The following is a 57,671-nucleotide window of genomic DNA, read 5'->3' on the forward strand; positions in this document are numbered from 1 at the left end:
TGAACTCCTTGGGGTAAGCTTTTCTTTCTCGTGACATAGTCTGTTAAGTTATTAAATTCCCTTAACTTACTGTCTGTTCAAATGTAGCAACTCCATTGCTACTGAAGGGCACACCAAAATTCGGCCGAGTAAAAGCCACTAAGAAAGTATGCAGTAGTTTCTAATAGAACATTTCACGAAAATATCGTGAGGTTTTTAAAAATAAGGCGAAATACATAAGAAATTTAATCAAATGACATTTTTAGAAATTATACGTGATCCATCAACAATACTCCCTATTAGATATACTGGGTCTTTCAGGGAAGCATTGAAAGAGAAAATTCAACATTTCGGACAAGTTATCGACAATTCCGATAATTTATCTATGGCTATAGAAGGGATAAACTTAGATCAGGCAGTCTTTAAAAAAAGAAATAAGATTTTAAGGAACGGGATTTTAAATACAATTGATGCCTACTATGAGGGAGATCCTAGCAAAGCATATCGCATTTTAAGTACTGCATTAAAAGAATCTAACCTTACAGGATATCTAAATAAAGAGTTCGAGCTCCCTGAAAATTCTAATCTTTTTCGAATTAGAAAAGAGACCAAAAACTATCCTTTATCAAAGGAGGAACTATTTCATATTCCTTTTGAACTGAGAAGTAAAGTAAGTACACAGCGTTATAGCATTCCTGGGTTACCCTCTTTATATCTCGCAAACTCTATTTACGTTGCATGGGAGGAAATGAGAAGACCAGGTTTCAACGAGATTCACGCGACTAGGATCGTTAACAACCGTCCTCTTATGCTGCTAGATTTGACCAATGATATTTTTGCAAGAAATAAGCATCTCGTTGATAACTTATCCTATAACTGGCAGTTGTTATATAAAGTTATGGCATGGCCATTAATTGCAGCATGTTCTGTCAAAGTTCAAAACACCGAAGATCCATTTAAGCCTGAGTATATCATACCACAACTCTTATTGCAATGGGTTAACAAAAATACTGTTTATGGCATCAAGTATTCATCAACACATATTGATTTGAATAAATCAGCTCATGAAGGTCTCTTTTACAACGTTGTAATTCCAGTTAGAACATTCAAAATAGAAAGAGGGCAGTGTCATGAATTGAAAAACACTTTCAAATCGACACGGGTTATACCCTTACAGATTAGGCAATTCATAACTTTTTCAGATCGTTTAGATCACCAGACATCGATCTTGGATAATGTTAATCCCGATATAAGCGGCGTCGAATTGATTGAAGGTCACTTGCAAAAATACTCGTCAACTATTTTCGGAATTCTTGAACATAACCTTAACGGAATTGAACTTGAAACTTTCGATTAAAATTTAAAAATTATACTACTAAAAAGACCCCGATCTAATGACCAGGGCTTAACTTTTCCATCTACTCCACTCGTATTGCATTCGCCAAATTCTTCAATTCTTGTATGAATTTAAGCACATGAAGTTCCAGTTTGGGATCGAATCGAGATTAAAGGATTTTGAGTCTTTTTGTCATGAAGTAAATATGGTTATGAATTACTAGATTACGAATCCTTTACTTATTCTAGTATGAAATCCAATGCACTTTATCTTGTTGTTTTTTTGATATAAAAACAACGTAATTCCCTCTTATATTCTTTTAGTGTTTTCACTTCTTCAACCGAAAACACCCCATAAAATACTCCAATATCTCCTCCGGCAGCAACCCGCTTATCTTACAGACCATCTTAAAATCGAATGACAACTCTAACACCGATCCATCTTCTAACCTAATTTCAGATGATATATCGTTAACCATAGCATATTCGTTTTCCCATTGCCTCATGATTATCCTGCTTCGCTTAAGCTTCTCTTTATCAGACAGGTCTTCTTCATAATACAATGCGGTAAAAAAACTCATGTAAAACCTGGTAATATCCGACATCGCTACGCCTTTAATCGCATTACCTTTATCAGACAACAGACAATCCCAGATAATATCAACCTGTACTGCACCAGCCTGATCAGCCTGTCCACTAAAAAAAGCATAAAAAGAAACAGCGTCTACAAATTCCTGAAGCAGAGACCGGACATCTATTTTCGTCGCAGTAGTTGTTATCCTGAAATCTTCAGGATAACAGAGTGTTTTAATCTCTCTCATGAGCCAACAGACTAGTTTCTAAATACAAACATCCTTTGTTAGCCTTTTTAACCTGCGTTAAAGCCAGTTCAGATTCTACTTCACACAGCTCATTTAATATTTCTTTAATATGATCCGGATTAACCGTCTTCTTTAAAAACTTGTTGATAGCTAGAAATACTTCCAATGGAAGGCGAGGTTTACAGAAGTATCCATGCCTGATTAACAAAGAAATCGCATACCTAACCGCCAATAAACCAAGCTCATCAATCTCCGCTTCAATATCGAATTTTTCTTCGAGCATAAAACGCAACTCCTTCGTTCCTTCGGGAGTAATTACCCCACAGACATAAACAATCTTGAATCCATAATTTATACTTTCCATTTGTACCATTACAGTTTCTCCATAATCAACAGGAGGTAAGAAATCCATGAAACTCCTTTCTTCCAATGCCTTTGCAATCCTTTTTAACACCACTATAGGATAATCAGGAGCCTGAAACATTTCAACCCCTGCAACATACTCATCTGGTTGTCCTATTAAAAAAGACAATTGTTCTGCGCTGTATCCTTTAGCAATTCTTTTCATCATTACCCTGTAAACGGTTGCCAGGTGTATTTCTGTGATTTTTGTCATGTGTTCCATGTTGTTGAATTTAAATTAGTTATGATTATACTATTGAGAAATTTTGGCATAGCGATGCCATTGGGATTAAATCCCGGTTTTAGATAGGGTGGAGAAAGGAAGAGAAGTGATTATCAGCCAGGATGCTTAATAATTATAGCTCTGGATATAATTTGGAAGAAGATGATTTGATTGAGGAGATTTTCCATTGCTTAAGTTTTAAAAGTATTTAAAGCAATGATCTTTGGGAGGGAGCGTCAAATAGAATAAGAGCGCTCCCCGTACACTATAACACCCCCTAGGATAGGCGAGAACGAGTTCTCTTTGTGCGTATACGGAGAGCGCCCGTATTTCTACAAAGATATAGAAACCGGGCATTTTATCATCCATAACTTTACGCACATTCAGATTCCTAGGTCTGTTATAGTAAAGTTTCTTTGATTTAAAATACCATATTATTCATTATGAGCAGGTAAAAATCCTGCCAACTAATTGTAGGTTAAAATTAATATTTAAACTTTAAAATAAAAAATAAATCTTTAATTAAGATTTGTATATTCATATTGAACTAAAATTTATTCATATGGCTATAATCAAATATGACCAGGCAGACATTATCCCTATAGTTATTACTGTTTTAAATTTTTGTAATGTTGATTTAGCTAGTTATGGTTACAGGTTCGTTATAGAAAATGAACTTCCGCATTTGAAAGATTTTGTTGAAGAGGAGATTAATCCGGTTTTGTATTTTGAAATTATGGAAGCCTCTGATCATGGAATTCCTAAAAATATGTTGAAAGGTAATGAATTGATTTTTGAGGCCTTAAAAACACTAACGATTATACATGACATCGACTTGGTTGATCTGTTGTTTAATAATGAGAGAATCAGGGAATTGTCTGGTGATCTTTATGAAAACCTCGATCATTATGCTGATATCTCGATTGAGGATGGAGACCTCATTTTTGGTATTTCAATGTCCTTTTATGATATCAGCAATGTTTGCTACTTTCTTTGCCAGCTCATGCTTTACCAGGAGCTAGATTATGATAGCTTCGAAAAAGATGGACTAATGGGAACTGGTTCGGAAAAAGTGGGTTCACTGGATACTTCCAACAGCAGTGTGTCAATCGTGTATGATCTGATTGAAAAAATGCAGGAATTTCAGGATATAATTCTGGATGGAAAATGGGAATAATTTGGTCAACCAGGGGTAGGGTACCAATCGTCGTGAGTGCATGGTGAGTGCATGGTGAGTGCATGTCAAGTCCATGTATTTTGAGCTAGTTAAAAACACATGGACTTACCATGCACTCAGGTTAAAATGAAGATGCACTGACTCAAACCTTAACTCCCTGGTCACCCAAATTAAGGTCCAGCCAGCTCCAGCTAACAGATAGCCACAACCGGACAATTCCAGACAATAGCAGACAATTCCAGACATTCAGTCTAGTACATGATTATTTTTTTTCTGAATGACTTACATTGTTCAAATTCTAAAATAAATATCATGGCAATTTTTCAAGGTAAATTTTTAACGGGGGTCATCGGTAAGCTTATATTCAGAGAATTAAAAGGCAAGCAAATAGTTTCTGCAAAAACCGGGAAAAAGAAAATAAAACAAACATTAGGAACGAAAGGAGCATCGAATACCTTTGGGTTGGCTAGTCGCCTGGGTAAAAACATTCGGGCTATTTTTCAGAACCTGGTTAATGAAAATGCAGATGATGAATATGTATCCCGTTTAACGGGTGAGCTGAACATTTCGCTAACTGCTAGCAGGGACTTTGAGACCCGCATTTTTCATTTTGAGAAAAATAGTTTTAACGGCCTTTCAGGTTTTGAGTTCAATATCAACTCGCCATTAAAAAAGATCTTAAATTTAAAGCCGAAGGTTAATTTAGAAAATGGAAATCTCAAGGTTTCATTACCATCCATACTATCACCATTAAAGCTGCTTTTTCCGCTAAATTCAACAAAATGCAAGCTGATTGTAGCCGTTGGGTTAATTCGTTTAAAAGATGGAAAAAGAGTTCTTAATGCTGAAAAGCAAACGTTGTTAATAGAAAAAGAGAAACCCATACCTGGGGCAATGGATTTTCTATTCAAAGTACCTGATGGCTGTTTATGCATTGTCAGTTTATTTCTCGACTACTTCAATGATAATATTCCAATAAACAGCAAAAAGTTTAATCCGGCAATTATTTGTGATGCGGTAATAAGCCCTGGGCATTTTCAAAATCTTGACCAACGTAGCTGGGTAGATATGCCAGGTCTTATATTCTAAAATTTACTCAATCATCTTGTTCTGGCTTTCCTAAAAAGGAGAGCCTTTTTTGTTTTTTATGAAAAAATATGCCCCAATCAGACCGGACAATTGCAGACAATTCCGGACAATACCAGACAATACCGGACATCTCAATCTGATTTTGAGTTTTTTATGAATTATTAATATACTTTCGTTTAACGAGTTCAAGCTACCGGTATGCATTCGACTTGAGTTAACAGAATAATTCACATTTTAAAATTTAAGACAATGGCTGTAATTAAAACAGGAATCCTTGGTGGATTCTCAGGAAAAGTTGGAACAGTAATAGGTGCTAAATGGCATGATCTGGATGTTATTAAAGCAATACCTAAAAAAACAAGTAAAAAAGCAACTCAGACACAGGCCGATCAGCGCATTAAGTTTGGATTGGTAACTCATTTCTTTAGTGATCTGAAAGATGTCATAGATCTTGGATATCAATCAAAGAACAAATCGATGAGCCCTATGAATGCTGCAGTTCAACATCATTTGAATAATGCGGTTACCGGGATATCCCCAAATTTTACGCTTGATTATGCGAAGGTCATGATGACTTCGGGCAAATTGAAAAGTGCTGAGAATATATTAGGTACTGCTGCTGCAGGGAGGAAGATTATGGTCAGCTGGGACTTTGATCCTGAAGACTATAAAGAAGCTGTGAGGGCGGAACGTGCAACTGATAAAGCTTTGCTAGTGGTCTATGATGAAACGAAAAAGCTCTTTCTGAATTCGGCACGTAGTGCTGTAAGGTCAAGTGGTAAATTGGAAGTAATCATGCCGCGAATGACTGTAGCTGGTAACAGTTTACATGCCTATCTCTATTTCACTACAAAGGATGATAAAATTGCATCTACAAGTGCATATCTGGGACCATTGAAAGCGGTGGCCTAATTATGATAGCCCGGCAGTTTATAAGCCCTGCCGGGCTTTTTAATCTTTGTTAAACCTTTTAAATATTAAAATGATGAATGCGAAAATTATCAAATTACCCGTGATAAATGATTTACCACGGAGTATCAATACACCCTTCAAGGGAACGGAATTTATAGTGTTATTTGTCTCTTTATTATTGATTTGGTGTTTTGCACCTGGTTTGATCCTTCAAATAGACGGTACTGCTGGCAGCGTAGATCAAAGTATCTGGCTCCTGGTTATACTAAGCCTGATCAGTTTCTTATTGATTACAGCTTTATGCTGGTGGTTATTACATCGTGCCTGGTCAATGATGGGTTTACCTTCGGTATCTACTATGGTTTCACAATTTAATTCTCTGACGCTATGGCAACAATTAAGCTTTTATTGGGCATCATTTGTTTCGCTGTTACTGGCAGCTTTGGGCTGCTTAATCGCAATCTGTTAATACTAGGAGATAATGAGCTGTCTGAGGCTAAGAACCGGAACTTACTGGTGCAAATTGCAGAAAAGGAAATAGGAGTAAGGGAAGAAAGTGGGAATAATGATGGGCTTAGGGTAGAGTCTTATTTATCCAGTGTCAATTTGAAAAGAGGGCAACCCTGGTGTGCCGGATTTGTAAGCTGGGTTTACGCTCAGGCCGGATATACCAGACCACGCTCAGGATGGACGCCAGATCTCTTTCCTTCATCGCGCTTAGCTCGTTCAGCGTTGCCGGGAAATTTATTAGGGATCTATTTTCCTGAATTGAAAAGGATGGCTCATGTTGGCTTAATTGTGAAGCAACAAGGTGATTGGATAATCTCTATCGAGGGTAATACAAATGTAATAGGAAGCAGGGAAGGGGATGGCGTTTACAAAAAAAGCAGACATATAAAGACTATTTACAGGTTCTCTGATTGGGTAAAAGAGAACGATATGAATAGAAATAATTTGCATAGATAATCTTTTTACTATATCTATTTATGTAAATTTTAAATATTGATAATAATATTTCTTTTATGTCAAATAATAGTGTTAAATTATGTTGTAACTAACCTATTATTATCCTTGAAAAACAGAAAATCACTTTGGAGTGAAATTTTGGATTTACGTCCGATTATACCGCCATGAAGCATGCCGGCAAAACTCCGTCAAATAATTCAGATAATTTAAAATCTTAATCCTGATACTATGGACCCTACGGATAAAATGGATGTCTTAATCAATGCTCTGGCTGAAATGAAAGGTTTAAAGGAACCGGAAACAAATGGAAAGACAGGGAAAGATTTGCTCGATATAAATGATCTTAAATTACTATTCCGTATTACTGAGAGAACAATACTACGCTGGCGCGACAGCGGAAAATTAAAGTTTATCAGGATTGTGGGGTGTATTTATTTTAAATGGGAGGATATTGTGCCTTTACTAGAGAGTAAATCTAAAACGAAAAGTTAGTTGTTATAGTTGCCAATCAACCGCGGGTATGCGCCATACATGCCTGTGGTTATTAAACGATTACTTCCTGCCATGGATTTGGCAGGAAGTGATCTAAAGTATCTCAATTATTCACGCTTAAAGATCATTTCATCAGGATAGCCTTTGCCTGGCTTTTCATTAATATAGAATCTTTCACGGAGCTGACGTGTAGCAGTCATCGTATTTAAATCAGAGCTAGGAATAAATTTATACTTAAATGATTGACTTGTTTGGCCATCTGGTATACTTCCTGTTATATCGCCAGTTAGTTCATTTAAGCCGAATATGCTCGCTCGCTTTCTACCTTCATTAAGGCTATCATCATATGTTTTGTAGGAATATTTAATATCATCGATTATTACACTATGGCCATTTTTATAATAAGTATACCCTACAAGTACATCTGCTGTTAGATCTAATACGGGTAGTTTAATATTCTCAAAACTTAATTTGATTCTCAAAGTATCTGAACCATATATCGAAACCCATGTCCCGGCGATTCTTTTTAATCTAGGATTTGGTAAGTTATCTCCTTTCTTTGGCAATTGTTGTGCATGTGTTAGGTTAACATTGAAAACGCTAAACAATAAGAAGATGTAAAATATGTATTTCATAGTATTTGTGTTAATTAACGATGCTAGTATCACTATTTGCTTTAAATAAGTTCGTGTAAACGAAGATATTAGAATGGAACATTGGATAATTATTAATATAAAAAGCCCCAGGAGATTAACCCTGAGGCCTATACACTTTTGTCCGTAATTACTAATTTAATTAGAACGGACGATTTGACTACATATACTAGGAGCTCGGGATTTTAGTGGTTCTGCCAAATACACAGCCGTAACCTTCATATTCTTATCATTGGGCTCTATAAAAAACAATTTATGCCTATCAATTTTGTCTTTGGCATATTGAACGGCAATGTTTATAAGCTCTGTGATCGAAATAGTCTTGATCTTATTGAATGAATCTAACGAAATATTCTTTGTCCAATTCGGCCGATTAATCCATGAAATAAATACTAAATCAGAACCTCCTGGATAACACTTACATGCTAATATATATTCTTTACAGCTTCCTTCAATGTCAAATTGAAACACTCTATCCTTGATGGGGATAGCAGCTGTATCCAGATGATAATAAACAGTATCCTGTATAATTTTTTTGTCTTGCGCTTTAACCTTTGAAATTGTCGCCAGCATGAAACAAGTCAATAATATCGTAACAAACTTCATTATATTAATATTTATTAAATAGTGCAATAATATGATCTACTTATGTGCCACGATTTTATGGTTTCTTAAGTATTATATAATCTGGTCCACCACTTCTTGGGAAAAATGACATTGTAACTTTGTCAGTTTTAAATTTATTATTTGGTAATGTTTCAGTTATAAAAAAATCATACTGATCATTAAAGCTATCCTTTGATTTAACAACTATTTCTCTTAAATCTTTCCAGGAAATATAATTTAACTTAGGCTTGCCTTTGATGATTGTTGCTTTACTTTCTGTATGCTTATATGAGAAAGTCAAATATCTATCATGTGGGGCCAAGCATTTACAGTAAAAAACATATGAAGTCCATCGACCTTCTTTACCTACTTCAACTATACGATTATTAGGTTCTATATTTATTGTATCAACGATAAAGTAGATCTGTTTCTTCTCCTGTGCTTTTGCAAAACCTGCAATCATTGAGATCGCCAAGATCAATAAGAGTGTTTTATTTTTCATATTCATTCGTATTTTATTTGCAATCTTTACCAAGCTTTTCCCATCCATTATTGCTAGAAGCATTTACATTTTGTGAGGTAAATATATCTACTGAATTTCTTGAAAATCCATATTTTGATAATAAATCATTATACGCTTGATTTATAAAGGTCTTTTTATCATATGTCGGAAATTCTCCAGGATTATCCAGTCCAAATAATAGCGCTTTCCTACAATCATCAAGAGCTATTTGTCCATTATTAGAATCATAGAGAATGGACACCATTCTATCGAATTGACTTGTTAACATGGTGAAATGATCCGTGTAATTAGTATTAAGATCTTTTCGATCATTAAATAGTGTCAATTCATAAAAAGTTGCCATGTAACCAGGTGAAGTTTTATCAACCAAATCAGGCTGGTTTTCATTTACAAACATAAAATTAACATAAGCATGATACGTTTCGTGTATTGCAACGGCAGAAATTAATAGTTTAGATGCATTTTCAAGCATATTTGAGTTTAGCATAATATCAGAACTCATACCTTTTGTACTGCCATCACTAACTGTCGTATAAGCACCAGAAAAAGTGCCACTGCCAGTAGAACCGCCCCAAGGTTGGGAGGAAACACTCCAAGTTAGATTTGGTCTCCATCCTTTTTGCAAAAATGGTTCTACCATTTTATTATATAGTTGATTTTTCTCTAAACCATCCAGTATTGTCTTTCCAACACATGGATATTTAGCCTTTAATAAAGTATCCCTAATGATTTCAATAGAAGGCTTATCATAATCAACTGGTGGTTCTACGTAACTATCTCCTGGACACCCAGTACATTTATTATCTACCTTTGGGTCTTGATATTCTTCATCTTCTCCTCCACTTTGGCTACCACAGACGGTTCTCCCTGGCCTAGGAGTACAAGTGTCATAACCACCGGCTCCAATACAAGCATATCCACCAGGTATGTATGTACAATTAAATCCATTAGATCCGTTTACTTCGGTTTTATTGGTAGATGTCTTGGTAGTATTGTTCCCGTTTTGATTAATTAACTTTCTATATCTACCATCCTTGTATTTAAACACTTGTTTGAGGTTACCACTCCAATCTTCAACAGTGACCAATCCGGTAAATTTTTTATCTTTTGAAGTGTTATTAACCCATTCTTTATCAGGAATGGTTGTTACTTTTTCAACTTCCATTTTACCCTCTTCATTTTTATAAAGAAATAAATAAGTCAGCTCATTAAAAGAATATGTTTTAGTAGTCCCTTCAATCTTATAGCATAGCTTGCTGTCAAAATTCAATGGTACACGAACACCAGTACCTTTCTTTCTAGCAATATCCCAAAGTGCATTTGGAATTTCATCTGTATTTATGGTACTGGATGTCGCCTTATCTCCAGATTTTTTTAATACTGAGCTATAAAAATAATCTTTTGCTTCTTGTATGCCGAGTTCATTTACCCCAGCGTTTTTTTCATTAGTCACAATATCTTTTCTGCAAGCTGCAAAAAATAATATGAGGCAACTCATTGTAATAAATACCGATAAAATAGTTCCTGGTATAGGTTTTTTCATATGTAATTAATTTGACCAGGAAGATATAATATTTGTATACTATTCGTAATATATTAATCTATTTATTAATTAAATATTACGCAAACGATCTGTTTCCCGATGTAAACGAAGATATTGGAGTGGAGTTAAGGAATTAGCCCCAATCACTAATTTAATTAGGAAGGGCAAGGTGATATGGGATATGCCTTTAATAATTGGCACTCATTGCCTCCCGATAATTTCTTCTGGAGAATCCTTCTTTTGAAAGAAGACTGATGTTTTGGGGATGAATTATAGCTTATAGGAATAATTGATTGATAGAAAGACTATTAAAAAATGATTTTTCATATTACCGTTAATTAGGAGTGTAAATTAATTCCTCCTAGTAGTTTAGGTTATTAAATTTATTCCTTATCTTTGCCTTCGAGAGCGTTAATTTGCGGGGGTATATCCATTGGAGTACCTCCGCCAATTGCCTAATTTCATGCACTATCCCTCTTCGGATTGGTGAGAACATCATCTCTTTTAAAAGCATCCTGGCTTTGAATTCAGCAAGATCAACGAGCAATTTATTATTCCCTTTCATACCGTATCTATAATTAGAATTTAACTTTTAAGTCAAATTAAGCCGTTTACATAGACAATTTAAAGTTTGATGTAAAAAAGTGACGCAATTAATTTAATTGATTTATAATTGGTTAGACAAATAATTATGCGAATTAATACTGGTTAAATAGAATAAGGGATAGCCGAAAACCTTAAATAGAGTAGGCATTATTTAGTTTATAATGTAAGAACCACATGAAAAAATCATTAATCTTAACAATTGTTTGCTTCGCTGTTTTCTTGTTAACTAGTCTTAAGGGGTATAGCCAGCAAACAACAATTTGTCCTGGTCAACTAATTCCAGATGGTTGGATAGTTACTGGAACGAAATCCTGCGTTGGTTGCTGTAGTCCGGGAGTTCTTGTCCAGATGTACATTATTAAACGTATTGATAATTTGCCAGTAGGTACTGTCCTTACCATATGCCCCAATCAGGTTATTCCTTCGGGTTGGGTTGTTGTTGGAACAAAATCCTGTGCTGGTTGTGGCTGTACTTTGCCTGGACCAGTCGTTAACCTATATCAGATTAAAAAGCTATCATAGCTTCGATCGAATACACCCTGGCAATTCCAATAAATACATCCCATTGTTAGGACGACAATCCTAACAATGGGATGTATAGCTATGTTATCATTTGACCATAATAGGCTCAGATTCTCTATGAGGCCCCTTAAGCGAAAATATTGTCTGTAATATAACCGAAGCCATTACAAACAGCAAACCGATATAAAAGGAAACGTTCAGCTCTTTACTCTCGTTAAAGAACAGAAAAGCAAGTATAATGGCATACACCGGCTCAAGGTTAAAACTTAAGTTTACCGTAAACGCCGGTATGCGTTTTAATGATTCAGCAAAAAGCACATAGAGCCCCGCCGTACAAAAAGACGCCAGAAGTAACAGGTACACCGTGTCTTTCGGGCTCGGAATGAGTGATGGTGCAGGAAAATAATGCAGATACAAAGGGAGGGAAATGCCCAATGCAACTGTGCCTCCAATCATCTGGTAATAATTGATAATCCTGCTGTCGTATTTTTTAACAAGTCTCTCGTTATAAATTGTATAAAGAGCTGCAAAAGCCGAGGATATTACACCCAACAATATACCTAGCTGGTAGGATGAATCAAAATGGAATATCAAGGCAATCCCAATCAGTGTGAGTACACTTAATAAAAGCTCAGTGGGATTGAACTTCTGACGATTAATCAACGGGCTAAAAATTGCCGTGAAAAAGCTGGTAAGGCAGTAACACACTACACCAATTGAAATGTTTGAATACTTGATACTAGCGTAAAAGAACACCCAGTGTATGGTAATAAGCAATCCAATTTTTGCGATGCCAAATTTCTCTTTGGATGTCGGGATAGCCCGGACTTTAAACAGTTTTAAAATCAATAAGAGGATAATTGAAGAGAAAAATACTCTGTACCAAACCAGAAGTCCTTCGTTAAGGGAAATGAGTTTACCGAATATACCAGTAAAGCCAGCGAGTATTACAGCAGCGTGTAATATCAAATATGATTTTTTCATAAAAGAATTGTCTGCCTGTTCTTAAAAACAGGGATTAGATATTAATAAATAAACTATAAATGCAAAGCCCATGGAAAAGATGCAGATCAAGAGATCAACAAAAGCCAGGGTTTTACAACGCAGATTAATTATTAAGCTCTAGGAGGAGGAAGACAGCTCTTTCTATTCATATTGATAATTTTAAATAAAACTAATCAAAAATATTTGGAATAGGGAAATATCAGAAAAGAGTTGCTCACTGTGTTAGGTGAATTTTTTAGTATAATTTTTAAACAGTTTCTAATAATTTAGTTTTAATCTGTACTTTTATTTTTAATCATTCTAAATAAAGAACAAATAAACAGCTTAGAACCGAAAAAATTATGGAACCACAAAGTAAAAGAATCCTGGCATTGGATTTAATAAAAGGAATGAGTGTGATCGGAATGGTCATTATACATACCTTACTCATATTTGCGAGTATTAAATCGCAATCAGAAACAGTGATTGGTAGCTTTATTGTTTTTTTGGGTAGAGGGACTTCTATTTTTCTAATCTGTATGGGGGTGACATTTATGACCTCCAGTCATCAAAGTCTTAAAAGTGCATTGAAACGAGGTGGTTTGCTTTTAATAGCTGGTTTCTTCATGAACTTTATGAAGTTTATTATTCCTGTAATTTTTGGTTTTGCTCCGGATCATTTTATTCAAAAGTATGGATGGCACGGCCCAATAGAGCAACAATATATGTATTTGGTTCTGTTAGGGGATATTTTGCAATTGGCGGGTATGTCTTTACTATTTGTTGGCTTTATCAGGAAATATGTAAAAAATAAATACGGTATTCTGGCAATAGGGTTATTAATAGCACTGGTATCCAGAGAAGTTAGTGGATTTAATATTGATTATCCTGTAATTAATTACATCTCAGATCTTTTATTTAGCAACGATTTTCCTGCCTCTGTATATTTTCCTGTTTTTCCGTGGATGTCTTTTATTATAATCGGGATGTTTTTTGGTAAATGGTATCTGGACCTGAATTATAACAGAAAACAATTATTTAAGAATATGCTATATATGGGACTTTTGTTTGTAGCTATTGGTGCACCTTTGGTTTTTTTATATGGTGCCTATAATTATAATGCTTTTTACCATATGGGACCTGGTGGTGTGATTTATTTTGCAGGATGGACATTGATTTTTCTATGGGCTGTTTTTAGGATAACCGCAAATGTTAAAGAAAATAAACTTATCAGAACTCTAAAATATTGTAGTAAAAATCTAACATCAATGTATATGATTCAATGGATATTAATTTCTTGGGGCAGAGGTATCTTTGGGTATAGACAAAATGGAATTGGATTCGTCTTACTACTTATATTATTTTACATCGTTCTAACCTTTTTAGTTCAGTTCTTATTAGATATCTTAATGAAGAAGAGGTCGTTAATTTTACCTCAACAGATCTCAACTGATGAAATTGTCCTGAAGTAATCGTTAGGCTATGATGTAGCATCCAATATCAGCCTACAAATACTAAAATATAGTCTTGTTCTTGATGTGCTTGTGAGATAATTGTTTTTAGCTCTATGAAGTCTTCTGAAAGATGACGCTTATTAAAAGCCTGATCTGCTGAGTTGTCATCATGCCAGACTTCCGGATAAATTCCGTTTTTATTGAGCTCTTTAGAATTGTAATTTAAATCAATAGCTGCTTCTGACATTTCATTAAGTAGTCTGTTGATTTTGGAAATTGTGAAAGGATCAAGATACGGGATTAGACTTCCATTTTCATAGAGTTCAAATTGCTCTTCAATCGGCATGTTTTCAACATTCTCTCCACCGATTAATTTAGTAGGGTTAAATATTTCACTTAATAACTCTTTGTCTAAATGCTTAAGACTTTTAGAAAGGACATATTCAATCCCCATAAACGAACCTTCAAACGTTGCATTGCTTTTGGCTGACGAGATGTAGAAGGATACATCGGTATCCGGATTTTCTGATTGAACAAAAGTACTGTTGGATATCCTATATAAAGTGGCTGATTGACCCATAAAACTAATTTTAAATTTTACATCAATTAATTTCGGTTAAGAATAAAATTAGCATTTTAATGTTTCAATGTCCAATTATTTTTAACAGCCTTTTTGCATCCTCATTTTCAGCATCACATTTTAAAGCGGTTTCATTTGCATGTCTTGCGGCCTCAATATTTCCATTTTTCTGGTAAGCATTTGCCAGTACATACCATGTATAAGAGGAAGACGGATATTTCTGAAGTACTTTCTTTGAGAGAGCAATAGCCTGATCCGTCTTACCCAGGTCGGTCAGCATACTGATCGCGTTATTCCAGTCAATCACTGTGAACCGGTTTTCCGGGTATAAGGAACTAATCTCCGGATATTTATACAGGCAATAGAACGCTGAGAGATTCGCCTTCCATTTAGGTTCGGCTTTGACTGCCGCTTTGATCAGTTCAAGGGCCTTTTGTTCATTATTAGCCAGCAGGTAGGCTTTTGCAAGTTTTGGATAGATTCCATACCAGCCCTTAGTCATCATGACAGCTATATTTAACAGCGAATCACCATATTTCTTATTTCCTATAACCAGGGCAGTGGTTGCCTGGTTAATGCGTATCCGACCGTAATGATAGTTGAGCAAACGTTGCAGGTCACCGAAAGGATCACGGGAATGATCGACGCGCAGATCCACATTATTATACCACTCATTGTTGAGACCCTTGACAAGTAATGCTGCCGACTGCTTGCCGCTATTCTGCCCACCGGCATGTTCACCGGCAATAAGTGCTTTTAGCAGGCGCTCGGACAGTGTCCCCGTGCTATGTTCAAATGTGTACGCCATGGTATGAAGTGTTTCAGGGGCAAGCTGATTACCCATAACCGCGAAATTTTTTCTAATAATATCGGTGGAGTTACCTTTCCAGTATTTGAGCGTTGATCCTGTAAAAGCAAAGACATTTCCTTTGGCATCAATACCGGAAACCTGCCGGTAATCTGCCATGGTATCCAGGCTTTTGGTATAGTTAATCGCTTGTTCAATAGTTTTGCCTTCCTTGAGTTGTTGAAAGCCATTGATAGCATACTTTGGCTCTGTTTCTGCGATCACTGAAAAAGCCCCAATACCCGGTTCAACATAGCAGGTAGAATTACCTACATATATATTATTGGTAGCTACTGCTATTCCCCATTCCTGCTTATTAGGGTCATAAGCAATGATACTGAAAGTAGAATTTATATTCCGGCCGGTTATCAGAGATGGCAGGTTCTGCGCCTTGCTAATCATTTGAAGACCGATTAACAGGGAAAGGGTTAACAAGGTTTTTCTAAGCATGATAGTTCTGAATTGGAAACAAATGACGGCAATTTTCTGTAAAGGTTGCAGTCAAATATCTGACAGGAAATATTCTTTAATAGCTATCTTAGTCACTTTGATCTTAATCTATATATGCGTCTTTATCCTCAATTAAAATCTATCATCTGTGTTGCCGGGCTTTGTTTTAGCACTAACTTTCTTTTAGCCCAACATCGGCTGCTGCCTCAGATTCAACAAACAGCCGAATCAATACATGCTCAAATTGGCATCAGTGCGCTAATTATAGAAACAGGGGATACTATAAACTTTCATCAGGAGCAGCGTTTTCCTATGCAAAGCACCTATAAATTTCCTATCGCAATGGCTATTTTACATCTGGTAGATCAGGGTAAATTTACCTTAGAACAAAAGATCACGATAAATCAATCAGAGATTATTCCAAGAGGGGCGAGTGTTATCAGAGAAAAATACCCTCAGGGTGCAAGTCTTACTCTTGATGAGTTGCTACGGCTCAATATAGCTGAAAGTGATGGAACTGCCTGTGATGTATTAATCCGGCTTGCTGGTGGTACTCAAAAGGTACAGGACTATATTAATAGTATTGGAATAAAGGATATGAGGATTTCAACTACCGAAATGGTACAGGTCTCAGATGACTGGACTCAATATCAGAATTGGTCAACTCCAAACGCTATGACTGGGTTACTGAAGACATTTTATAAGGGGAATGTTCTTTCTAAAAATAGCCAGAGCAAACTCATAGAATGGATGATAGGATCAGTTCCGGGAAACAAACGTTTAAAAGGCGGTCTGCCTGCAAATGCAATTGTGGCACACAAGCCAGGAACTTCAGGCACTTTCAGAGGACTGACACGTGCCACCAATGATGTAGGCATTATTACTTTGCCTGATGGAAATCATCTTGCGATCAGTGTATTTGTATCTGATGCCTATGGAACCACACAGGAAAGGGAAGGAGTAATTGCAGCAATTACCAAAATTATCTGGGATTATGCAGGTAATAAATAAGAATTAGCAGATTATTGTTGCAGCCTCACAAATTGAATATAATCTGTATTAACTGGTTTAATTTGGTGAATCTTCATTTCTTTAGCTATCTGTGCGCGGTGATAGGTACCATGATTAAAGACGTGCAGTAAAATATCATAAACAGATGTTTCATAACTGTCACCATTCGAGGTGGTGTACTTTAGAATGGGGGAGTCTGCCATTTCCAGGTATTCTATTTTTGATAATGCATTTGCGGTTTCCTCAAGCAGCGCGCTACAGGTTTCAAGATCATTTACTTGCCAAACGGCTATATTCGGCGTAACGCCATTAATTCTGGAAACCCATATCTTTTGCGCATTGACGATATGACTGAATAGTGAAATACATGATTCGGGAAGCGAATTGGAATTTGCGTTTAATGTATCTAGTAAAAGGGAGTTTGCCCAGTTGTTGTATTTGCAGAACTGCTTTAACATTGTGAGTGTTTTATTTCTAAATGTAAGAAGATTATTGTAAATCTAGGTCCATATACCTAACAAACGTCGGATGACTACAATTTCGGCAGTATGATAGGCATTATGATCTGCAATTTGAAGCGCTTCCCGCAGAATGCTTTGCCCAGTTCCATGCGGTATGGGTTCATATAGATCACGTTGCTGAATCAGCTCAATAAATGCCTTTAAATCATTATCAATCTGCTTCAGAGTTTTATCCCAACTGTTTTTGTCTGCCGGAGCAGCTTCTTTTGGCCAATATTCATCAGGCCACTTGGGCGATTTATAATTGCCGTCTTTGCTAAATTCCAGCATATCCAATTGGGCGATTCTAATGTGTTCAACAAGTTGCCAGATACTATAAGGTAAACCATGAGGCCTTTCTCCAAGTAGTGCAAAAGGAATATTTACAGTAGCCTTTTTTAATCCCACATGGGCGCCGCCACCATTTAATAGTTTTTTAAGTTCTTCAATTAAGGGTTCCATTTTACAAATCTAAATATTTGTTATTAATATACTCGTAAATAGACAATTATACATCTGGAACTGTTTTAAATTCTTTGCGTATTTTTACGATTGTAAACTTAAAAAGATATATGAGCATCGCATACAGTATTGCTGTTATCGGTTCCTACTGCATTGGAATATTACCCTAAGGTTGGCTTCGTTAAACAGGAAAGTAGTTTTATCTTGAACAGGGCAGAATGACAATAGACCACTCATAAAATTCCAATAAGTGACCGGACTTTTATATATTCACAATTTTAAAAAGACTATGAAACTATCATCCATTATACAACCTGAGGAATTGGTTAAACTAGGTAAAAGCGATTTCATCCTTTTTGATGTAAGTGCAGGATCGAAACCAAGATATGATGAACAGCACTTAGATGGCGCCTTTTATCTGGATTTAAATACTGATCTGGCAGATATTAAGGATTTTGCAATCGGTGGCAGGCATCCGCTACCATCTTTTGAACATTTTGCCCGGCTTTTAGGTCTATACGGAGTTACAAAAGATACGCTTGTAATTGTTTATGATGATAAAAACGGATCTAATGCAGCAGCAAGATTCTGGTGGATGTTAAAGTCAATAGGTCATGAAAAAGTTCAGGTTTTGAATGGTGGTTATAATGCTGCAATTAAAGCCGGCTTTGCTGTAAATGCCGTGGTTCCATCAGTGAAACCAGCAGAGCCAGACCAATTTACAGAATGGCAGTGGCCATTGGCAGAAATAGATGAAGTGGAGGCTGCTGGCAACAGTGATAATCACGTAATTATTGATGTTCGTGATGCAAATCGCTTTGCAGGTTTAACCGAGCCAATAGATTTAATTGCTGGTCATATACCTAACGCTATAAATATACCTTTTACTGAGAATCTGGATGCTAATGGGGCTTTTTTCGCTCCTGAAATTCTAAAGGAGAAATATTCAAAAGCACTGGCTGATTATAAAATTGAAAATGTGATTGTACATTGTGGTTCTGGGGTAACTGCCTGTCATACACTCCTGGCAATAGACTATGCTGGTTTAGAGATGCCAAAATTGTATGTTGGTAGTTGGAGCGAGTGGAGTAGAAATAACAAGAAAATGATCCTGGCCTAGTAAATTAAACAACAATCTTCATTTTGAGAGCAATTACATATATAAAACACGTCTTTATGCTAAGCATTTTAGTATTCAGCTGTGGATTGGCCAAAGCTCAGTCTAATAGAGAAGATATAGAAATACAGTGGCCTAAAACTGATGGGTGGGAACTTGATAAAATATTATCTACCCAAACCGATTTTTCTCATCGTCGTCAAAAATGGAACCTTAAACAGGATAAGAAGGAAAGCTGGCAAAAAATGGTGATGATATTGAATGATGACATCACAAAAAATACGAAGCCTCAGGACAGCCTTAATATTTTACCTGACTTATCAACTGATAAAGGCATCCGTTTTAAACTCCTGGCGGAAAATAAAAACACTCCCTTTCCCTATAAACTGATCAGTATGGAAAACCGAACACTTAAATTGGAGCAAACACCCATTTCTACACTGGTTTACATTAAAGATGGCAAAACCTGCAGGCATCTTGTGCTTGTTTCAATGAGGACATCAGAATTTCCAGCAGATTTCTTGAAGGAATGGTCGGAAATCCTCCTGAACAGCCAGATCATTTCATCAAAAGAAGGAAACTTTGAATACACAGATGATGCCTATCTTGATATAAAGGAAACAAATGGGGTAGATTCATTTTATATTAATGCCAATTTTACTTCAAATCAGCTTCAACATCTGCTTAAAGGGCAATCTGCTAAAATTGTTATAGATAACTTTCCAGAACTTACTCTTTCTGGTAAAGTATTGGAGATCAACAGTAAAATAAAAAGTGAATTTGCACTTACTTCACCCAATACCAATACCGGGAATTTTGTAAAAATGGTTGAAAGATTTTTGGTGATCATTAAAGTTGAAATACCCTCAGGAGTTAGGGAAAAACTTAAAAATAGCATGAGCTGTACTGTCACTGTAGCCACAAAATAAAAAAGAATTATCAATAGTTCATTGCCTCTAAAAAGCCTTTTTTGTACAAAGGCCCAATAGGGATAAAGGATTGATTGCTAAGTATCAAATTGTTCTCAACAATGCGTTGCACATGGCTCTTGTTAACAATGTATGAACGATGAGCCTGTAAGAAATGGCTTGCGTTAAGCTGTCCAAGTATGCCCTTCAAAGTTTGGTATACCAAATAGAATTTCTCGTTTGTATAGAGTTTCACATAATCTTTGCTGCCTTCTATATATATAATGTCTTGTTGTTTAAGATTGAGCAGGCTTTGGCCATCCTTAATCAGTAAGTAGTTGATTTGCAGCTCTTCGGTTGGCATATTTGATAGCCCGGCTTTATTTACTGCTTTTATAAATCGCTCGTACGAAAACGGCTTTAACAGATAATCAACAGCGTCGAGTTCGTAACTCTCAAAGGCATATTGCTTGTAAGCTGTGGTAAAAATAGTCTTCGGTTTGGTAATCAGAGCCTTCAAAAAGTGTAATCCGTTAACTAGTGGCATTTCAATATCTAAAAACAGCAAGTCCACTTTATGATTGCTTAAATATTCAAATGCTTCAACAGCATTTCTAAAAGAAGCCAGATGTTGCAGGCCTGGCGTTTGGTCAATATAGTGTTCCAATACCTGATGGGCTATTGGCTCGTCGTCTATGATGATGCAGTTCATTGGCGTTTTAAAATTACAGTTGCCATATATTGTTCATTTTCTTCACTTAAAATCAGACGGTGCCGATTTGGATAATAAAGTTCCAATCTTTTTTTAATATTAACCAGACCAATACCGCCCACTTTTTTTGTGTTAAAATTGGGAATTGCCTGTAATTTATCATTTTTAATGGTGAAGATAATCTCTTCTGGTGTTACCTGTAAATGAGCAAGGACTGAGGCCTGATCTTCCAGTTTATGCCTGCCATGTTTAAAGCTGTTCTCTACCAGGGGTAAAAACAGCAAAGGAGGGATTTTAATAGTCTCGTCAACTGCCGGTGCCTCGAATACGATACTGGCTTTGGGGAATTTTTGCTGTTCCAGTTCAAAGTAGCCCTTCAAAAAGTCAATTTCTTCTTGCAGGTTTACTTCTTCCTGATCACAATCGTACAAAATATACTGCATCATCTGCGAAAGCAACAAGATAAAACGTGGCGTTTCTTTAGATCGCACCAGGCTCAGTCCATACAAACTATTCAGGGTATTGAACAAAAAATGAGGCTGCAATTGGGTTTTAAGCATATTCAATTGGAGATGCAGGTTGTCGGTTTCAGATTGGTGGCGTTTGATCTCATTCTGAGAAGAAAACCTAGCCAGTCCAATACATAAGAAGGCAATCAGATCGGTCAGCATCATGTTCCAATCCCAGAGTTGGTAAGCAGATTTGAAAAATACATTCACCACTGTGCCTTTTGTGAATTGATTAAAGATCCATGAAACAGCCAGGTTGTTATAAGGGATGACCAGTAAAAAATAAGCTATGGTAATTAAAAACAGCCACAAATACTTTTTACGTTGTAGGAAATAGGGAATAAGCCAACGGTAATAAGGGATGACTAACAAAGTTGAGCAAATACTGTATAAACAAATCTCCAGATAAGGGAAATCATTATTGGGAGTATGAGGTAACCTGGCATGGTCTAAGTAAAAGGAATATTTATAGCAAGCAACATAAAGCAGCCAGATGATCAATTCAAAAAAAAGAGGAAAGGTTAATCCGGGTTTCTTCATGATGAATCTAAAGTCGTAATATTTATTGATTATGAACAGCGTGTTTTCGACCAGAGCCTGTTTTTGCACGACTAAAAAAATCAATCCGGATTTGATAGGCCACTCTTGACGTTCGGTCGAATAATGGACAGGGGAGCATTTTTTTTGTGTTGATTTGCTTCATCAAAAAACAAAAACATGAAAACAACATTTCCAATCTTTATTGCAATACTCTGTTTGTCGGTAAACAGCCGGGCACAAAAAGCTACTGGTCAAAATAATGTACAGGACCTATATCAGGTTGACATGACCAATCAAAAAAAATTCATCAGCGAAGCTAAACCTTTGATTGAGCAAATGAGCCAGAAAAGAATAGTAGCCCTGGGTGAAGGTACACATGGTACTGCCGAATTTTATAGACTGCGTTACTGGATCACCCGTGAACTGATCGAGAAAAAAGGCTTTACGCATATTGCCCTTGAAAATGACTTGAGCGATGGTTTGTTATTGAACGAAGGACTCAATAGTGAAGCAGATTTAAATACTCTTATGAAAAAACGTTTGTTGAGCATCTGGCAAAATGAAGAAACTAAAGAATTGCTTACCTGGGTAAGGAGCTATAATCAAACCCACAAGAAGAGGGTTAGCATTGACGGTATCGACTTTGTTTACATCAATGTAGATATTGAAGCCTTGCAAAAAGTATTAGCTAATCAGACCTCGTTTCTGGCCAGTGTTGAGCAACTCAAAGCACCAGCCTCTTTACAGGATGAAGTTTGGGAAGCGATGAATGTAAAAGACAGTAAGATTGACTTTAAAGCAATGGGTGAAAGTAGTTATAAAGGCTATTTAATGGCTGATAGCCTTGATCAAAGGATTAATGCTTCTGGTTTGTCCATGCAAGTTAAATCAGCAAGTCATTTGATTATTTTGAATATTAAACAGGCCTTTGCTCCGTTTTATCATCAATTCACCAAAACGGATGAGCCAAGCCGCGATGTGAATATGGCTGTTAATGTCGCCGAAATTCTAAAGAATTCGAATGATAAAATGATTATTTGGGCGCACAATGCCCATGTAGCCAAAACAGGTATTTACGACAATGAAGTAGGTGGCATGGGCGGAGAAATTATCAAACATTTTCCTGGGCAGTATTTTGTAATGGGTACAGGCACTGCTATGGGGACTTTTGCGGCCACCGAGCAATCACGCGATAGCTATACCAATCCGATGAAAGCCTATCCTTTAGAAAAAACAGTTGCTGATTCATGGGAAACTCAATTTCTGGCACTGAACAAACCTGCTTTCTATTTCTTTCCTGCCATCTACAATAGCAAAAATGATGTAAAACCTATGCGTTTTATTGGTTACGGCCCAAAAAGTGATCCAGGTACTAACGACAAAACCAACATCAGCAAACACTTCGATGCCTTTCTGTTCATTAGCAATTCAACTGCAGCCACTCCTTTAAAATAGCGCTCAAATTAATACTTTTTTAGCCCCCAATGATGCAAATCATCAATTATCTGCAATAATTCCATACCCTTTAGGGTTGGGGTATAGATGATCTTCATGGGGGCTTTTTCTTCTACTATAGTCTTTTCAATCAGTTGGTCTGCTACCAGCTCTGAAAGCCGTTTACCCAATATTTGATCTGATAGGCTAGGAAAAGCATTTTTGAGCAGGCTAAACTGACGTGCGTCTCGGGCTATACTGTGTAAGATCTGCATTTTCCATCTGGCACTGATGTTTCGTAAGACCTCGTTAACCTCACATTTACAGCTTAATACCACCAAATTATTGGCATTCGATGTTCCCGGTTTTAGTTTGCTTGACATAGTTAATAAGGATTGAAACTCACTTTAGGGTGAGTTATTGTATGGCCAGTTACGCAGAGCGACATTTGCTTTCACAAAATAAATCATTATGAAAATGAAATTAATTAATGCAAAGTCATTTTACTTCCTGTTAGTTCTACTACTCTTTGTTTCCAGGGTTAATGCCCAACCAACAGATAAACCGCCTGTTTTTGTGTTAGTACATGGTGCCTTTCACGGAGGCTGGTGCTGGCAAAAAGTGAGTAAACAACTGCGTGCAAATGGAGATGTTGTTTATACTCCAACTTTGAGCGGCCTGGGAGAGCATAGAAACACTTTAAATAGCAAGATTGATCTGAATACTCATATTACTGATATTATCAATCTGATCCTGTCGGAAGACCTGCACAATGTCATTCTGGTTGGTCATAGTTATGCCGGTGCCGTGATTGCTGGTGTTGCAGACAGTATCCCGGAAAGATTGTCAAAACTGGTGTTTCTTGATGCCATGCTAATGAAAAATGGGCAAAGCGCGCTTGATGTAAGTCCGAAGGATATCCGCGGGAACTTTATTAAATCTGCAACTCAATTTGACAAGGGGTTAAGCCTTCCGTTTATGTCGGCAGAGATCTTTGGTGTGACAGATGTAGATGATGCTAAATGGGTGAATGAACGTTTAACAAATCAGCCATTCAGAACTTTCACGCAACCGTTAGTACTCAAACATCCGTATGGTAATCAGCTACCACTTACTTATATTGCCTGTACGAGTCCTGAACTGCGTGCCATTCAGTTATTTGCAGATGAGGCAAAGGCCAGTAAGGACTGGAAGTATCTGGAGCTGAAAACAGGACATGATGCTATGATAACTGTACCAGCTGAACTTGCCAAAATGCTGGAATCGTTAGAATGAGTTTAAACCAAATATTTTGATGAATAGCCCTATAAACACTGAACAAAATTGATTTTTTCTTTGTTATAGATTGTGGTTACCGCTTTCATATTTTTTTTAAAAACCATTAATCAAAAATCATAATATGAAAAAAGCAAATGTTGTTTTTGTCCACGGGCTCTGGGCTGATGGATCTAGTTGGAATGCTATTATTCCTACTCTTTTAAATGAAGGATATGAGGTAGTCTCAGTGCAGAATCCGTTAACCACTCTGGCTGATGATGTCGCTGCAACGAACCGTGTGCTATCGAGGCTCGAAGGCCCTACGATTCTGGTTGGGCATTCGTGGGGTGGATTTGTAATTACTGCTGCTGGGAATCACCCGAATGTTAGCGGGTTGGTTTATGTAGCCGCTATGGCTCCTGATGAAGGAGAAACATTAGGTGAACTCTCTGAAAAATACCCGGCACCGGCTTCTCTGCATCTTTCTGTTGAAGATGGATATGTATGGCTAAGTAAAGAGGGGGTACAAAAACATTTTGCCGGAGATGTTCCAGATAGTGAGGCTGCATTAATCTACAGTACCCAGGGGCCAGCTGCATTGGCTCTGTTTGGAGACAAAATGACTAACCCTGCATGGAAGAGCAAACCGAGTTGGTATATTTTGGCGAAGAATGACCATACGATCAATCCAGAATTAGAACGCATTATGGCAAATAGGATGGGGGCCAAATTAACGGAACTGGAGAGCAGTCACGTTCCGATGATTTCTCAGCCTGAAGCGGTACTGAAAGTGATTAGAGAGGCAGCAAATGCTTAAAAATACTAAAGTCAAAAATATAGCCTCAGATTTATCTGGGGCTTTTTCTTGCCTAAGTTGTCGCTAATAAGAATACTTCGCCGCTTGCCGGAACGAGATTGTCGGTTCTGCCTGAAAAATAGAGTTGTTCCATATCTTTTGTTGATATCGTTCTTGAATTTTTAAACCCAGCCTCATTAGACATCGCTATTATCTCATGTGGACTAAAGAAACTTACAAATGGCGTTCCCGCTGCTTTCGCGCCTTTTTCGGCCATTTCCTGCATAGATTTATCTTCTTCATCAAGAAGCTCCAGGGGCAGATAAAATGCCATGGCAAGCGTTGAACCTGATGCCAACTTTGCAATTTCCTTTAGTGAGGCAATGATGGCTTCTTTTGTAAGATATAGAGTTACTCCTGTGGAGACAATAACAGCAGGTTTGCTGCTGTCGAATCCTGCTTTCAATAATTGTTTCCACCAGGAAGTGGTCTCAAAATTGACGGGTACAAAATGCAGGTAATAGGGAATTCCAAGACCAATTTCAAGTAACCTTTGTTGTTTCCAGGTCAATGTATCAGGTTGGTCAATTTCATAGATCTGAAGTTTAGAAGCTATACCTGGTCTGCGTAATGCAAATGTGTCAAGTCCTGCACCCAGAATAACGTATTGACTAATCCCCAGACTACTTTGTTCAATAATTAAATCTTCAATAAAGCGGCTACGAGCCACAACAGAAGCCCTAAGACGTTTTGTGAACTTCATATCAGGACGCTGCTGCCAATCATCCGTTGGAGCTACCAGTTTCAGACCTAATTGATCTTCGAGTATATGTGGCTTTGCATCAATTTGAACATGTAACGCTCTCCATAAAGCTGTTCGTACTGCACTGGTATCTGGATTGGTACTTTTTTTTACATTACTCATTTTTTCAGCTTTTAAATTGAACTTAATACCTCAAAATTAATTGTTGTAAAGAAAAGTACACTTGCCATATGACAAGAAATGCTAACTGGTAGCAATTTCCTTTCGGATTCTACTTAATGAGGTATCGGTAATGCCTAAATAAGATGCGATGTATTTTAATGGTGATTGTTTGATGATTTGCGGTCTTTCTTTAATGAGGTCTAAATATCTATCTGTAGCATTGATGGTCAATACATTAATTGAGCGTTGTTTTAGGCTAAATATTTGGCTCGTCGCCCAGGTTCTTCCCCATTCTCTAAATCCTTCTACGGTCTGCAGTAGCTGTTGAAAGGTTTCATATTCGATTTTCCAAACAACTGCATCTGTTATTGCCTGAAAATTTTCTTTAGATGATGTTCTTTGAAATAAAGAAAGAGATTCAATTAATATTTCATTTGAGCAATAAAATTCTGTAGTTGTTTCATTACAGTTATAATCATAAAGAAAAGACCTAAATAAACCCTTTTCAATGATGTAGAATTCTCTTGCAATTTTACCTATCTCCAAAAGCATCGACCCTTGCTGAAACTCAATTTTGGTGTGTGCTTTACGGATTTCCTGATAATCTTCTTTTTTAAGAAGAGGATGATTATAAATGAGTTCAAAAAAATCTAGGTCCATTTTCAATGTGGTTGTTTTTTTCTTTGATTTCAAAATAACACTGATCGCAAACGAGCTTGATTTTGGCAAAAGTCATAGACGTATCATTCCATTCGCCTTCCTGTTCTCTCACTTTTTCACATTCATCACACCAAGCCTGATAATCGTCATCATCGGTCATTATATCAGACTCAACTGATTCATGAAAGCCAGTGTATTTATCTTTATTTAGGTGTCGGCAGATAAAAGCTACTCTACCTGAGTTATGTACATCACACTTTATATATTTCTCTTTCAGAGCTTCATAATCTTGCTGGGTTAATTCTGATGTAAATATAAAATAGATAAAAAGCTGGTCCTGTGGAACTCTGTATGCACCGATCGCATTCAATATCTTTGCAGAAACGGCAGTCAATTCCCAGCCTGTATAATCATCACCATTAAATAAACCCTGGGTAAGCTCTGTAAAGTTATTCGCCAGTCCAACTTCTTTTACTTTTTTGAGTGGTCGGCTTATATGTAATGGGGTAGATTGATTATTCCACGACCAGTTCCATGTGTTAGCTTTTATTGAAAACGACCCCACATCGACGTATTTAAAGTAAAGATTTCTTCCATCATCAGATTTAAAATGAAAGGCACCAATGTTATGATCATAAAACCAATTTTCATAACTATTAATGTCATATAGCTTCATGAATTCATTCTGCAAAGTGGTCATGTCTTCCAGACAACTATCTCTATAAGATTCAAAATTTTGATCGGGTGGAGTCATGTAAATCTTTGTGGTTAATTCAAATATCCAAAAATAGTAGATTTGGCTAAACAAATCGTAAATACTTTTACGCTATGATATGTTTAAATGAAATAGCTCTTAGATTACTTTCTCATACAACATGAATTTACTGTTTGATAATGCACAGTGTCTTGTCCAGTTCCGAACAGTATTTATGCGTTAAAAAGTATAATTGTTTGTTTTTTAATGTAAAAAAGCTATTTTGATAACTGGTATGGTCTTGGCACGGGGCATCATTATAAATACAGGATCATATGTTCAAACTCAACATCAAAATTGCACTTCGAAGTATCTTTAAAAATAAGGTTTCATCTTTTATCAATGTGATTGGACTGGCTATAGGTCTGGCAGCATGCTTTATGCTATTGCTGTATGTTTCCTACGAATGGAATTTTGATAAACAAGCAAAGAATTCGGCCGACGTGTATATTGCAATGACCAATGTTGAGGATGACAGTGGGAAAATCGTAGCTACATTTGATGGTACAACCACAGCTTTTGCTCCGATCATTAAGCAGGGAATACCTGAAGTGAAGTACATATGCAAAATGAATTACGGTTCCAGAAAGCTGATTGCAAATGGACAAAACACTTTTAAAAAGGACGGGAAGTTTGCAGAACCTGATATCCTGAAAATGTATGATTACGAGTTTGTTTCGGGCGATCCAAAAACTGCATTGCTCCAGCCTAAATCAGTTATACTCACCGAGAGTACAGCAATGTCTTTATTTGGATCTACAGATGTACTCAATAAGTCGGTAAAATATGAGAATCAGAATGATCTGAAGGTTACGGGTATAATCAAAGATCTGCCGGAAAATAGTTCAAATAAATTTGATTTCTTAATGCCCTGGGCTTTTTATGAAATAGTAAATGAAGATGCCCGGGATCTGAACTGGAGCAATTATAGTTACGTCACATTGGTTATGCTCAATCATAATGCTAGTTTACCTGTGGTAAACAAAAAACTCACAGAGCTTGTGAAGCTGAACCAAAAGACTAATGTAGTCCAACCGCATTTCTTTTTCCCATTAAGCAAAATGCATTTATATGGAAAGTTTGAAGAAGGAAAAAGTGTAGGAGGTGCTATTGAGCAGATATGGCTATTTATGGCACTGGCATTTGGGATATTACTGATTGCCTGTATCAATTTCATGAACATGGCTACTGCAAAATCAGAAAACAGAGCCAAGGAGGTGGGAATCAAAAAGACAATCGGGGCCTCACGTACTTCGTTGATTGCACAGTTCCTAACAGAATCCATTGTGCTTGCTACTGTAAGTATCGTTGTTGCTATGGGGCTTGTAGAAGCCTTCCTGCCATCTTTAAATAACCTGTTAAATATCAATATGGTTATTAATTATTTTAATATATACAGTTGGCTGGGGCTGATTGGAATTGTTCTGTTAACCGGGCTGGCTGCAGGCAGTTATCCGGCATTTTATCTTTCATCTTTCGAACCTATACAAACTTTAAGAAAAAAAGCACCCGGCAGATCTTTCCTTTCCATTAGTTTAAGACAGGTATTAATCATAGGACAGTTCTGTTTTACGGTCTTGTTGATTATATCCACACTCGTGATCTATAAACAGATACAGTATATTAAGAACAGGCCCTTAGGAGCTGATGTTAATGCACTTGTAGAAATGCCACAGGATGGAGCATTGCAAAATAAATACGAATTGCTTAAGACCCGGCTGATCAATTCGGGGGCAGTTTCGGGGATGTACCAATCTTCTCAGGGTCTGGTACATCACAATTCCTTTTTTACGAATCTGGAATGGCCAGGAGTTACTCCAGGAGAACTTAAGATTCTATTCAACAGGGTGGGAACTACCTATAATTTTATTAAAACCAATGGTCTGAAACTGGCTGGTGGAAGGGACTTTTCAGATCAGTACGCATCTGACACGGCTGCTGTATTGGTAAGTCGTTCGGCGGTTAAAACTATGGGTTTGAAGCAGCCTTTGGGTACCATGATTAAACTTTCCGGGTCTGAGCGAAAAATTATCGGTGTATTTGAGGATTATGTATGGGATTCGCCCTATAAGTCTAGTACACCATTGATCGTGTATTTTAGCAAAGAAGCTACAGGAACGGTCACCATGCGTTTGAATACTTCAAACAGTACACAACAAAACTTAGAGACGATCACGAAGATAACCAAAGAGATTAATCCTGCATATCCCGTTGAATTAACTTTTACCAATACTGTTTATGAGGATTTGTTGCGTAAGGAAAGAAAGCTTGGGGTATTGTCAAATGTTTTTGGTGCCCTGGCCATTTTTGTTTCTTGTTTAGGTTTGTATGGGCTGGTTGCTTTTAGTGCCGCACAACGTACTAAGGAGTTTGGCGTCAGGAAAGTGTTGGGGGCATCTGTTGCCAATTTAATGCATCTTCTTTCCTGGTCGTTTATCAAGATGATTTGTATAGCCATTTGTATTGCTGTACCAATTGCCTACTATTTAATGAACCTATGGTTGCAAAATTTTGAATTCCATATCGCTATTTCGTGGTGGATCATTGTAGTGGCTTCTCTGAGTACCCTGGTTATTGCCTTGCTGACCCTGAGTTACCAGGCTTATAGAAGTGCTGTCTCCAATCCTGTAGATGCTTTGAAATATGAATAATTAAATTCCTAACAAGCTTTTGAAAAAGGTTAAAATGAATAAACATTATTCATTTCAGGAATATAATATAAGAAGCTCGTTTAAATAGGGTTTTAGTGTTAATTGTTTGTTTTGCAGTGTTTTAATGTTAGTAAAATTTAGAGTCTCCTGAGTCTGCTAATAGCAGAAATGATATTTCTTTAGCATATCTTTATATAAGAATTTGTTAACTCAATTTGGATTTATCTAACCTCAGAATGGAAAAACAAGTGATTAGTAAGAATAACTGGAATGAACTTTCTGTAAATCGTAAAAACTGGGAGCCATTTATTAATACATTTCTTTGCCCTATAAGTAATGTATTAATTGATAAGCTCTCATTAAAGCTTTCTGCCAATGTGCTGGATGTAGCAACTGGCATGGGAGAACCAGGACTATCCGTTGCAGAAGCCTTACCGGGCGGGAGAGTGGTTGGTGTTGATATCTCTGAGAAAATGCTTGAAATATCGCGTGAAAATGCCAGTGCAAGGGGCCTTTCAAATTTTGAAACGGTTTGTTGTAGCGTAGATCTGATGCCATTTGACGATAATTCGTTTGAGGCGGTTGTCTGTAGAAATGGGATTATGTTCTTTAATGATATTGCTAATGGGTTAAAAGAGATGTACAGAATCCTTAAAGGCGATGGAAAAATTGCAGTATCTACATGGGGATTACTGGAAAAGAATATCTGGGCAAATATTGTATTAGAAACTATTTCTGAGGTTACACGTCATAATGCCTACAATCCACATGTTCCAGGAATGTTCTATTGTATGCAGCCAGGTTTCATGACTGATTGGTTTGAACAGGTTGATCTGAGAAATATAAACGAGCAGGAGCTGACGGGAATTATTTCATTTGGTTCTGCTGATGAACATTGGGAATTTGTAAGCACTGTCAGTGCAGCAGTAGTTAATGCTTTAAAGAATCTTGATTCTGGTGTGAAAAATGAAATCAGGCAGGAGCTTAAGCAGAAAATAACAACCTTCACTGTACAGGAGAAGCTTTATTTTCAATGGAATTCACGTATTACTGTCGGAACAAAATAATAGAAAAAGCCTGATTTAGCTTTTTCTATTATTCTAAATTAAGCTTTAATAAAGGCTAAGAGGGCGGCATTGATTGTTGCTGCCTCAGTTGTTGGCATACCATGAGGAAAACCTGGATAAGAAATCAGTTTTCCATTTTTCAAAAGGTTTACGGCCTTTGCCCCGGAAATTGGAAATGGTACGATCTGATCGTCCTCGCCATGTAAAACAAGTACAGGGATATCTACGCTTTTAAGATCTTCAGTGAAATCTGTTTCCGAAAAAGCCTTGATGCAATCGTAATGTGCTTTTATCCCGCCCATCATTCCTTGTCTCCACCAGTTATCCTTAACACCTTGTGATATTTTTGCTCCTTCACGGTTATAACCGTAAAATGGAATGGTAAAATCCTGAAAATATTGCGCGCGAGAAGTTGCGGTACCTTTGCGTATTTCATCGAATACAGATAAGGGAACACCTTCGGGGTTATTCGCGGATTGTACCATTATCGGAGTAACCGCACTGATCAATACAGCTTTGGCTACGCGACCCTTTCCGTGTTTGGCAACATAACGGATAACCTCGCCGCCGCCAGTTGAATGGCCAATATGGATAGCATCCTTTAAATCAAGTGCCTTTGCCAGTTCAGCGACATCTGCAGCATAGGTATCCATATCATGTCCGTTTGCAGTTTGGGTAGATCTTCCATGTCCCCGGCGGTCATGGGCGATAACTCTAAATCCCTGGTTGAGGAAAAACATCATTTGTCCATCCCAATCATCGCCAGATAAAGGCCATCCGTGATGAAAAACGATTGGTTGTCCTGTTCCCCAATCTTTGTAATAAATTTCAGTGCCATCTTTTACTGTGATCTTATTCATTTTTCTGATTTTAGTAATAGTTGTTAATAAAATGAATTCTTCGGGATGTACTCTCCCTTTAAATGAAAGTCTTATAAGGGGATAATTGTTTTTTAACGTGTTAATTTTGTTTATACCTTTTATAATGGTATCAGGACGTAATTTTCTATATTTAAACGGAATATCTCAGTTCCGGTTTTCAATTGCTTTTCAGAATGAGAATATTCATTACATTTTTTATGTTTTTTACTTCAATTGCGATCAGCAAAGGCAATCCGGCAGTTAATATTGACACGACTGAAATTGTGGAAATAGGAGGAATCAAACAATTTATTAAACTTCAGGGAGTAGACCGGACAAAACCGTTATTGTTATTTCTTCATGGAGGCCCAGGCACTTCACTGATACCTGTAGCTGATACATTTACAGCTAAATTAAAAGAGCGTTTTGTGGTTGTTCAATGGGACCAGAGGGAGACTGGAGAAACTTTAAAGTTAAACCACTCTACTGAAACGCTATCACTGGGTTTATTTCAAAAGGATACCGATGAGTTAATAAATTATTTATTGCAAAAGTTCAGTCGTAAAAAACTGTTTCTGGTTTCACATTCTTTCGGATCTATGTTAGGGTTTAATTTTGCTGACCAACATCCGGAATTACTTTATGCTTATATCTCAATTAGTGGAATTGTAGATCAGAGACAAAGTGAGCGGTTAACGTTAGAAATGTTAAACAAGTGGGCCAGGGAAACCAATAATGATATTGCTATAAAAGAATTAGCCCTGGTGAAGCTCCCATTTGAAAATGAGGACGATTTATTCTATTCGCAAAAATGGCTATTCATTCATAATGGCGTCGATTTCGCAAAAGAGGATGGTTTCAAAACCAAATATCATGATTGGCTGGCAGTCTGGTTTCCAATGTGGAAGAAAGCTGTAACGAATAATCTTTTCAAAACTTTGCCGGTATTAAAGTGCCCGGTATATTTCATAGAGGGAAACGGGGACAAGCAGCAGTCTCACTATATAGTGGAAGATTATTATAAATTTTTAAAAGCACCAAAGAAAGCGATGTTTTGGTTTGAAAAATCTGGTCACACCGTTTTTAACAGTGAACCAGATAAACTGCAACAGGTTATCATCGAAAAAATACTGCCAGTAGCCTTTCAATAGATTTCATTCAGCTATGTTGCTGAACTACAAATTTTCTTTAAAGAACGGGATTGCTTTTGCTAATGCTTGTTTTACTGGCTCGGGTTGATCATATAGATCTTAATGTGAATACCCTTTTACGTCTAGCAGTTCTTTTTTCTTAGATGCAGCTCTTCGAACAATTTCATAACCGTCTCTGTATGCATTCTTCTGCCATGTGTTCTTTAGTAGCGAGTTTGTAGATTTCCACGATGAGAAACTAATTTTTATACCTTTGGTATTTCCTAAATAGCTGTTTATGTCTTCTTCTGTTGTGAAATTAGTGTCGCTTTTTGTTTTACTTGTTACTGGTTTTAAATCCACTTCGCAAGTGAAACCATTGTATAACTGGAAAGGAACCAGCTTGTCTTTGTATGAAAAACCTGATACTGGAAGCAGAATACTAGTCAAAATCCCAAAAGGAGGAGCTGTACAAAAAAGCAACAGTACCGCTGTTTTACCAGCTTTTAATGTTGTATTAAGTTATTATGGAAGTACTGCACACCTTGAAAATAATGAGGACTTGAATACCGACGGTACCTGGTATAGCATGCCAGGAAAGTGGATCCAGGTAGATTATGACGGTAAAATTGGTTATGTTCCAGGTCTGTTTTTATCAAGGCTCCAGGATCTTACCGTATATAAAGCCATTAATAATGACTTTGAAAATATAACTGCCGGATATATGAACAGGTTATTTGATATTCCTGTATCAAAACAGAAAAAAGAACTGCCAAAACAAAGTAAAGAAGAGATTAGTTATGAGAAGACTTACCGCTATAAAAATGGTAATTACTATACAGCCTCTTTTAATTATGCTGAAGAAGGAGGAGCGGGGGGTGAAAACTATACATTTTTCCTGAAAGGATTAAAAAAACATGAAGCGGTATTGTTCTTATTGAAATTAACTTCATTTAACAATATAATGCCTGATGAGGTTAAAAGGCTAAAGAAAAGAGTAAGTACTAATAGTTTATACGACCAGTTTTGCTGGTGGTATCATAAGAACCTGCCTGAAGCTGATAAAGCTGAAAGAAATATTGATATGGAATTCTTTTATGAGCAGGAAGGTGGTTCGGCAACGGTGACGCTCAAAGAAACCAAGGAGGGTGTGATTATTTCATATGGCTTTGGCGGCTGTTAGTTTACAACAGGCTTCTATACTATCTTTATAAAAATAACCGCCGCTGAAAATGAATCTTGAATACAAATTTGTCAAAGCTGATTATCACTTATCTGCTTTTGTAGATTTCTTCTGGATGATTACCAATCCTTCAGATGAAGAACAGGAAGTGGTGGTTTTGCCTGATGGCAGAATTGATATTATGTTTTCCATTTCGTCGGCAGAACCCTATCATATCATGTTGATGGGCCTGGGTAATGAACCGTCATATAATGTGATTGCCGCACAATCCAGGACGTTTGCCATCAGTTTTAATTTATTGGCAGTTGAATATATTCCTGATATTCATATTTCTTCCTTCCTGAATAGTGCAGACCGGTTGCCAGATGATTTTTGGGCAATTACAGTAGACGACCTGAATGATTTTGAGGGCTTTTGTAAAAAGGTGTCTCAGAAAATGACGGCTATGCGCAATGAAAATATTGATGATAGAATACAGAAGCTCTTTCAATTGATCTATGCTACAAATGGCACAATGCCGGTTAAAGAATTATCAGAAAAAGTTTTCTGGAGCAGCCGTCAGATCAATCGTTATTTTAATCAGCAATTCGGACTTTCATTAAAGACATATTGTAATATTTTACGCTTCAGAGCATCATTTCCCCACCTTAAAGAAGGTAAACTTTATCCTGAGCAAAACTATACCGATCAGACGCACTTTATTAAAGAGGTTAAGAAGTTTGCTGGTGTAATACCCAAGGAGTTAAGCAGAAACAAAGGAGACCGTTTTATTCATCTGACTACATTGACAAAGAAGTAAACTGAGCCTGGTTTAATTTGAGAAAGACCGATTTTTACTATTTCCAGTTTCGCTAAAGCAGCAATTTTGTGGTGTAAAAATAAGCAGACAGAATTATGTTACTACAAAATAAAAGAGTTGCCATTGTTGGTGGCGGACCAGGAGGCTTAACACTAGCCCGTCTTTTACAGATTAAAGGTGTAAAGGTCAAAGTTTATGAAAGAGATATTGACAGGAATGTGAGATTACAGGGTGGGGCATTGGACCTTCATACCGAATCTGGATTAGCTGCCTTGGAAAAAGCTGGTTTAATGGATGAGTTTAAAGCTAATTTTCGGCCTGGAGCAGAGAATACCCGCGTGGTAGATAATCAGGCGAAAATATATTATGATCAGCATACTGAGGATACTACAACAAGTTTCGGAGATAAACACCATAGGCCGGAAATTGACCGCGGGCCTTTGAGAGATATCTTGCTTGACTCTTTAGAACCAGATACAGTTGTTTGGAACAGTCATATTTTATCAATTAAACCGATAGGCAGTACCTGGGAAATCATATTTCAAAATGGTAATACTGTAATTGCCGACGTGGTGATTGGTGCTGATGGTTCAAATTCTAAAATCAGACCTTTTGTTACTGCTATAAAACCGGTTTGGGCTGGTGTGACTATGATAGAAGGATCAATATATGATTCACAAAAAACAGCGCCCAGGATTCATGAATTGCTTAAAGGCGGAAAAATATTCGCTTATGGAAATGAGAAAACTTTAATTGTAAGCGCTAAGGGAGATGGTAATTTTGGATTTGCCATAGGTTTTAAAACTGAGGAGGATTGGGTTAGTCAAAGCGGTATAGATTTTAGTGACCATAAACGGTTATTGGCCTGGTTCAAAAAGGAGTTTTCGGAATGGGACAGTATCTGGTATGAACTGTTCTCGAGTGAAAAATCACTTTTTATACCCAGACCTCAGTATTGTATGCCATTAGACCAGTCGTGGGAAGCAAAACCAAATCTAACGCTGATCGGGGATGCGGCACACTGGATGCCTCCCTTTGCTGGTGAGGGTGTAAATATGGCTATGCTGGATGCTCTTGAGTTAAGTGAGCGTCTGACTAGTGACAGATTCTCTGACATGCAAACGGCAATCGCAGCTTATGAGAAACCAATGTTTAAAAGATTTGCAAAGGTAGGCCAGATGACGATGTTCAATACCAAATGGATGCATCAGCCAAAAGCTATTGAAAATATGCTGGCTATGTTTAGCAACAACATCTTTAAACAAGCCTGGTTCATTGGAAAGATGTGGATGGCAACTGTGTTTGCTCCTTACAAATTCTTCTAAAGTCTATTGATAAGAAATTTTTCCGCCTAATTTTTTGGCAAAATCATTCATTAGCACAAATGACTTTTTGAAAACTGATCTTGCAAAACCGGTATATTGTATTTCTTTATAATCGGGTAGAGTGCTTGCATACTGACCACCAGTAATATAACCTGGCCCTTTAGTCATCCCGGTTATGATGATACTTCCATCTTTCGAAAGGATATTTAGAAAATAAACCCCTTCGTCCTTTGCAACCGTTTTTGGTTGTGTTTTTATATAAAATATTGTATTGTCATTGACATCTGGAAACATGTTGTTTTCAAGAATTACCTGCAGGATTAGTTTATGATTCTGCAGGGCACTATTTGAGTTGCTGACGATTATTTTTGTGCTTTGTTCCGGAATTTCAGATTTATCCTGAGCAATCAGGGATAGCGGTAATATGAACAGAAATAATAATAGAATCTTCATAATCAGAATGATTGAATACCTAACATAAATGTAAATGAATTAAAACTAAGATTAGCTTTTGTAGTCAGAATCTTACTTAACTCTAGGAGAGTTGAAAAATGATTTTGCCGGATTAAGTTGGTGAAAGAACTTTAACTAACTATTTCTCATTTGCTTTGTTATAGAGAAATAACAATTATTATCTTGGTTTCGAAGCCTTCTCAAGAATTGAAAATATGGACCTGGCAAAAATTATCTTTATAAAAAACACTCTTTTTCGATCATTTATAATCGGTTGTGTGTTATACGTTTTATCCCTCATTATTACACTAGAGTTCTGGCATACCTGGGCTTCTCTGGTGAAAAACTTCTTTATGGTAGGAGAGACTGAATTCGGATATATTCTCCTTCTTTTCTTTGTGCTTATTAAAGTCGTTCTTGTTTTTCTGGTGCTTGTTCCGGCTATTGCATTGCAATGGATGATTAAGAAGAAATCCTAAATGCTTCGTCTTTTATTCCTAAGAAGATTTTTTTCGTGCTTTGTATTTAGCTATTATGGAAGGTTTAACGATGTAAATTATAATCCCAAGAATTGCAGAAATTATCAAAGGTATGGCCATAGTAGTTTATTTAAATGGTTATTAAAATCTAAAGAAATAAGAACTTCACTATGTTATACAAAATGTTTAATGGCAATTTTATTGCATAATAAACTGTATTACAGTGGTAAATATAAGAATTGGTTATATATAAATGGGAAAATAAAATCTCTTGTGATATAATAGAATGCTATCATGAACTTTTGAACAAAGTAAGTTGAACGTATTAACAAAACTGATTTTTATAATCTGTCTGATCTTTGTTGAACTAAATTTCAAGAACAGATGAAAAATATTAATAAAATATACGTCAACGGAGCATTTATAACTCCCAATGGAACAGAAGTCGCCAATCTGATCAATCCTTCTACAAACCGGGTAATAGGGACAGTTACTCTGGGAAATGAGATTGATACCCAACTTGCGATTGCCTCAGCAAAAGCTGCTTTACCTGCCTACTCAAAAACGACAATAGCTGAACGTATTGAGTATTTGCAAAATCTGTATCATTCGGTATCTAAACGGGAAAATGAGCTGGTAGATATCATGGTGGAAGAGTACGGCGGTACACTTCAGTTTTGCAGAATGAGCACAAAAGGTACAGTCAATGCTTTCTTAAATACCATAGAAACGTTAAGGTCGTTTGATTTCGAGAGAAAGATTGGCCAGTCAATAGTAAGACTGGAGCCATTGGGTGTAGTGGGGATTATTACTCCATGGAATGCCAGTAATAGTTTTATTACGGGTAAATTATCGACAGCACTTGCTGCAGGCTGCACAGCTGTCATTAAACCAAGCGAGATGAGCGCCCTACAAACTCAGCTGTTAACAGAATGCCTGCATGAGGCTGGTCTTCCAGCTGGAGTATTTAATATCGTAAATGGGCTGGGACAAGTGGTTGGTGCAGAAATCACAAGACATCCTGATATTGCAAAAATATCCTTTACCGGATCAACTCTGGTTGGGAAAACTATCGCAAAGGGTGCAGTTGACACAATGAAACGGGTAACCCTGGAATTGGGAGGAAAGTCACCCAATATTATTCTAGATGATGCAGATTTCGAAAAAGCAATTCCACAGGCAGTATTGATGGCTTATATGAACAGTGGCCAGGCTTGTATTGCCGCTACAAGACTGCTGGTACCCGAAAACAGACTTTCAGAAGTTAATGATCTGGTTAAAGCCGTGGTAACGGAAAAGATTAAAGTTGGTAATCCACAGGATGAGGATACCAATGTAGGACCAATGGTGAGCCAAAAGCAATATGAACGTGTTCAAAACTATATCAAACTGGGTTTGACTGAAGGTGCACTATTGCTGACCGGAGGAGAAGGGAAACCAGCTGGCCTGGAAGAAGGCAATTTTGTTAAAGCTACTGTATTTACAAATGTCACCAATCAAATGCGGATTGCGAGGGAGGAAATATTTGGACCTGTTCTCTCTATTCTGACTTATAAAACAGATGAAGAAGCTATTGAGATTGCGAATGATACGGATTACGGCCTTAGTGCATACATCAGCTCTGAAAACATAGAAAGAGCAAACACTATGGCTACGCATATTAACGCAGGAAGAGTTGCAATTAACGGGTTTAGCCATGATCCAAAAGCACCTTTTGGAGGGTTTAAACAGTCTGGTATTGGCAGAGAATTTGGTGTTTATGGTTTGGAAGCTTATCTGGAGCCAAAAACAATCCTGATTTAAACGTAAATGTTTACTTTTAAGTAATGACTGCAAAAAGAAAGATTTCTATTCGATACTCCTGTTACTTTAACTTTAGCAGAGCGGGAGAACAATTTTCACCTACGCATACTATTGGTTATGTAGTATCAGGAGCTTTCGAATTGAATGACGGTAAAACCACTCAGCTTTATAAGAAAGGCGATGTCTATTTTTGTAAAAGAAATAGCCTGCTGAAATATGCAAAGGAGCCGCCTGAGAATGGAGAATTCAGATCTATATCGATTTCTTTTGATGAGGAATTTCTACGTAGAATTGGTGTTGAATATAATTTTTCAATAGATAATGATTTTGAATTGCCCGCATTTCAAAGCCTGCCACCGAATTCTATTCTCAGTCACTTTATGGAATCTTTAGCCCCTTATGAGCAGGTATTTAATGAAGCTGATAACGATGACTTACTAATGGTTAAACAAAAGGAAGCCATCCTGTTACTGCTACAAATCAAACCAGAGCTTAAAAATGTTCTTTTTAGTTTTGCTGATCCCGGAAAAATAGACCTGGAAGACTTTATGAATCAGAATTTCCATTTTAATGTCCAATTAATCCGATTTGCTTATCTCACCGGAAGGAGTTTGTCCACTTTTAAAAGAGATTTTGAGAAGAAATTTAACACAACTCCAAGTCGCTGGCTTCTCAAGAGGAGACTACAGGAGGCATATTATCTTCTTAAAGAAAAAGGGCGTGCAGTAACAGATATTTATCTTGATTTAGGATTTGAAGATTTATCTCATTTTTCATTCGCTTTTAAGAAGCAATTTGGTTTGAGCCCCTCTGAACTTAAAAAAGCTTAGGCTATACGGCGCCAGAAAAAAAATCATTAAGTGTAAAACTATTCATATGACTACCATTTCAAAAGAAAACCATTTTTTAACACTGATTAATATATTCGCAGTGGGAACTTCGGACCAGCAAAAACTGGTGGATCTACTGATACTGGCAACAGAAAGTGTTCGTAAAGCTCCGGGATTTATCTCTTCTAGCTTACACCGTAGCCTGGATGGTACAAAAGTGACTATGTACGCACAGTGGAAAAGCATGGAGGATTACCAAAAAATGAGAAACAATCCTGTCGCTTCTCCTTATCTTCAGCAGGCGATGGAGTTTGCGTCTTTTGAGCCTGGAATGTATGAAGTTGTTGAAACTTTCTTTCCATAAATTTCTCTCCCTCAAGAGCACAAATTCAATAGCAATGTTTAACTTATGTTGTTTAATTTCAGATCGCGTACATGGATGAAAGTAGTGGCTTTTATCCAGAGTTTGGAGTTATCCGAAGTTTTGTATATTAGTTATAGCGATTTTTAGAAATTACTTGATGGTATTCCGGGAATATTGCACGAGACATTAAGCAGGCTCAAATCAAAGAAATGATTTGTTGACTTTTGTCAATTTTTATTCGATGTATTATCCAGTGATTTGTTAAAATAACTTTATCATGCTGAAGAAAATAGTCTTTATATTAATCTTTTTACCACATCTGACCTTTGCCCAAACTACGGCGATAGGCCAGGAAACTTTCCGTTATAAGGATACAGTAAGAAACAGACCTGTAATTACAGAAGTGTGGTATCCTACAGATGCAGACGTAAGTAAAGCTTCTACGCCGCCTGAATATCCATTTATGCGTATGCCTACTATTCGTAATGCTCCTGTTCCCCCAAGGAAATTTCCGCTGATCATGCTTTCACATGGAACCGGCGGAGGACGTTTAACTATGGAGTGGCTGGTTGATATACTTGTTCAAAAGGGTTTCATCGTTGCTGCTGTTGATCATTGGGGAAATACTTTTGATCATAAAGAAGCGATAGATTTTGTTACACCCTGGGAGAGGGCGCTCGATATTAGTTTTGCTTTAACTCAGCTGTTAGACAGTAAGGAATTTGGAGGGGCAATTGACAAGGAGCGTATTGGAGCAACGGGTTTTTCTATTGGTGGGTATACGGTTTTAGCCCTCGCGGGTGGTAAACTAAACTTAGATGCCTTAAATCATTTTGTGGAGACGCCAGCAGGTGCAAAAGAAATTGCAATACCTGAATTTCCTAATCTTAAAGAGATGGTTAACAAAGATGAGGTGAGGGCCTCATTTCATAAAAGTCCTGATCTTAAAGATAAACGCATAAAGGCATTTTTTGCTATTTGCCCGGCAATAGGACAGGGATTTGTGAGCGAAAAGCAGTTTGAGCATGTTCATGATCCGATTTATATTGTTGGTGCTCAAAGTGATAGCATTGCCCCTGTAAAAACAAATGCAATGCATTATCATAAACTGATAAAGGGCTCGAAATTATTAATTATACCTGGTATGACAGGTCATTATGTGTTTTTAAACGAGGCAATAGATCAGGTAAAAGAAAAGGAGGGGAAGTTTTTTGCCGATGATCAAACTGTAAATAGGTACGCTGTCCATGAGCAGGTAGGCAACGAAGCCGCAAAGTTTTTTCTGACTACTTTAAGATAAATTCAATTTTATCTAAACATCGTATTGCATGCAGACGACTAACAAAGGATACCTGGATCAAATCAGAATTGCTAAACGCAATTACTATCTCTTTTTAGCCGTCACTTTACTGATTCCGATACTCATGTTCGCTTTTCTGGCTACTCGTATAATAAGCCTGGATAGGTCGTTGATTAAAATCGAAGCCACTATAGCTAATTTTAATATAGGAAATGGAGGGAAAGGCAGACCTCAATATTGTTTTAAGGTGGTCGGGTATCCTGCGAGCTTTAGCCGGGTATATCAGGGAATATTTAAATCTTCGCCAAAAGATCGTATTGAGGCAATTTATGGTCATATGCCCATATTTACGGATACAACCAGAGTACCGGTAAGTTTTTATATTGCTGCTGAAGATCGGGCCAGACTGAATTTGGCTAAAGAAGATGTTACCTGGTATTATCTGTCACCTAAGACGCCAATAGATTCAGGGAAAAAAGGATTTTACTGGGATTTATATCTACATGTTTCACAGAGCGATTTGTTTTTTAATCTGCTAACGTTTGCCTGTTTATTAAATGTTTTAACGTGCATTATGGCATTTTACTGGTCTACACAGGTTCCTCTTGTAAATGCAAAATCATCCTGTTTTATTATAGCAGTTGTATTACTCGGATTGGTCTGCTTATTTATGACACTATGATATTCAATGGAGTAACTTTGAGATTAATTTACATATTTTTGCGCAGTGAAAATTATAGCCCTGCTCTTATCCATGATTGTGCTGGTTTTAACCATAAAGCCATGTTGTCCTTTGGAGGAAGAACGTGGTTCTATAATGGAGCAAGTATTCTCAAAGCATAATGGTGAAGCTCACCATAAGGATTGCTGTCAGGATTGTTCACCTTTTTACACCTGTGGTACTTGTGTTGGTTTTACCATCGAACACCCGGTTGTAATTAGGTTCGGTTTATATATTAAACCAGTATTACATCATAGCGTATATGATGACAATGGTCTAACGTTAATCCCTAATACTATCTGGCAACCTCCTAAGATAAATTCATAGTTTCCTTTCTACAGTCAAAACTGACTGATTTATCTTATTTAAATCATTATTCATATTACAATGAAGAAACTAATTGTACTCTTTGCAGTACTGTGTTTTGCTATATCAGCATATGCTCAAAATTCATATAAAGCGATCATTAAAGACGCGAAAACGAATCATTTATTAACGGGAACTACAGTAAAAATAGCAGGTACTTCAATTGCTTCAACTTCTGGTGATGATGGGATCGTTACTTTAAGTAACATCCCGTCTGGAAAACAGATTATACAATTTAGCTATGTGGGTTTTAAAAATAGGGCAGATACTTTGAGTTTCCCTTTAGGACAGACTAGCCCAATGTTAATCTTGCTTGAAACAGAAGAACAGGAGAAAGAACTGGGTGAGGTAGTGGTCTCCGCAACCAGGAGTACCAGAACAATAACTAATATTCCTACCCGGGTAGAGGTTATTGCAGGAGAGGAGCTCGATGAAAAAGGCAATATGAAACCAGGTGATATACGCATGATGCTCGCCGAAAGTACTGGTATTCAAACTCAGCAAACTTCTGCTACCAGTGGTAATTCAAGTATCCGGATACAAGGATTAGACGGGAAATACACACAAATTATACGTGATGGATTTCCACTGTATTCGGGCTTCTCAGGTGGTTTGGGATTACTACAGATAGCTCCCTTAGACCTTCAGCAGGTAGAAGTTATTAAAGGGTCTTCGTCTACCTTGTATGGTGGGGGTGCAATAGCAGGTCTGGTAAATCTGGTATCTAAAAAACCAACTGCCGAACGTCAGCTTAATTTTCTTTTAAATGGGACTTCTGCATTAGGTCTTGATGCAAGTGGTTTTTATGCCGAAAAATTCAAAAAAGCAGGCTTGACTTTATACGCAGCGTATAATCATGGGACTGCATATGACCCATCAAATATTGGTTTGACTGCCATCCCAAAATTTAATCGCTTCACCTTGAACCCGAAGCTGTTTGTTTATTTTGATGAGGGCACAACGCTCTCTGCAGGATTAAATACCACTATTGAAAGGCGGATAGGTGGGGACCTGCAGTATATAAGGGGGAACGGTAGTGCAGAACATTCCTATTTTGAAAAGAACAAAACAGGACGTTATAGTACGCAGGTTGAGTTAGCACATTGGTTAGATGATAAAGAAAAATTGATTTTTCGTAATTCGGTGAGTTATTATAACAGGAGTATCGGTCTTCCGGATTATCTTTTTTCTGGGGTTCAGCTCTCAACTTACTCTGAAGTCAATTATTCGCGCAAAGATGAAAGATCGGACTGGGTAATTGGAGCTAATTTACTTACTGATCATTTTAAGGAAGACAGGAACAGCAATTTTGCTTTGAGAAGCTACAGCTATAATACAATAGGGGCTTTTGTGCAAAATACATGGAATGCTTTAGAACAGCTAACCATTGAATCTGGTGTCAGGGGTGATTATCACAATGATTATGGTTTCTTCTTTTTACCAAGAATCTCTGCACTTTTTAAGATTAATGAGCATTTCTCTACTCGTTTAGGTGGTGGGTTAGGTTATAAAGCACCAAGTGTATTTACCGAAGATGCCGAACGGATACAATTCCGTAATGTACTGCCGATAGATGTATCCAATACTAAAGCAGAGCGTTCTTACGGAGCAAATTACGATGTCAACTATCGAACACAGTTTTTTGATGACCAGGTTGGTTTCAGCATAAATCAGATGTTCTTTTATACGCGTATTAATAATCCAATTCTGCTGGTTCCGACAACAGGGAATAACCTGGCTTATATACAGCCAAATGGTGATCTTGATACTAAAGGAGCTGAAACCAATGTGAAAATTACTTATGCTGATTTTAAGCTGTTTATTGGCTATACCTTTGCGGATGTCAATCAACATACGGGCGAAAGCACTGTAGTTTACCCGTTAGTTTCCAGACACCGGTTAAATAATGTATTGATGTATGAGATTGAGGATAAATGGAAAATTGGTGCAGAAGCGTATTATTTTAGTAAGCAGAGATTAAATGATGGCACAACTGGGAAAAGTTACTGGACTGCTGGTTTAATGGCCGAAAAACTATGGAAACACTTTTCTGTTTTTGTCAATTTTGAAAACCTGACAGACACCCGTCAAACTAAATTTGACACCATTTATACGGGATCAATTACGAACCCTGTTTTCAGGGATATCTACGCACCGGTTGATGGATTTGTTGTTAACGGAGGAATTAAATTAAAACTATAATCAAAAAATCCTTAATGGTTGTAAAGCCATTAAGGATTAAGTTAACCTTCTTTTTATATTAAGTTAGTTTGCACTAAGTTCTTTAGCTGCTGCAACCATTGCAATTAAAGCACTTTTAGTTTCCTCCCAATGGCGGGTTTTTAATCCGCAATCCGGGTTAACCCAAAGTTGATCGGCTGGGATTACTGCCTTGGCTTTCTGTAAAAGCCTGACCATTTCTTCTTTGGAAGGTACTCTTGGAGAATGGATGTCGTAAACACCTGGCCCGATTTCATTTGGATACTTGAAGTCTGCAAATGCATCTAGTAGTTCCATTTGTGAACGGGAGCATTCAATCGTGATCACATCTGCATCCATATCGGCAATATTCTGAATGATATCATTAAACTCCGAATAGCACATGTGTGTATGGATTTGTGTTTCGTCTTTTACGCCACTTGCTGAGATTTTAAACGCATCTACTGCCCATTGTAAGTAATTTGGCCAATCTGCTTTACGTAATGGAAGACCTTCACGAATAGCGGGTTCGTCAATCTGAATGACTTTAATTCCTGCTTTTTCCAGATCCACTACTTCATCACGAATGGCTAATGCGATTTGATTGCAGGTAACAGAACGGGGCTGGTCATTGCGGACAAAAGACCATTGTAAAATAGTCACGGGCCCGGTTAACATTCCTTTTACCAGACTTTTGGTTAATGATTGAGCATATTCTGTCCAGTACACGGTCATTGCCTCAGGGCGATTGACATCTCCGTAAATAATAGGAGGTTTGACGCAACGACTTCCATAACTTTGAACCCAACCGTTTTTGGTAAAGGTGAAACCGTTCAACTGTTCGCCAAAGTATTCGACCATATCATTACGTTCAAATTCGCCATGAACTAATACGTCAATACCGATTTCTTCCTGCCAGCGGATAGTTTCTTCCGTTTCTTTTTTTAGCAGGTTATCGTATTCGGCAGGGCTAATTTCACCTTTTTTGAATTTCGATCTCCAGCTCCTTACTTCGTCAGTCTGTGGAAATGAACCTATGGTAGTTGTGGGGAATAAGGGTAGTTGTAAAACTTCTTGTTGTGCCTTTTTACGGATAGAGAAGGGGTTTTCTCTTTGCGAATCTCGTGCAACGATAGAATTAACTCTTTGTTTGATCTGCTCGTTGTGAATAAGTCTGGAAGTTCTGCGGCTTGAAATAGCTTTTTTATTTTCTTCTAATTTCGCCAACACATTTGAGTCTGGGGTTTCAGATGCCAAAGTCTTCAAAAGAACTACTTCGTCAATTTTTTGTTTGGCAAAAGCCAGCCATTGCTTGATTTCAGGAGTTAAAGTCTTATCGTTGGTCTCTAAATCCAGGTCGCATGGTGAATGTAATAATGAACAGGAAGGTGCAATAAGCACCCGGTCGTTTCCTAGTTTGTCTGTAGCTTTTTTTATGATTGCCAATGACTGTTCGAAATCGTTTTTCCAGATGTTTCTTCCGTCTACTATACCCAATGACAGAACCAACTGATCGGGAATAGCGTTTAGAACATCATCTAACTGCTCTGGACAACGTACCAGATCAATATGTAATGCATGGACAGGTAATGAGGTTGCTAAAGCTAAATTATCCTTTAGACCTTCGAAATAGGTCGTTACTAAGACTTTTAGTTGCGGAAATTGTTTTTTGATCTCAGCATAAACATACTTGTAAGCTTCTTTGGCTTTTTCATTAATATCCAAAGCTAAAAATGGCTCATCAAACTGTATCCATTGGGCTCCATGAGCTTTTAATTCGGTTAAAATCTGGATGTAAACTGGCAGTAATTTTTTAACTAAATCTAATTTATCAAAACCATCTTCTTTTTCTTTTCCTAATAATAAGTAAGAGACTGGTCCTACGATGACAGGCTTGCTATTGATCCCTAATCGTTTTGCACTTACAAACTCATTGATGATTTTGTTTGAGAACAATTTGAATTCCTGATCTCTGTAAAATTCAGGGACAATGTAATGGTAGTTTGTGTCCAGCCATTTGGTCATTTCCATTGCAGTAATGTCAAGGCCATCTTTCTGATAACCTCTTGCCATAGCAAAATATAAATCCATTTCATTGTTGGATTGTATAGCTACCTGATTATAGCGTTTCGGGATAGCACCTACGGTTAGGGACACATCCAGAATCTGATCATAATAAGAAAAGTCGTTGGAAGGGATCAGCTCTATTCCTGCTTCTAATTGTAGTTTCCAGTTTTGCTCGGAGATACTTTTGCCTTTATTTAAAAGGTCTGACTGTGAAATTTTGCCTGCCCAGTATTGTTCGCAGGCTTTTTTTAATTCTCTGTTGCTACCGATTCTCGGATAGCCAAGGTTGTGCGTTTGCATCTTTTTTCAACTTTTTAAATGGTTAATAATCATTGTAAAATGCTCTCGTTTATTTTTCAATACAGAAAGCTTTGCCTATTACAAGTCAGTTTTAAATTCTATGCAAATGTATATATGTAGATTTTATATCTTATTTTATAGTATTAAATAAGCATAAATAACTTTTTTAGTGTATCAAGTAAGCATATTATGCTTTTAAGTTTCTATTTTTACACTCATTAAGGGAAAATATTCTATGGAAGAATTAGATGAAACAGATTTACTGCTATTAAAGATATTAGGCAACAATTCAAATTATACAATTAAGGAGCTTGCAGGTAAGGTAAGTTTATCTCCATCTCCCGTTTTTGAACGGGTGAAAAGGTTGGAAAGCAACGGATATATTAAAAAGTATATCGCTATACTGGATGCTGAAAAGTTTAACCAGGGATTCATCGTTTTTTGCAATATTAAGCTCAAGCAGCACGATAGAAAAATAGGGCATCAGTTTGTAGAGGATATCTTAAAGATCGATGAAGTGGTAGAGTGTTATAATATTTCGGGTGATTTTGATTTTATATTAAAGGTCTACGCTAAGGATATGAAACATTACCAGGATTTTGTTTTTAATAAGTTGGGGTCGGTTAAAAGTATAGGAAGTACACATAGTACTTTTGCCATGGCAGAGATCAAAAATTCTTATAATATTAGTTTTTAATATTACACCCGGTATTATAGCCGGGTGTAATAACTGAATATCAGATCTGAATCGGTTTGTTATCTTCGTCAATAGCTACCAGTGTAAAAGCACCACTGACCACTTTCTCCCTAAAATCTTCTCTCATTTTTTCTAAATAGACATCTACGTTTATTTCTATGCTTGTTCGGCCAATACGTTTGACACGTCCAACCAGTTCAACCAAAGTGCCAGCAGCAATGGGCTTGGTAAAGTCGATTTTACCGCTGCTCACCAACACAAAGTTTTTTCTGCTAAACCGTGTTGCTGTCATAAATGCGGTTTCGGTCATCATCATTAGTATTCTTCCACCAAACATTGTATTGTGGTGATTAGTGGTATCAGGAAATACTACTTTAAAAACATGCGTTTCAGATTGCTCTATTTTTTCTTCTATTGTCATTTGATCAATTAAATCACGAGTAAATCCATAAATTCATCTACAGGTGTATTCACAAGTTTCCTGTAATCTAAAGTAGCGTTTAAAATAGCTTGCTGCTGTCTTTCAGGAAATTTTCTAGCCAGATTAATCCTGAACTTTTTCAAGAGTTCAGGAATTCCTTCTTCTCTTCTGCGCTGATGTCCGATAGGGTATTCTACCACTATTTCATCTAAAACACTTCCGTCCTTGAATTCTACCGTTAATGCGTTGGCTATTGAACGTTTTGCCGGATCATGATAATCAGTGGTAAATTGCACATCTTCTACACACTCCATTTGAGCGCGCAATACATCGATCCTAGGATCTGAAGCAATATTATCTTCATAATCGGCAGCTGTCAGTCTTCCGTAAATCAAAGGAACAGCAATCATATATTGAATACAATGATCTCTGTCAGCAGGATTATTTAAGGCTCCTTTTTTGTCAATGATGCGAATGGCTGCTTCATGTGTACGAATAGTAATCTTCCTGATATCGTCTGTTGTTTTACCTGATGCTTTTAATTTTTTATGTAGTGTCATTGCTGCTTCCACAGCGGTTTGTGAATGGAATTCGGCAGGGAAGGAGATCTTGAATAGTACATTTTCCATAACATAAGAACTGTAATCACGCTGGAACTTAAATTCATTTCCTTTGAAAGAAACATCATAAAATCCCCAGGTTTTAGCAGTCAGTACAGATGGATATCCCATCTCTCCGGTTTTGGCAATTAAAGCCAAACGAACGGCACGGGAAGTGGCGTCCCCGGCTGCCCATGATTTACGGCTCCCGGTATTTGGGGAATGACGGTATGTTCTTAAGGATTGTCCGTCTACAAAAGCTAATGAAACAGCATTGATCAGCTCATCACGGGTCAGACCGATTAACTTACCAACTACAGCTGTAGAAGCTATTTTTACTAAAATAACATGGTCTAAGCCTACTTTATTAAAGGAATTTTCTAATGCCAGTACGCCTTGAATTTCATGCGCTTTGATCATACCCTCCAGAACATCTTTCATCATTAATGCCGGTTTTCCATTTGCAACGGATGTTCTGGAAAGCCAATCTGCGGTAGCAAGAATACCACCCAGATTATCTGAAGGGTGTCCCCATTCTGCAGCGAGCCAGGTATCATTAAAATCCAGCCAGCGGATAATTGTACCGATATTGAATGCTGCCTGAATCGGATCTAACTGGAATTGTGTTCCGGGAACTTTTGCGCCATTGGGAACAATGGTTCCATGCACAACAGGGCCTAATAATTTGGTACATGCAGGATAAGTTAATGCTTCCAATCCGCATCCTAATGTATCCAGTAAACAATAGTGCGCGGTTTGCCATGCCAGATCGTTTTTCACTTCATAGTTTAAGACATAATCGACGATGTCTGTTAAAACTTTATCTGGTTGTGGTCTTTCATTAGAGATATGTGATGACATTTTTTGATAATTGATTTTTTTGATGACTAATTAGTTGTTTAACGGTTTTCAAGTGTAACGAAGGCTCTGTTTTCCGGGCCAGTGTAGTTTGCGCTTGGACGGATGATTTTTCCATCTTGTCTCTGTTCTATAATGTGCGCACTCCATCCTGTAACTCTGGAAATAGCGAAAAGAGGTGTAAACATCAGGGTAGGTACACCCATCAGATGATAGGAAACTGCCGAGAACCAGTCGAGGTTCGGGAACATCTTCTTCTCGTCCCACATCAGGGTTTCCAAACGCTCCGCAACGTTATACAACAACATATCTCCGGCTTCCTCAGAGAGTTCTTTTGCGATCTTTTTAATCACTACATTTCTTGGGTCAGAAATGGTATAAACAGGATGTCCAAAGCCAATGATTACTTCTTTATTGACTAATCGTTTGCGAATATCCTCTTCAGCTTCATCAGGTGAATTGTATCTGCTCTGAATATCATATGCCACTTCATTTGCTCCGCCATGTTTAGGTCCACGCAGTGCACCTATAGCTCCGGTTATCGCTGAATAAATATCTGAACCGGTTCCGGCAATGACTCTGCTGGTAAAAGTAGAAGCGTTGAACTCGTGCTCTGCGTATAGGTTGAGCGATATCTGCATTGCTTTCACCCATGATTCGGGAGGTTTCCTTCCATGTAACAGGTGCAAAAAGTGTCCACCAATGGAATCGTCATCTGTCTCAACTTCTATAGTTTTTCCGTTATGTGCATAATGATACCAGTATAATAATGCAGAGCTGAAACAGGCGAGTAATTTATCGGCAATATCTCTTGAACCTGAAACATTGTGATCATCTTTTTCCGGCTGTATACTACCAATTGCAGAAACAGTAGAACGCATGACGTCCATCGGATGGGCAGCCGCAGGAATTTGTTGTAAAATATTTTTAACTGAATTGGGTAATCCTCTCAGTGACTTTAATTTGGTCTTATAATTTGTTAATTGAGATTTGGTCGGTAGGGAACCGTAGATAAGCAGATAGGCAACTTCTTCAAATTCGGCTTTTTCTGCCAGATCAAGGATATTATAACCTCTGTAATGTAAATCATTACCACTCTTTCCTACACTGCATAAAGCTGTATTCCCTGCTGCAACACCTGAAAGTGCCACACTTTTTTTAGGCTTGAAGGCAGAGGTTTCCTGGATATCAGTCATTTTTGTTCTTTTTAAAAAGGTTATCTAATTTTTGCTCGTAGTCATGATAAGCTATGCTCTTGTAGAGTTCTTCTCTGGTCTGCATGGTGTTCAGTACATTTTTTTGTGTACCGTCTTTGCGAATATGCTGATAGACATTCTCGGCTGCTTTATTGGCCGCACGAAATGCAGAAAGGGGATATAGGATCAACTCTACACCAGCATCACGAAGTTCATCGACTGTGTACATGGGTATCATTCCAAATTCGGTAATATTAGCCAATACAGGGATTCCTGTAGCATCGACAAACTTTTGGTAATAGGAGAGGTCAGATATTGCCTCTGCAAAGATAAAGTCGGCTCCGGCTTCTTTGTAGGCAACAGCTCTTTCCAGTGTTTTTTCCAGACCCTCAACGGCAAAAGCATCTGTTCTGGCACCAATCACAAAATGTTCATCCGTTCTGGCATCCGCGGCCGCTTTCAAACGGTCTGACATCTCTTCTTTACTTACAACTTCTTTACCAGGACGATGACCACAGCGTTTTGCACCAACCTGATCTTCGATGTGCAGTGCCGCAGCTCCTGCTTTAATCAATGATTTGACGGTTCGGGAGACATTAAATGCAGAAGGACCAAAACCGGTATCTACGTCGACTAACAGAGGTAAATCACATACATTGGTGATGCGCTGAATATCAATCAGGACATCTTCTAAAGTAGTTATTCCCAGATCTGGAATTCCCAATGACCCGGCGGCAACACCTCCTCCTGAAAGATAAATAGCATTGAATCCTGCCTGCTGTGCCAATAAAGCATGATTGGCATTGATAGCCCCTACAATTTGAAGAGGACTTTCTTTTTTTAAAGCCTGCCGGAATTTTAGCCCGGAGGATTTAAGGTTGTTTGTTTGCATTGTCAGTTTTTTTGAAAAATAAGTTTCGGTTAAAAATGTTCTTAGATTTTTAACACAATACCACTGAAGGAAGATTTTAAGAAAATAGAGAGGAATAGAAATACACAGAAACATCAGAACCTGAATATCAGGGGCATATTTTTCCATATAAAAATAAACACCTATGAGACTAAAAGCTTCGATCGCGAAAGCATTGTCCATTCGGAAGAGGCAGGTCTCCTGACTTGTAACAGTTCTCATCATCCTTCCCATTCTATCGATAGAACAGTGGATGTTTATGGATGAAAACCTTTTTTGTTACTTACAGTTGCGCGACAGTTCGTGATTTACACACGATTCCCTATTAATCTACATTGAAGTAAAACCATTTCCGATTGATGTAATATGCAAAGAACAGTTTTGCAATGTAGAAAATAAAACCAGAAAGGAAACCAAATTAAATTGGCTTTATCTTGTTGAAATGTTTGTTTTAATTTTATTCTGTATCTTAATGATAGGGGTTTTGAGCACTTCTCTTTAAGAATTGATGCTGGGCAAGGTAGTTGAATGCTGTTATGAACAGATTGAATAGCTTATTGACTAATAGATAAATTTTCAATGGATGTGAAATCGTATATTTATATAGTAATTAACTCAATATTAATAATATAGCGTATCCTAAAAGCCTGGACAGCCTCCTGTATAGATGAAAGATCAAGACGAAAAAAAACGAATCAAGGTGCTACATGATTATGGGATATTAGATTCATTAAATGAACCTGAATTCGACAGACTAACTAAGTTAGCGTCTCTGATTTGTGAAACACCAATATCATTAATTTCTCTTATTGATGAAAACCGACAATGGTTTAAGTCTAAAGTTGGATTAGAAGTTAATGAAACCGCGAGGGAACTGGCCTTTTGTCAGTATGCAATATCCCAGAAAGGTAAATTTGAAGTCAGAGATGCAACCGAGGACCAACGTTTTAAGAATAATCTTCTAGTTACTGGTGAGCCAAATATTCGTTTTTATTCGGGATACCCTTTGATTGATCCGGATGGCTATGCACTGGGAACCTTATGTGTTATAGACCGGGTGCCGCGTGTGCTAAATGAAAAACAAGCAAAAGCAATGAGTTTACTAGCTGAAGAAGCTATCAGCCTTATTGTGGAAAGAAATAAAAGGGAGGAATTTAATAGCTTCAGAAAGCTTTTTGTACTGTCTCAGGGGCTAATCTGCATTGCCGGGATAGACGGATATTTTAAAAAGGTCAACCCGGCTTTCGAAAAGATATTGGGATGGGATGCAGATTTTTTATTGAATATTTCTTTTTTCGATCTGATTCATCCAGAAGATCTGAAGAGCACAGAAAATGAAGTCAGAAAATTAGCTTTAGGAGAGAATACAGTAGATTTTACACATCGGTTCAGAACAAAAACTGGTACATACAGAGTGCTGCAATGGGAGGCTACTCCCGAACCTGCTACTGGAAATATTTTTGCCATCGGACGTGATGTAACACTGGAAATAGAAAAGAAAAGACAGCTGATGATCAGCGAAGAAAAGCTAAAAGCCTTTTTTGAGAACTCACCGGGACTGATGTGTACGCATGATATGCAGGGACATTTCTTATCTGCCAATGATGCCGGAGCAAACATTTTAGGTTATACCAAAGAAGAAGTCATTACATTATCGTTGTTTGATATAGTACCGGAATCGCTGCACGATAGTTTACACAGTTATCTCGGAGAAATAAAAAAAACCGGCCGTGCAAGAGGCGAGATGTTAACAGTAGGAAAAAACGGATCTAAAAGAATGTGGCTTTTTAATAATGTCCTGGAACAGAATTTTAATGAAGAGCCTTATGTTATTGGAAACGCTGCAGATATAACTGAGCAACATTACTTAGAACTCAATCTGAAGCGTACCAGAGCCATGATGGAGCAGACTAATAAAGTGGCCAGAGTCGGTGGATGGGAGTATGATTTACTTAAACAAAAAGTAAGCTGGACTGGTATAACCAAAGAAATTCATGGTGTAGCGCAGGATTACGAACCTGATCTGAATAGCAGTATCAGTTTTTACAAGGAAGGAGAATACAGGGAGAAAATTGCAAAAGCAATAAATGAAGCAATTGAGCAAGGTAAGCCCTGGGATTTAGAGTTACAGATTGTAAATATGCAGGGGGTAGAATTATGGATCAGAGCGTTAGGATATGCAGAATTTCAAGATGAAAAATGTATAAGGCTATTTGGAACATTCCAGGATATTGATGAGCATAAAAGGATTGAACTGGATTTCGATAAATCAAAAAAGTTATTGGATGATGTTTTACATGCCGCATCAGAGGTAAGTATTATAGCAACTGATCTACAGGGAATCATCACCGTGTTCAATAAAGGAGCTGAAATTTTGCTGGGATACACGGCAAAAGAAATGATTGGCAAAGAAACACCACTTATTTTACATGATATCAATGAGATTACAAAACGCGGCAAAGAATTAAGTACAGAACTTGGTTATCGGGTAGAGGGATTTCAGGTTTTTACTGAAAAACCTGAAAAAGATGGTTCTGAACGGGGGGAATGGACGTATATCAAAAAAGATGGCGCCAGGCTTACCGTTTCTTTGGTGGCCACAGCAATAAGAGATGATGAGGATAATGTAGTTGGATATCTTGGGGTGGCCACAGATATTACGGAGAGAAAACGTTTTGAAAATCAGCTGATCACTGAGAAAGCAAGATTATCTGCTTTTGTAGAGCATGCTCCCGCAGCAGTAATGATGTTGGATAACGATATGATTTGTGTTGCAGTTAGCAGAAGATGGCTGGAATACTATCATTTAACCAACCGCCAGGTAATTGGTATATCTTATTACGAATTTTTTCCTGATGGTGACAAACAAAGACATAAAAAGATCTTAAAAGGGGCTGTCGAAAGAAATGATGAAGATATTGACTCACCAGCGGAAACTGACCAGGAGCGGTATATTACATGGGAAATGAGACCATGGTATCATTTCGAAAATGAAATTGGCGGAATGATGATTTTTACGCAGGATATCACTCAGTTGATCAGACAGCGTGAAGAATTAAAAACAGCGAAATTACAGGCCGAGCAAGCGAATGCGGCTAAGTCCGAGTTCCTGGCAAATATGAGTCATGAAATAAGGACACCTTTAAATGGAATTATTGGTTTTACAGATCTTGTTTTAAAGACAAAACTGGATGAAACACAAGCTCAGTATTTATCGATAGTAAATCAATCTGGAAATGCCCTGATGAGTATTATCAATGATATTCTGGATTTTTCGAAAATTGAAGCTGGTAAACTGGAGTTCGATATTGAAAGGTGTGATCTTTACGAAATAGGATATCAGGTCTCTGATATCATGAATTACCAGATTCAGACAAAAAAACTGGAAATGCTCCTGAATATTTCTTCAGCACTCCCAAGGTTCATCTGGACAGATTCAGTCCGGTTGAAACAAATTCTGATCAATTTGTTAGGCAATGCTGCTAAATTCACGGAAAAAGGAGAAATTGAATTAAAAATAGAACCTCTGCTTAATGAGGGGGAACTAACTACTGTTCGTTTTAGTGTGAGAGATACTGGGCTTGGCATCAAACAGGAGAAACAGGAGAAAATCTTTGAGGCTTTTTCGCAGGAAGATGCCTCGACAACTAAAAAGTATGGAGGAACAGGTCTTGGATTGACAATTTCAAATAAATTACTTCTGATGATGGAGAGCCGCCTGCAGCTGAGAAGTACACCAGGGGAAGGCAGTTTGTTTTTCTTTGATGTTACCTTCAAAACAGAGATGGGCCAAGCTATTGAATGGGTAAATATTGATGCTATTAAAAAAGTATTGATTGTAGATGATAATGATAATAACCGGGTTATACTTAGTCAGATGCTTAAATTGAAAAACATTGAGACTGATGAGGCACATAATGGTTTTGAAGCACTACAATATTTAGATGGAGACAGGCATTATGATGTAATTTTAATGGATTATCATATGCCGCTCATGGACGGCCTGGATACGACCGAAAAAATCAGGCAGCTCTTTTCTGCTACAAACGAGGATCAGCCAGTTATCTTATTGCATAGTTCTTCTGAAGATGGGAATCTGATTACGAAATGTCAGGAACTGCAGATACGACAGCGTCTGGTTAAACCGGTGAAAGCTCAAGATATTTATACTGCTTTATCGCGTTTGAATATGAAAATTTCTGTGGTCGTAGATTCACAGAAGGATACTAAAGATTATGTGACTACTGATGCGGTTAAAATCCTTATAGTAGAAGATAATACAGTTAACATGTATCTGAGTAAGGCGATAATAGGAAAGGCTATCCCAAACGCGATCATATTTGAAGCCAGGAATGGATTTGAAGGACTGGAATGCTTTAAAAAAAATCCGCCTGATTTGGTTATGATGGATGTTCAGATGCCCGAAATGAATGGTTATGAAACAGCAATGAAGATCAGAGAACTGGATTATTCTGCAAATGTACCCATTATTGCCATTACCGCCGGCAATGTAAAAGGTGAAAAAGAAAAATGTCTTGAAGCTGGCATGAATGACTTTGTCGTTAAACCGGTTATAGAGGAAACAATAGTTTCAGTGCTGAATAAATGGCTTAAATGCAATAGTGGAAGCAAATTTAGTACTCCTATTGAAAATGATGCCGATCAGTCAACGCATTTCGACGTTAATAAATTAGCTATATATTACGGGGAAGGGGAAACCGTTTCCAGCGAAATAATTATGCTGATACGTGAGCAGTTGAAGGAATCACTTATAAAATTAGAATTCCATGTCAGGAACAAAGATCTGGTCAGCATCAATAGTTTAGGACATATGTTACGTGGAACTTCTGTAACTGCCGGTCTGACGAACCTATCTAAATTGGCTATAGAACTAGAATATATGAATACTTTTTTAGAATTTGATATGGAAGATTTATTGGCAAGAACTAAAAAAGAGATAGAATTACTGTTAAAAGTTATGAAAATCTGATACAAACTGAAGATATTTGGCAACATAAACCGACCACTAAAAAGCAATTATATTCCAATGAAAAAATATCTGTTTTTAACACTCATATTTTCAACATTTACGCTTTGTTCAATCGCACAATCGACAGAAGAATTAAATCGTAAAATTAATGAGCTTTCAGTCAAAATTGACGCTGCTATCAAATCTGGCAATCCGGATGTATACGAAAATTTAATACCAGAACTGAATCAAAGTCTGATAAATAACCTGGTTATCCTTGCAACTAAGTCACCCGATTTTATGCAAAAAAGTTCTCTGACGACTGGAAAAGGTGGTAAGAACGAGTTTATCTTTATAAGTAATTCGAAAGATCAG

General features: G+C 37.3%; 55 protein-coding genes and 1 riboswitch (1 of these 56 running past the window's edge). Of the genes, 31 read left to right on the forward strand and 24 right to left on the reverse strand.

The genetic code is table 11. From position 1 onward, the window contains the following. Positions 1–232 precede the first annotated feature (232 nt). Positions 233–1,336 carry a hypothetical protein gene (locus HDF25_RS03000; RefSeq protein ID WP_184622630.1) on the forward strand — a complete coding sequence of 368 codons (1,104 nt, stop codon included), beginning with the start codon at positions 233–235 and terminating at the stop codon, positions 1,334–1,336. Between the two features lie 307 nt (positions 1,337–1,643). Here the strand turns inward: HDF25_RS03000 and HDF25_RS03005 are convergent, their stop codons facing one another. Together HDF25_RS03005 and HDF25_RS03010 are read right to left on the reverse strand one after the other, a co-directional pair. Then, complete coding sequence (locus tag HDF25_RS03005) at positions 1,644–2,135, reverse strand: hypothetical protein (RefSeq protein ID WP_184622632.1); 492 nt, start codon at positions 2,133–2,135, stop codon at positions 1,644–1,646. After that, positions 2,122–2,760 carry a hypothetical protein gene (locus HDF25_RS03010; RefSeq protein ID WP_184622634.1) on the reverse strand — a complete coding sequence of 213 codons (639 nt, stop codon included), beginning with the start codon at positions 2,758–2,760 and terminating at the stop codon, positions 2,122–2,124. The genes HDF25_RS03005 and HDF25_RS03010 overlap by 14 nt, the downstream gene beginning before the upstream one ends. Positions 2,761–3,322: 562 nt before the next feature. On the opposite strand from HDF25_RS03010, the gene HDF25_RS03015 reads away from it, so the two are divergent. The 6 genes from HDF25_RS03015 to HDF25_RS03040 all read left to right on the forward strand — a co-directional run bounded on the left by HDF25_RS03015 (position 3,323) and on the right by HDF25_RS03040 (position 7,396). Then, positions 3,323–3,937: a hypothetical protein gene (locus HDF25_RS03015; RefSeq protein WP_184622637.1), complete on the forward strand. Its 615-nt coding sequence runs from the start codon at positions 3,323–3,325 to the stop codon at positions 3,935–3,937. 312 nt (positions 3,938–4,249) lie between these two features. Then, the gene (locus HDF25_RS03020) at positions 4,250–5,026 is read left to right on the forward strand and encodes a hypothetical protein (RefSeq protein WP_184622639.1); all 777 of its coding nucleotides are present in this window, start codon (positions 4,250–4,252) and stop codon (positions 5,024–5,026) included. A gap of 249 nt (positions 5,027–5,275) precedes the next feature. Beyond that, positions 5,276–5,938, forward strand: coding sequence for a DUF6266 family protein (locus tag HDF25_RS03025; protein ID WP_184622641.1), 663 nt, complete (start codon positions 5,276–5,278; stop codon positions 5,936–5,938). Between the two features lie 70 nt (positions 5,939–6,008). After that, complete coding sequence (locus tag HDF25_RS03030) at positions 6,009–6,407, forward strand: hypothetical protein (protein WP_221450843.1); 399 nt, start codon at positions 6,009–6,011, stop codon at positions 6,405–6,407. Further along, positions 6,326–6,904: a C40 family peptidase gene (locus HDF25_RS03035; RefSeq protein ID WP_260409310.1), complete on the forward strand. Its 579-nt coding sequence runs from the start codon at positions 6,326–6,328 to the stop codon at positions 6,902–6,904. The genes HDF25_RS03030 and HDF25_RS03035 overlap by 82 nt, the downstream gene beginning before the upstream one ends. A 228-nt stretch (positions 6,905–7,132) precedes the next feature. After that, entirely contained in the window at positions 7,133–7,396 is a 264-nt protein-coding gene (locus tag HDF25_RS03040; protein WP_184622643.1) for a helix-turn-helix domain-containing protein, read from the forward strand. Between the two features lie 107 nt (positions 7,397–7,503). Here the strand turns inward: HDF25_RS03040 and HDF25_RS03045 are convergent, their stop codons facing one another. The 5 genes from HDF25_RS03045 to HDF25_RS03065 all read right to left on the reverse strand — a co-directional run bounded on the left by HDF25_RS03045 (position 7,504) and on the right by HDF25_RS03065 (position 12,833). Then, the gene (locus tag HDF25_RS03045) at positions 7,504–8,031 is read right to left on the reverse strand and encodes a DUF6705 family protein (protein WP_184622645.1); all 528 of its coding nucleotides are present in this window, start codon (positions 8,029–8,031) and stop codon (positions 7,504–7,506) included. A 156-nt stretch (positions 8,032–8,187) separates the two neighbouring features. Next, the gene (locus HDF25_RS03050) at positions 8,188–8,655 is read right to left on the reverse strand and encodes a hypothetical protein (RefSeq protein WP_184622647.1); all 468 of its coding nucleotides are present in this window, start codon (positions 8,653–8,655) and stop codon (positions 8,188–8,190) included. 55 nt (positions 8,656–8,710) lie between these two features. Then, the gene (locus tag HDF25_RS03055; RefSeq protein WP_184622649.1) at positions 8,711–9,157 is read right to left on the reverse strand and encodes a hypothetical protein; all 447 of its coding nucleotides are present in this window, start codon (positions 9,155–9,157) and stop codon (positions 8,711–8,713) included. 13 nt (positions 9,158–9,170) lie between these two features. Beyond that, positions 9,171–10,721, reverse strand: a complete 1,551-nt coding sequence (locus HDF25_RS03060) for a hypothetical protein (protein ID WP_184622651.1) — start codon at positions 10,719–10,721, stop codon at positions 9,171–9,173. A 1,215-nt stretch (positions 10,722–11,936) separates the two neighbouring features. After that, entirely contained in the window at positions 11,937–12,833 is an 897-nt protein-coding gene (locus HDF25_RS03065) for a DMT family transporter (protein ID WP_184622653.1), read from the reverse strand. Between the two features lie 392 nt (positions 12,834–13,225). On the opposite strand from HDF25_RS03065, the gene HDF25_RS03070 reads away from it, so the two are divergent. Next, positions 13,226–14,305 carry a heparan-alpha-glucosaminide N-acetyltransferase domain-containing protein gene (locus tag HDF25_RS03070; RefSeq protein ID WP_184622655.1) on the forward strand — a complete coding sequence of 360 codons (1,080 nt, stop codon included), beginning with the start codon at positions 13,226–13,228 and terminating at the stop codon, positions 14,303–14,305. Between the two features lie 28 nt (positions 14,306–14,333). Here HDF25_RS03070 and HDF25_RS03075 read toward each other — a convergent pair whose 3' ends face one another. Both HDF25_RS03075 and HDF25_RS03080 read right to left on the reverse strand, forming a co-directional pair. After that, positions 14,334–14,867, reverse strand: coding sequence for a DUF1877 family protein (locus HDF25_RS03075; RefSeq protein WP_184622657.1), 534 nt, complete (start codon positions 14,865–14,867; stop codon positions 14,334–14,336). A 64-nt stretch (positions 14,868–14,931) separates the two neighbouring features. Then, on the reverse strand, positions 14,932–16,164 hold the full coding sequence (locus HDF25_RS03080) for a DUF1028 domain-containing protein (protein WP_184622659.1): 1,233 nt from the start codon (positions 16,162–16,164) through the stop codon (positions 14,932–14,934). Between the two features lie 114 nt (positions 16,165–16,278). Between HDF25_RS03080 and bla the strand changes: the two genes are divergently transcribed. Then, positions 16,279–17,175: a class A beta-lactamase gene (gene bla, locus HDF25_RS03085; protein WP_184622662.1), complete on the forward strand. Its 897-nt coding sequence runs from the start codon at positions 16,279–16,281 to the stop codon at positions 17,173–17,175. Between the two features lie 11 nt (positions 17,176–17,186). Here the strand turns inward: bla and HDF25_RS03090 are convergent, their stop codons facing one another. Together HDF25_RS03090 and HDF25_RS03095 are read right to left on the reverse strand one after the other, a co-directional pair. Then, a complete protein-coding gene (locus tag HDF25_RS03090) occupies positions 17,187–17,633 on the reverse strand; it encodes a DinB family protein (RefSeq protein WP_184622664.1) in 447 nt (148 codons plus the stop codon). A 42-nt stretch (positions 17,634–17,675) separates the two neighbouring features. Beyond that, entirely contained in the window at positions 17,676–18,137 is a 462-nt protein-coding gene (locus HDF25_RS03095) for a DinB family protein (RefSeq protein WP_184622666.1), read from the reverse strand. Positions 18,138–18,426: 289 nt separating this feature from the next. On the opposite strand from HDF25_RS03095, the gene HDF25_RS03100 reads away from it, so the two are divergent. Continuing rightward, entirely contained in the window at positions 18,427–19,257 is an 831-nt protein-coding gene (locus tag HDF25_RS03100; RefSeq protein WP_184622668.1) for a sulfurtransferase, read from the forward strand. 56 nt (positions 19,258–19,313) lie between these two features. Continuing rightward, on the forward strand, positions 19,314–20,183 hold the full coding sequence (locus HDF25_RS03105) for a hypothetical protein (RefSeq protein WP_184622670.1): 870 nt from the start codon (positions 19,314–19,316) through the stop codon (positions 20,181–20,183). Between the two features lie 10 nt (positions 20,184–20,193). Here HDF25_RS03105 and HDF25_RS03110 read toward each other — a convergent pair whose 3' ends face one another. After that, entirely contained in the window at positions 20,194–20,874 is a 681-nt protein-coding gene (locus tag HDF25_RS03110; protein WP_184622673.1) for a LytR/AlgR family response regulator transcription factor, read from the reverse strand. Continuing rightward, a complete protein-coding gene (locus HDF25_RS03115; RefSeq protein WP_184622675.1) occupies positions 20,871–21,923 on the reverse strand; it encodes a sensor histidine kinase in 1,053 nt (350 codons plus the stop codon). Before HDF25_RS03115 ends, HDF25_RS03110 begins: the two co-directional genes overlap by 4 nt. Positions 21,924–22,100: 177 nt before the next feature. Between HDF25_RS03115 and HDF25_RS03120 the strand changes: the two genes are divergently transcribed. Further along, positions 22,101–23,378, forward strand: a complete 1,278-nt coding sequence (locus HDF25_RS03120; RefSeq protein WP_184622677.1) for an erythromycin esterase family protein — start codon at positions 22,101–22,103, stop codon at positions 23,376–23,378. Between the two features lie 8 nt (positions 23,379–23,386). Here HDF25_RS03120 and HDF25_RS03125 read toward each other — a convergent pair whose 3' ends face one another. Further along, positions 23,387–23,740, reverse strand: coding sequence for a winged helix-turn-helix transcriptional regulator (locus HDF25_RS03125; protein WP_184622679.1), 354 nt, complete (start codon positions 23,738–23,740; stop codon positions 23,387–23,389). 88 nt (positions 23,741–23,828) lie between these two features. On the opposite strand from HDF25_RS03125, the gene HDF25_RS03130 reads away from it, so the two are divergent. Next, positions 23,829–24,632: an alpha/beta fold hydrolase gene (locus HDF25_RS03130; protein ID WP_184622682.1), complete on the forward strand. Its 804-nt coding sequence runs from the start codon at positions 23,829–23,831 to the stop codon at positions 24,630–24,632. A 124-nt stretch (positions 24,633–24,756) separates the two neighbouring features. After that, the gene (locus tag HDF25_RS03135; RefSeq protein ID WP_184622684.1) at positions 24,757–25,431 is read left to right on the forward strand and encodes an alpha/beta hydrolase; all 675 of its coding nucleotides are present in this window, start codon (positions 24,757–24,759) and stop codon (positions 25,429–25,431) included. Between the two features lie 52 nt (positions 25,432–25,483). On the opposite strand, the gene HDF25_RS03140 is transcribed toward HDF25_RS03135, so the two are convergent. From HDF25_RS03140 to HDF25_RS03150, 3 genes are all read right to left on the reverse strand, one after another. Then, positions 25,484–26,335, reverse strand: a complete 852-nt coding sequence (locus HDF25_RS03140; RefSeq protein WP_184622686.1) for a class I SAM-dependent methyltransferase — start codon at positions 26,333–26,335, stop codon at positions 25,484–25,486. A gap of 81 nt (positions 26,336–26,416) precedes the next feature. Continuing rightward, complete coding sequence (locus HDF25_RS03145) at positions 26,417–26,995, reverse strand: Crp/Fnr family transcriptional regulator (RefSeq protein WP_184622688.1); 579 nt, start codon at positions 26,993–26,995, stop codon at positions 26,417–26,419. Further along, entirely contained in the window at positions 26,976–27,749 is a 774-nt protein-coding gene (locus HDF25_RS03150; RefSeq protein WP_184622690.1) for a DUF6882 domain-containing protein, read from the reverse strand. Before HDF25_RS03150 ends, HDF25_RS03145 begins: the two co-directional genes overlap by 20 nt. 275 nt (positions 27,750–28,024) lie before the next feature. On the opposite strand from HDF25_RS03150, the gene HDF25_RS03155 reads away from it, so the two are divergent. Beyond that, entirely contained in the window at positions 28,025–30,400 is a 2,376-nt protein-coding gene (locus HDF25_RS03155) for an ABC transporter permease (protein WP_184622692.1), read from the forward strand. Between the two features lie 236 nt (positions 30,401–30,636). Further along, on the forward strand, positions 30,637–31,467 hold the full coding sequence (locus HDF25_RS03160) for a class I SAM-dependent methyltransferase (protein ID WP_184622694.1): 831 nt from the start codon (positions 30,637–30,639) through the stop codon (positions 31,465–31,467). Between the two features lie 38 nt (positions 31,468–31,505). On the opposite strand, the gene HDF25_RS03165 is transcribed toward HDF25_RS03160, so the two are convergent. Further along, entirely contained in the window at positions 31,506–32,327 is an 822-nt protein-coding gene (locus HDF25_RS03165) for an alpha/beta fold hydrolase (protein ID WP_184622696.1), read from the reverse strand. Between the two features lie 194 nt (positions 32,328–32,521). On the opposite strand from HDF25_RS03165, the gene HDF25_RS03170 reads away from it, so the two are divergent. From HDF25_RS03170 to HDF25_RS03185, 4 genes are all read left to right on the forward strand, one after another. Next, entirely contained in the window at positions 32,522–33,478 is a 957-nt protein-coding gene (locus HDF25_RS03170; protein ID WP_184622698.1) for an alpha/beta fold hydrolase, read from the forward strand. Between the two features lie 277 nt (positions 33,479–33,755). Next, positions 33,756–34,640, forward strand: coding sequence for a hypothetical protein (locus HDF25_RS03175; RefSeq protein ID WP_184622700.1), 885 nt, complete (start codon positions 33,756–33,758; stop codon positions 34,638–34,640). A 49-nt stretch (positions 34,641–34,689) separates the two neighbouring features. Next, positions 34,690–35,439 carry a helix-turn-helix domain-containing protein gene (locus HDF25_RS03180; RefSeq protein ID WP_184622702.1) on the forward strand — a complete coding sequence of 250 codons (750 nt, stop codon included), beginning with the start codon at positions 34,690–34,692 and terminating at the stop codon, positions 35,437–35,439. A 95-nt stretch (positions 35,440–35,534) separates the two neighbouring features. After that, on the forward strand, positions 35,535–36,764 hold the full coding sequence (locus tag HDF25_RS03185; protein WP_184622704.1) for an FAD-dependent oxidoreductase: 1,230 nt from the start codon (positions 35,535–35,537) through the stop codon (positions 36,762–36,764). A 3-nt stretch (positions 36,765–36,767) separates the two neighbouring features. On the opposite strand, the gene HDF25_RS03190 is transcribed toward HDF25_RS03185, so the two are convergent. Next, positions 36,768–37,217, reverse strand: coding sequence for a hypothetical protein (locus HDF25_RS03190; protein WP_184622706.1), 450 nt, complete (start codon positions 37,215–37,217; stop codon positions 36,768–36,770). Between the two features lie 278 nt (positions 37,218–37,495). On the opposite strand from HDF25_RS03190, the gene HDF25_RS03195 reads away from it, so the two are divergent. From HDF25_RS03195 to HDF25_RS03225, 8 genes are all read left to right on the forward strand, one after another. Further along, positions 37,496–37,696 (forward strand): hypothetical protein, encoded by a 201-nt coding sequence (locus tag HDF25_RS03195; protein WP_184622708.1) that lies wholly within the window; start codon positions 37,496–37,498, stop codon positions 37,694–37,696. Between the two features lie 384 nt (positions 37,697–38,080). Further along, positions 38,081–39,499: an aldehyde dehydrogenase family protein gene (locus HDF25_RS03200; protein ID WP_184622710.1), complete on the forward strand. Its 1,419-nt coding sequence runs from the start codon at positions 38,081–38,083 to the stop codon at positions 39,497–39,499. A 23-nt stretch (positions 39,500–39,522) separates the two neighbouring features. Further along, a complete protein-coding gene (locus HDF25_RS03205; protein ID WP_184622712.1) occupies positions 39,523–40,329 on the forward strand; it encodes an AraC family transcriptional regulator in 807 nt (268 codons plus the stop codon). A gap of 46 nt (positions 40,330–40,375) precedes the next feature. Then, positions 40,376–40,693 carry an antibiotic biosynthesis monooxygenase family protein gene (locus tag HDF25_RS03210; RefSeq protein ID WP_184622714.1) on the forward strand — a complete coding sequence of 106 codons (318 nt, stop codon included), beginning with the start codon at positions 40,376–40,378 and terminating at the stop codon, positions 40,691–40,693. Between the two features lie 277 nt (positions 40,694–40,970). Further along, positions 40,971–41,993, forward strand: a complete 1,023-nt coding sequence (locus HDF25_RS03215; RefSeq protein WP_184622716.1) for an alpha/beta hydrolase family protein — start codon at positions 40,971–40,973, stop codon at positions 41,991–41,993. A 28-nt stretch (positions 41,994–42,021) separates the two neighbouring features. Continuing rightward, on the forward strand, positions 42,022–42,675 hold the full coding sequence (locus HDF25_RS03220) for a hypothetical protein (protein WP_184622718.1): 654 nt from the start codon (positions 42,022–42,024) through the stop codon (positions 42,673–42,675). 45 nt (positions 42,676–42,720) lie between these two features. Continuing rightward, entirely contained in the window at positions 42,721–43,041 is a 321-nt protein-coding gene (locus tag HDF25_RS25970; RefSeq protein WP_411267904.1) for a DUF6660 family protein, read from the forward strand. Positions 43,042–43,101: 60 nt separating this feature from the next. Then, on the forward strand, positions 43,102–45,282 hold the full coding sequence (locus HDF25_RS03225; protein WP_184622720.1) for a TonB-dependent receptor domain-containing protein: 2,181 nt from the start codon (positions 43,102–43,104) through the stop codon (positions 45,280–45,282). A gap of 63 nt (positions 45,283–45,345) precedes the next feature. Here HDF25_RS03225 and metE read toward each other — a convergent pair whose 3' ends face one another. Then, entirely contained in the window at positions 45,346–47,646 is a 2,301-nt protein-coding gene (gene metE, locus HDF25_RS03230; RefSeq protein ID WP_184622722.1) for a 5-methyltetrahydropteroyltriglutamate--homocysteine S-methyltransferase, read from the reverse strand. Between the two features lie 235 nt (positions 47,647–47,881). Here metE and HDF25_RS03235 point away from each other — a divergent pair, with 235 nt between their 5' ends. Further along, entirely contained in the window at positions 47,882–48,343 is a 462-nt protein-coding gene (locus tag HDF25_RS03235) for an Lrp/AsnC family transcriptional regulator (RefSeq protein WP_184622724.1), read from the forward strand. A 40-nt stretch (positions 48,344–48,383) separates the two neighbouring features. Here the strand turns inward: HDF25_RS03235 and HDF25_RS03240 are convergent, their stop codons facing one another. The 4 genes from HDF25_RS03240 to prpB are packed head-to-tail and all read right to left on the reverse strand — an operon-like array spanning position 48,384 to position 52,309. Next, the gene (locus HDF25_RS03240; RefSeq protein ID WP_184622727.1) at positions 48,384–48,764 is read right to left on the reverse strand and encodes an acyl-CoA thioesterase; all 381 of its coding nucleotides are present in this window, start codon (positions 48,762–48,764) and stop codon (positions 48,384–48,386) included. Between the two features lie 8 nt (positions 48,765–48,772). Further along, positions 48,773–50,224 (reverse strand): bifunctional 2-methylcitrate dehydratase/aconitate hydratase, encoded by a 1,452-nt coding sequence (locus HDF25_RS03245; RefSeq protein WP_184622729.1) that lies wholly within the window; start codon positions 50,222–50,224, stop codon positions 48,773–48,775. 38 nt (positions 50,225–50,262) lie between these two features. Beyond that, positions 50,263–51,417 carry a 2-methylcitrate synthase gene (gene prpC, locus HDF25_RS03250; RefSeq protein WP_184622731.1) on the reverse strand — a complete coding sequence of 385 codons (1,155 nt, stop codon included), beginning with the start codon at positions 51,415–51,417 and terminating at the stop codon, positions 50,263–50,265. Then, positions 51,410–52,309, reverse strand: a complete 900-nt coding sequence (prpB, locus tag HDF25_RS03255; RefSeq protein ID WP_184622733.1) for a methylisocitrate lyase — start codon at positions 52,307–52,309, stop codon at positions 51,410–51,412. Before prpB ends, prpC begins: the two co-directional genes overlap by 8 nt. Before the next feature lie 191 nt (positions 52,310–52,500). After that, a riboswitch (cobalamin riboswitch) is annotated at positions 52,501–52,693 on the reverse strand. 301 nt (positions 52,694–52,994) lie between these two features. Here prpB and HDF25_RS03260 point away from each other — a divergent pair. After that, positions 52,995–57,317, forward strand: a complete 4,323-nt coding sequence (locus HDF25_RS03260) for a PAS domain S-box protein (RefSeq protein ID WP_184622735.1) — start codon at positions 52,995–52,997, stop codon at positions 57,315–57,317. 57 nt (positions 57,318–57,374) lie between these two features. After that, positions 57,375–57,671: the 5' end (the start) of a hypothetical protein gene (locus HDF25_RS03265; RefSeq protein ID WP_184622744.1), read on the forward strand. The gene runs 531 nt beyond the window's last position; the window shows 297 of its 828 coding nt (coding positions 1–297); it begins with the start codon at positions 57,375–57,377; its stop codon lies beyond the right edge, outside the window.

It is taken from the genome of Pedobacter cryoconitis, assembly GCF_014207135.1.
GTDB lineage: Bacteria > Bacteroidota > Bacteroidia > Sphingobacteriales > Sphingobacteriaceae > Pedobacter > Pedobacter cryoconitis_D.

Excerpts from the sequence above, each read along its gene's own strand:
- HDF25_RS03000 (WP_184622630.1), top strand. The coding sequence starts at position 233 with ATGACATTTTTAGAAATTATACGTGATCCATCAACAATACTCCCTATT.
- HDF25_RS03005 (WP_184622632.1), bottom strand. The coding sequence starts at position 2,135 with ATGAGAGAGATTAAAACACTCTGTTATCCTGAAGATTTCAGGATAACA.
- HDF25_RS03010 (WP_184622634.1), bottom strand. The coding sequence starts at position 2,760 with ATGGAACACATGACAAAAATCACAGAAATACACCTGGCAACCGTTTAC.
- HDF25_RS03015 (WP_184622637.1), top strand. The coding sequence starts at position 3,323 with ATGGCTATAATCAAATATGACCAGGCAGACATTATCCCTATAGTTATT.
- HDF25_RS03020 (WP_184622639.1), top strand. The coding sequence starts at position 4,250 with ATGGCAATTTTTCAAGGTAAATTTTTAACGGGGGTCATCGGTAAGCTT.
- HDF25_RS03025 (WP_184622641.1), top strand. The coding sequence starts at position 5,276 with ATGGCTGTAATTAAAACAGGAATCCTTGGTGGATTCTCAGGAAAAGTT.
- HDF25_RS03030 (WP_221450843.1), top strand. The coding sequence starts at position 6,009 with ATGATGAATGCGAAAATTATCAAATTACCCGTGATAAATGATTTACCA.
- HDF25_RS03035 (WP_260409310.1), top strand. The coding sequence starts at position 6,326 with ATGGCAACAATTAAGCTTTTATTGGGCATCATTTGTTTCGCTGTTACT.
- HDF25_RS03040 (WP_184622643.1), top strand. The coding sequence starts at position 7,133 with ATGGACCCTACGGATAAAATGGATGTCTTAATCAATGCTCTGGCTGAA.
- HDF25_RS03045 (WP_184622645.1), bottom strand. The coding sequence starts at position 8,031 with ATGAAATACATATTTTACATCTTCTTATTGTTTAGCGTTTTCAATGTT.
- HDF25_RS03050 (WP_184622647.1), bottom strand. The coding sequence starts at position 8,655 with ATGAAGTTTGTTACGATATTATTGACTTGTTTCATGCTGGCGACAATT.
- HDF25_RS03055 (WP_184622649.1), bottom strand. The coding sequence starts at position 9,157 with ATGAAAAATAAAACACTCTTATTGATCTTGGCGATCTCAATGATTGCA.
- HDF25_RS03060 (WP_184622651.1), bottom strand. The coding sequence starts at position 10,721 with ATGAAAAAACCTATACCAGGAACTATTTTATCGGTATTTATTACAATG.
- HDF25_RS03065 (WP_184622653.1), bottom strand. The coding sequence starts at position 12,833 with ATGAAAAAATCATATTTGATATTACACGCTGCTGTAATACTCGCTGGC.
- HDF25_RS03075 (WP_184622657.1), bottom strand. The coding sequence starts at position 14,867 with ATGGGTCAATCAGCCACTTTATATAGGATATCCAACAGTACTTTTGTT.
- HDF25_RS03080 (WP_184622659.1), bottom strand. The coding sequence starts at position 16,164 with ATGCTTAGAAAAACCTTGTTAACCCTTTCCCTGTTAATCGGTCTTCAA.
- bla (WP_184622662.1), top strand. The coding sequence starts at position 16,279 with ATGCGTCTTTATCCTCAATTAAAATCTATCATCTGTGTTGCCGGGCTT.
- HDF25_RS03090 (WP_184622664.1), bottom strand. The coding sequence starts at position 17,633 with ATGTTAAAGCAGTTCTGCAAATACAACAACTGGGCAAACTCCCTTTTA.
- HDF25_RS03095 (WP_184622666.1), bottom strand. The coding sequence starts at position 18,137 with ATGGAACCCTTAATTGAAGAACTTAAAAAACTATTAAATGGTGGCGGC.
- HDF25_RS03100 (WP_184622668.1), top strand. The coding sequence starts at position 18,427 with ATGAAACTATCATCCATTATACAACCTGAGGAATTGGTTAAACTAGGT.
- HDF25_RS03105 (WP_184622670.1), top strand. The coding sequence starts at position 19,314 with ATGCTAAGCATTTTAGTATTCAGCTGTGGATTGGCCAAAGCTCAGTCT.
- HDF25_RS03110 (WP_184622673.1), bottom strand. The coding sequence starts at position 20,874 with ATGAACTGCATCATCATAGACGACGAGCCAATAGCCCATCAGGTATTG.
- HDF25_RS03115 (WP_184622675.1), bottom strand. The coding sequence starts at position 21,923 with ATGAAGAAACCCGGATTAACCTTTCCTCTTTTTTTTGAATTGATCATC.
- HDF25_RS03120 (WP_184622677.1), top strand. The coding sequence starts at position 22,101 with ATGAAAACAACATTTCCAATCTTTATTGCAATACTCTGTTTGTCGGTA.
- HDF25_RS03125 (WP_184622679.1), bottom strand. The coding sequence starts at position 23,740 with ATGTCAAGCAAACTAAAACCGGGAACATCGAATGCCAATAATTTGGTG.
- HDF25_RS03130 (WP_184622682.1), top strand. The coding sequence starts at position 23,829 with ATGAAAATGAAATTAATTAATGCAAAGTCATTTTACTTCCTGTTAGTT.
- HDF25_RS03135 (WP_184622684.1), top strand. The coding sequence starts at position 24,757 with ATGAAAAAAGCAAATGTTGTTTTTGTCCACGGGCTCTGGGCTGATGGA.
- HDF25_RS03140 (WP_184622686.1), bottom strand. The coding sequence starts at position 26,335 with ATGAGTAATGTAAAAAAAAGTACCAATCCAGATACCAGTGCAGTACGA.
- HDF25_RS03145 (WP_184622688.1), bottom strand. The coding sequence starts at position 26,995 with ATGGACCTAGATTTTTTTGAACTCATTTATAATCATCCTCTTCTTAAA.
- HDF25_RS03150 (WP_184622690.1), bottom strand. The coding sequence starts at position 27,749 with ATGACTCCACCCGATCAAAATTTTGAATCTTATAGAGATAGTTGTCTG.
- HDF25_RS03155 (WP_184622692.1), top strand. The coding sequence starts at position 28,025 with ATGTTCAAACTCAACATCAAAATTGCACTTCGAAGTATCTTTAAAAAT.
- HDF25_RS03160 (WP_184622694.1), top strand. The coding sequence starts at position 30,637 with ATGGAAAAACAAGTGATTAGTAAGAATAACTGGAATGAACTTTCTGTA.
- HDF25_RS03165 (WP_184622696.1), bottom strand. The coding sequence starts at position 32,327 with ATGAATAAGATCACAGTAAAAGATGGCACTGAAATTTATTACAAAGAT.
- HDF25_RS03170 (WP_184622698.1), top strand. The coding sequence starts at position 32,522 with ATGAGAATATTCATTACATTTTTTATGTTTTTTACTTCAATTGCGATC.
- HDF25_RS03175 (WP_184622700.1), top strand. The coding sequence starts at position 33,756 with ATGTCTTCTTCTGTTGTGAAATTAGTGTCGCTTTTTGTTTTACTTGTT.
- HDF25_RS03180 (WP_184622702.1), top strand. The coding sequence starts at position 34,690 with ATGAATCTTGAATACAAATTTGTCAAAGCTGATTATCACTTATCTGCT.
- HDF25_RS03185 (WP_184622704.1), top strand. The coding sequence starts at position 35,535 with ATGTTACTACAAAATAAAAGAGTTGCCATTGTTGGTGGCGGACCAGGA.
- HDF25_RS03190 (WP_184622706.1), bottom strand. The coding sequence starts at position 37,217 with ATGAAGATTCTATTATTATTTCTGTTCATATTACCGCTATCCCTGATT.
- HDF25_RS03200 (WP_184622710.1), top strand. The coding sequence starts at position 38,081 with ATGAAAAATATTAATAAAATATACGTCAACGGAGCATTTATAACTCCC.
- HDF25_RS03205 (WP_184622712.1), top strand. The coding sequence starts at position 39,523 with ATGACTGCAAAAAGAAAGATTTCTATTCGATACTCCTGTTACTTTAAC.
- HDF25_RS03210 (WP_184622714.1), top strand. The coding sequence starts at position 40,376 with ATGACTACCATTTCAAAAGAAAACCATTTTTTAACACTGATTAATATA.
- HDF25_RS03215 (WP_184622716.1), top strand. The coding sequence starts at position 40,971 with ATGCTGAAGAAAATAGTCTTTATATTAATCTTTTTACCACATCTGACC.
- HDF25_RS03220 (WP_184622718.1), top strand. The coding sequence starts at position 42,022 with ATGCAGACGACTAACAAAGGATACCTGGATCAAATCAGAATTGCTAAA.
- HDF25_RS03225 (WP_184622720.1), top strand. The coding sequence starts at position 43,102 with ATGAAGAAACTAATTGTACTCTTTGCAGTACTGTGTTTTGCTATATCA.
- metE (WP_184622722.1), bottom strand. The coding sequence starts at position 47,646 with ATGCAAACGCACAACCTTGGCTATCCGAGAATCGGTAGCAACAGAGAA.
- HDF25_RS03235 (WP_184622724.1), top strand. The coding sequence starts at position 47,882 with ATGGAAGAATTAGATGAAACAGATTTACTGCTATTAAAGATATTAGGC.
- HDF25_RS03240 (WP_184622727.1), bottom strand. The coding sequence starts at position 48,764 with ATGACAATAGAAGAAAAAATAGAGCAATCTGAAACGCATGTTTTTAAA.
- HDF25_RS03245 (WP_184622729.1), bottom strand. The coding sequence starts at position 50,224 with ATGTCATCACATATCTCTAATGAAAGACCACAACCAGATAAAGTTTTA.
- prpC (WP_184622731.1), bottom strand. The coding sequence starts at position 51,417 with ATGACTGATATCCAGGAAACCTCTGCCTTCAAGCCTAAAAAAAGTGTG.
- prpB (WP_184622733.1), bottom strand. The coding sequence starts at position 52,309 with ATGCAAACAAACAACCTTAAATCCTCCGGGCTAAAATTCCGGCAGGCT.
- HDF25_RS03260 (WP_184622735.1), top strand. The coding sequence starts at position 52,995 with ATGAAAGATCAAGACGAAAAAAAACGAATCAAGGTGCTACATGATTAT.